This is a genomic window from Pseudomonas sp. PI1, from assembly GCF_000812405.1.
In the GTDB taxonomy this organism is placed as follows: domain Bacteria; phylum Pseudomonadota; class Gammaproteobacteria; order Pseudomonadales; family Pseudomonadaceae; genus Pseudomonas; species Pseudomonas citronellolis.
The window spans coordinates 1-57,005 of the sequence record NZ_JWMC01000084.1; the positions used below are offsets into that span (position 1 = coordinate 1).

Below are 57,005 nucleotides of genomic sequence, written 5' to 3' on the forward strand. Positions count from 1 at the left end.
GGGCGATTTCCAGGAAGGTGCGGGTGAGGTCGATGTCCATGCTGTGGGGCGGGGCTGGGGGCGGGTGGCGGCATTCTAAACCAGGGTCGGGGGGCTGCTGGGGGAATGACGGTGGTTTTTTCCGGTAGGGTGTGGTGTTGGGTGAAGGTCCGCAACCCTCTCCCCCCGCCCTCTCCCTGAAGGGAGAGGGGGCTTGGCCGTGCCTGCGGGAAGAATGGCCTACGCCGGATACTTTCGTGCTTGCCGGCTAACGCCACAACATCCGAGCACACCGAACGGTCCCCTCTCCCTTCAGGGCGGGGCGCGCAGCCGAGGGTTAGGGAGAGGGTGCTCTCAGCCTTGGCACCGAAGCCCCGGGGAGCCCCTTCAGCTCACCCGCCGGTACCCACCCAAGACCCCGCGCCGCGACAGCACCCACTGCCACAGCTGGATGTCCCTCGCCCGGAAGGCCCCCGCGCAGGACAGCAGGTAGTAGCGCCACATGCGGTAGAAGCGCTCGCCCAGCTCCTCGGCGAAGCGCGGCCAGCTGGCCTCGAAGTTGCGCGCCCAGGCCATCAGCGTGCGGTCGTAGTCGGCGCCGAAGTTGTGCAGGTCTTCCACCACCAGCAGGCCGTCGGCGGCGTCGCCGATCTGGCCGATGGAGGGCAGGTCGCCGTTGGGGAAGATGTATTTGTCGATCCAGCGGTCCGGCACGCTGCGGCGCTGGTTCTTGCCGATGGTGTGCAGCAGGAACAGGCCGTCGTCGTCCAGGCAGCGCGAGGCGACCTCCATGAAGGTGCGGTGGTTCTTGCGCCCGACGTGCTCGAACATGCCGATGCTGACGATGCGTTCGAAGCGCTCGTCGAGGTCGCGGTAGTCCAGCAGGCGGAACTCCAGCGGCAGCCCGGCGTAGCGCTTGCGCGCCCATTCGCACTGCTCGCGGGAGATGGTCACGCCCACGCATTCCACGCCGTAGCGCTCGGCGGCGAAGGCCATGAAGCTGCCCCAGCCGCAGCCGATGTCCAGCAAGCGCATGCCCGGGCGCAGGTCGAGCTTGCGGCACACCAGGTCGAGCTTGGCCTCCTGGGCCTGGGCCAGGTCCTCGGCGTCCTTCCAGTAGCCGCAGGTGTAGGTCATGCGCGGGTCGAGCATGGCGGCGTAGAAGTCGTTGCCCAGGTCGTAGTGGCGCTCGCCCACCGCCCAGGCGCGGTTCGCCGTCTGCAGATTGCACAGGCGCGCCTGCAGGGCGTGGAAGATCAGCGAGGCCGGGCTGACCTGGTCGACCACCCCGCTGCGCAGCAGGCGGGCGAAGAACTCGTCGAGTTGGTCGCAGTCCCAGTCGCCGTCCATGTAGGCCTCGCCGAGGCCGAGGTTGCCCTGGGCCAGGGCGCGTTGCGGCACGCCGGGGTGGTTCAGGCGCATGTCCCAGGGCTGGTGGCCGTCCAGGCCCAGGCCGGCCTGCTCGAGTAGCGAGCGGGCGAAACGCTGGGCGCGGCTGTCGGCAGCCGCCGGGGTCGGGCGGGAGGTGGAGAGCTCGGAAGGCATGGTGTTTCCCTTGTGTTTTCTAGATATCCGTTGGCGCTCAGGCGTCGTCGCGGTGCAGGCGCAGAACCGCGCGCAGTTCCTCGCGCAGCCAGGCCTGGCGAATGCGCGGCAGGCGCTGGGCGAGGCGCCGCGCCACCCAGCGCTGGCCGCGGGCGACGAAGCGCAGGCGCTCGGCCATCTCCTCGATGGCCATGGCCTTGGCATGGAAGGCGCCGAGTTCGCGTCCGGGCTCGGCGCCCAGGCGCTGCAGGCTGCGGCGCAGGCGGCGGCAGCTTTCCGCCTCGCCCTGGTGCAGCGCGTGCAGGCGCTCCAGAAGTCGTGGATCCTCGGTCTGCCGGGCGCTGTCGAGCATCACCCGGGCGCCGGCGCGCTCGGCGCTCAGCAGTTCCTGCAGCCAGTCGACGAGGTCGGCGTCTTCATCGCCGCCCTGCAGGCGCGCCAGGCTGGCATCGGCCTCCGCCACCAGCTGCGCCAGGCGCTCGGCGGCCGGGCGGATGTCGTGCAGTTGGGCGCAGGACTGGCCGGCGTAGATCGGCATGTCCTCCAGGCGGCCATAGGCGCCGCGCAACGGCGAGTCGGTGGAGAACAGGTAGATGGGGCCGCCGTCCTGCTCGCCGATAACCGGCGTCTCGCGGCGCTCGTGCAGGTTCGCGTAGTCGCCGCGGGTCACCGCATTGGGCAGCACGCGCACCGGCGCCGGCATCGGCCAGTTGCGGAAGAAGGCCTCGGTCAGCAGCGTCTGCTCCGCCTCGGCCTCGACCAGGCAGCGCTTGTGGTAGTCGTGGGCGTAGGATTCGTCGGTGGCGAGGAAGGCCGAGCCGCAGGCCACGCCCTGGGCGCCCAGGGCCAGCGCCGCGGCGATGGCGGCGCCGCTGGCGATGCCGCCGCAGGCCACCACCGGCACCTCGCCCAGGGCCACCAGCTCCGGCACCAGCGCGAAGGTGGAAACCTGGCCGCGCACGTGCCCGCCGGCTTCCACGCCCTGGGCGATCAGCACGTCCACCCCGGCGCGCAGCGCGGCCTCGGCATCGGCGCGGTGGCCCACCTGGTGCAGCACCAGCATGCCGGCGTCCTTGAAGCGGCGGACCACGTCGGCCCGCACGTCCCAGAACAGCGCCACCGCCGGCACCCGCAGCTCCAGGCAGACAGCCACCTGCGCCTCCAGCAGTTCGGCGGGAGTGGCCGCGGGGATCAGGTTGACGGCGAAGGGTTCGTGGCTGAGCTCGCGGTAGGCCGCCACCTCGCGGCGGATCAGCGCCACCGGCTCGCGCACCATGCCCAGGCAGCCGAAGCCGCCGGCGTTGCTCACCGCCGCGACCAGTTCGTGGCGTGCCACGCCGCCCATGCCGGCGCAGAGGATGGGCACCCGGCAACCCAAGAGTTCGACCAGGGGGGTGTTCAGCGCGGGATGAGGCATGGCGGTACTCCTGAAGCCGCAAGGCAGAGCGGCGACAGGACAATGGTAGGCCTTGGGCTTAACTGAATTTAAATGAAATTTAATGGCCGATTAGTTCATTAAAATGAATATGTAAGCCGTATTCGAAAAACCGGATCTACCCCCTGCAAGCCACGCTTTCCTTGCCCATGCCCGCCTGCGGCAAAGGGTCGCGCGGGCGACGGTCGCAGCGTTCATATCAAAATAAGTTTATTCAGCCTTCATTATTATTAATTTGTTGCATGCCTTGACGTTCCGCAGACTGTATCGGCTCCCTGCAAAGGTTCTGGCCCCCCACTCCGACCAGGGTCTTGCACCCGCTGCCACGTTCCCCGTGCAGTGGGGGGAGCAGCCAGTCACCGCGCATTTCGACGGAACCCAAGATGGCCAGCGTGCAAGCCCTCGACAAGAACGACACCTATAACTACGAGATCGTCCGCCGTTTCACCCTCACCACCCTGTTCTGGGGCGTGCTGGGCATGAGCATGGGCGTGGTGATCGCCGCCCAGTTGGTGTGGCCGGAACTCAACCTCGGCCTGCCCTGGACCAGCTTCGGGCGCATCCGCCCGATCCACACCAACCTGGTGATCTTCGCCTTCGGCGGCAGCGCGCTGTTCGCCACCTCCTTCTACGTAGTGCAGCGCACCTGCCGGGTGCGCCTGGTCTCCGACAGCCTGGCCAACTTCGTGTTCTGGGGCTGGCAGGCGAGCATCCTGGCGATGCTGGCGAGCTACCCGCTGGGCATCACCACCTCTAAGGAATACGCCGAGATGGAGTGGCCCATCGCGCTCTGGGTCACCGTGGTGTGGATCGCCTACGCCTACCTGTTCTTCGGCACCATCGCCCGCCGCAAGGTGCAGCACATCTATGTGGGCAACTGGTTCTACGGCGCCTTCATCGTGGTCACCGGCATGGTCCACGTGGTCAACCACCTGGCGCGCCCGGTCAGCCTGCTGAAGTCCTACCCGATCTACTCCGGCGCCACCGACGCCATGATCCAATGGTGGTACGGCCACAGCGTGGTCGGTTTCATCCTCTCGGTGGGCTTCCTCGGCATGATGTACTACTACGTGCCGCGCCAGGCCGAGCGGCCGGTGTACTCCTACCGCCTATCCATCGTGCATTTCTGGGCGATCATCACCCTGTACATCTGGGCCGGCCCGCACCACCTGCACTACACCGCCCTGCCCGACTGGGCGCAGTCCCTGGGCATGGTGATGTCGCTGATCCTCCTGGCCCCGAGCTGGGGCGGCATGATCAACGGCATGATGACCCTCTCCGGCGCCTGGCATAAGCTGCGCACCGACCCGATCCTGCGCTTCCTGGTGGTGTCCCTGGCGTTCTACGGTATGTCCACCTTCGAAGGCCCGATGATGGCCATCAAGACGGTGAACTCGCTGTCCCACTACACCGACTGGACCATCGGCCACGTGCACGCCGGGGCGCTGGGCTGGGTAGCGATGATCTCCATCGGCGCGCTGTACCACATGATCCCCAAGCTCTACGGCCGCGAGCGGATGTACAGCGTCGGGCTGATCAATGCGCACTTCTGGCTGGCCACCATCGGCACCGTGCTCTACATCGCCTCGATGTGGGTCAACGGCATCACCCAGGGCCTGATGTGGCGCGCGGTCAACGCCGACGGCACCCTCACCTACTCCTTCGTCGAAGCCCTGCAGGCCAGCCACCCCGGCTACATGGTGCGGCTGTTCGGCGGCGCCCTGTTCGCCAGCGGCATGTTCCTGATGGCCGGCAACACCTGGCTGACCGTGCGCGCCGGCCAGCGCATCGACCGCATGCCCATCGCCAGCGCCGCCTGAGGAACCCCGCCATGCAACTGCTGCTCGCCCTGGCCACGCTGCTGGTCGTGGCCGTCGCCCCCTGCCTGCACCTGCGCCGCGCCAGCCGCCACGACCTGCAGCAGGCGGCGCTGCTGCCCTTCGCCGACGACCCCGAGGCCGCCGCGCGGATGAGCGCCGCCACCGGCCAGCACTGCGAGCGCCTGTTCGACCCGCGCCGCGAGTGCCGCCTGCGGGCCTGATTTACCCGATCCAGGGACGGATCCCTCCCGCGTGCCTGTCTGGCACTTTTCGGGGCCCACCTCGTTGTTCCGTGAGGTGGGCCCTTTTTTTCGTGGCACATGATGCGTTGGCGTTTTCCGGCGATGCGGGGTGGCGTTTCCAGCTCACCTCCGAGGGGGATTCGGCCATGGTCAAACGGCGGATAACCGCGAACGGTTATTCGCCCTACGTGGCTGAGACTCCCATCCTGAAGGGGGCCAGTCCGTGCCGGGAGAGGATTCGATGCCAGTCGGCAACGCTGGAGCCGCCGGCTGACGCCGTAATGCCCGTTCCTGCCCAACGGTCCCCTCTCCCGCTTGCGGGAGAGGGTTAGGGTGAGGGGCTCTTGAAATGGCCCCCTACGCCCCGCCCTCACCTCCCCCTAGGGGCCCGTAGGGGTTTCCCCGATTTTCGCGCCACCGCGCCAGCCCTATCGTTCGCAGCCATATCCCCCACTGCGTGAGCGCCGCCGTGTTCGCCTATTCGATCTTCTGGACAGGAATCGCCCTGGGCCTCGCCGGCCTGGGTTTCGCCCAGCCGTGGCTGGCCGCGGCCGGGCTGGCCATGGCCGGCGCCGCGGGCATCGTCCTGCGCCCCCGCGCACAACTGCCGGTCGAGCTTCCCGCGCCGGCCGCCGAGGCCCCTGCCGCCGTCGATTGCCAGCCCCTGCTGCACGCCGTGCTGCCGGCCTGGCAGCAGAACCTGGAGCAGGTGCGCAAGCTGCTGGCCGGCAACGTCGGCGAGCTGTTCGCGCGCTTCGCCGCCCTGGCCGAGCGCCTGCAGCAGACACTGGCCCGCTCCGAGAGCGTCACCGGCGGCGAAGGCCTGAGCCACGACCTGCGCCAGGCCCAGCAGCGCCTGCACGAAGTCACCGAGGCCTTCCACGCCGCCAGCGTGCGCAAGAACGAGCTGCTGGCCACCATCGGCAACCTCAGCGGCTACGCCAGCGAGCTGCAGGGCATGTCCAAGCACGTGCAGGACATCGCCAGCCAGACCAACCTGCTGGCCCTCAACGCCGCCATCGAGGCCGCCCGCGCCGGGGAGTACGGGCGCGGCTTCTCGGTGGTGGCCGACGAGGTGCGCAAGCTGTCCAGGCTCTCGGCCGAGACCGGCCAGCGCATGGTCGAGAAGGTCGGCGAGATCAACCAGGCCATCCACGCCACCGTCACCGCGGCGCAGGAGCTGTCCAGCCGCGAGGAAGACAACCTCGACTACCTGGACGGCGTCGCCGCCGACATCCTGCGGAACCTCTCGCGCAACCTCGAAGCGCTCAGCGCCAGCGCCGGCGAGCTGCAGCACGACACCCGCGTCACCCAGGCGGACATCCAGGAAATCATCGTCGGCCTGCAGTTCCAGGACCGCAGCGACCAGATCCTCGACCACCTGCAGGGCGACATCGGCCGCCTGCACCAGGCCGTCGCCAGCCGCGATGCCGCCCTCGCCCAGCCGCAACGCTGGCTCGGCGAGATGCGCCGCCAGTTCACCACCGACGAGGAACGCAGCGCCCGCCCGGCGAGCCGCGGCGCCGCCTCGGACGTCACCTTCTTCTGATCGCCCCGGAGCCCAACATGGCCAAGACCATTCTCATCGTCGACGACTCCACGTCCATGCGCCAACTGGTCAAGATGACCCTCGCCGGCGCCGGCCACCAGGTCATCGAGGCCGTCGACGGCCGCGACGCCCTGGCCAAGCTCGGCGGCCAGAAGGTGCACCTGGTCATCAGCGACCTGAACATGCCCAACCTCGACGGCATCGGCCTGGTCAAGGCGCTGAAGGCGCGTCCCGAGTACCGCTTTACGCCCATCGTCATGCTCACCACCGAAAGCGAACAGGGCAAGAAGGCCGAAGGCCAGGCCGCCGGCGCCCGCGCCTGGATCGTCAAACCGTTCCAGCCGGCCCAGCTGCTGGCCGCCGTGGACCGGCTGGTGGGCTGAGATGCTGCACCTTTGCGACGAGCCCGGCCGCCCCCTGGCGCTAGCCGGCAGCCTGACCATCTACGAGGTGGGCCAGGCCTGCGCCGCCCTGCGCGAGGCGGTCGCCGGCGCCCGCCTGGAAGTGGCCGGGCAATGGCCGCTGGACCTGTCCCGCCTCGACGAGATCGACACCGCCGGCGTGCAACTGCTGCTGGCGCTGCGCACGCAACTGCAGCGCCACGGCGCCGTACTGGCGCTGCACGCGCCCAGCGAGGCGGTGCGCGAACTGGTCGACCTGTTGCGGCTGCACGCCGCCCTGCCCTATGCCGCCGCAGCGGCCCAGCCCGAGGCCTGATGCCATGCTCGACGGCGAACAATGGAGCGAACTGCTGCGCGGCTTCATCGAAGAAGCCCGCGACCTGGCCCGGCAGGCCGAGGAATGCCTGCTGGAACTGGAGCGCAACCCGGCCGACGGCGAGGCCATCACCCGCCTGTTCCGCGCCATGCACACCCTCAAGGGCTCGGCCGGACTGTTCTCGCTGCTGCCGCTGGTGAACTTCACCCACCACCTGGAAAACCTGCTGATGGCCGTGCGCGACGGTGAGCGCGTACTGACCGCCGAGCTGGTCTCGCTGATGCTGCGCTGCCTGGACGAGATCACCTCGATGGTCGCGCTGATCGACCCGGCCAGCGGCGAGCTGCCGGTAGATGCGGCGCACCAGCGCGAACTGCTAGACGCCCTGGCCGCGCTGACCGGCAGCGAGCCGGAACTGATCCCCACGCAAGCCATCGACTGCCCGGCCCGCGGCCGCCTGGACGCCTGCGCCAGTTGCGAGGCGCAAGGCGCCTGGCACATCTCGCTGCGCTTCGACGGCGAGCTGCTGCGCAACGGCTTCGACCCCGCCACCTTCGTGCGCTACCTCGGCCGCCTGGGCGAAGTGCTCTGCCTGCACCTGATCGACGACGCCGTGCCGGCGCTGGAAGAACTCGACGCCGAGCACTGCTACCTGGGCCTGGAGATCGCCCTGTGCACCTCGGCGGAACGCGCCGCCATCGAGGAAGCCTTCGAATTCATCCGCGATTTCTGCAGCCTGCGCCTCCTGCCGCCGGGCAGCCAGGTGGACGACTACCTGGCGCTGATGCGCGAGCTGCCGGAAAGCGACGAGCGCATCGGCGCCATCCTGGTCGCCAGCGGCCTGCTCGACGAACAGGACCTGGCCCGCGGCCTGGCGTTGCAGGCGCAGCACAGCGACGCGCTCAAGCCCGCCCTGGGCAGCGTGCTGGTGGACCAGGGGCTGGTGCCGGCGCAGGCGGTGAACGCCGCCCTGGCGCAACAGCAGAAGGCCCGCGAGCGCGCCCCGGAAAGCAGCCTGATCCGCGTCGCCGCGCACAAGCTCGACGAGCTGATCAACCTGGTGGGCGAACTGGTGATCAGCGCGGCCGCCGCCCAGCTGCACGCCCGCGCCAGCGGCGACAGCGCCAGCAGCGAAAGCGCGCAGACGGTCAACCGCCACGTGGAGCTGATCCGCGAGGCAGCGCTGAAGCTGCGCATGGTCGAGATCGGCGAGACCTTCTCGCGCTTCCACCGCGTGGTGCGCGACGTCAGCCAGCAACTGGACAAGCGCATCCGCCTGGAGATCCACGGCGCCGACACCGAGCTGGACAAGTCGGTGATCGACAAGCTGGCCGACCCGCTCACCCACCTGGTGCGCAACGCCATGGACCACGGCATCGAGCCGGCCGGGCAGCGCATCGAGGCGGGCAAGGCGCCCGAGGGCCTGCTGCGCCTGAACGCCTTCCACGAGTCGGGCACGGTGGTCATCGAAGTCAGCGACGACGGGCGCGGCCTGGACACCCGGCGCATCCGCGCCAAGGCCATCGAGCGGGGCCTGATCGAGGCCGGCGCCACCCTGAGCGAGCAGGAGCTGCAGCGGCTGATCTTTGCCGCCGGCTTCTCCACCGCCGACAGCGTCTCGGACCTGTCCGGCCGCGGCGTGGGCATGGACGTGGTGCGCAGCGCCATCGAAGCGCTGCGCGGCAGCATCGAGATCGACTCGCGCGCAGGCCAGGGCAGCACCTTCCGCATCCGCCTGCCGCTGACCCTGGCGATCATCGACGGCTTCCAGGTGAGCCTGGGCGACGAACAGTTCGTGGTGCCGCTGGGCCTGATCACCGAATGCATGGAGCTGCCGCCCCACGCCGGCGACGGCGCCTGCGGCTACATCGACCTGCGCGGCCGGCCGCTGCCGTGCATCGACCTGGCCGCGCACTTCGGCCTGCCGGGCAGCCGCGGCGGGCGCCGCAACATAGTGGTGGTCAGCCACGGCCGGCAGCAGGCCGGGCTCGTGGTCGACCACCTGCACGGCGAGCTGCAGACGGTGATCAAGCCGCTCGGCCCGCTGTTCCAGCACCTGCAGGGCATCGCCGGCTCGACCATCCTCGGCTCCGGCCAGGTCGCCCTGATCCTCGATATCGCCACGCTTTTCGCCAGCCTCGACGAACAGCCGACGCACCACCCCGTGGACAGCGATCCACAACAGAGCCACAGGCACCCGCAAGCCGCCGGTGCGCAGGAGACACCCCATGAAATTCATCCGTAACCTCCGGATCGGCATCCGCCTGATCGCCGGCTTCTCCCTGGTGGTGGCCCTGACCACCGCGGTGGGCGCGCTGGGCATCTTCAACCTGAGCAAGGTCAACGACCTCTCCGACCAGATGTACAACCGCGAGATGCTCGCCCTCGACGCCATGCAGGTGGCCAACCTCAACCTGGTGTACATCGGCCGCCACCTGCGCAGCTCGCTGCTGGCCGCCAGCGTCGAGGAGCGCGACGCGACCATGGCCCAGGTGCCCCAGGCCATCAAGACCCTGCACGACAACCTGGAGGCGGCCCGCGCCAGCTTCGTCAGCGACGAAGCCAAGGCGCGCCTGGCGCAGCTGGACCAGCAACTGGCGGAGTATGAGAAGACCGCCCTGCACATCCTCGACCTGAACAAGGCCAGCGGCCGCCTCGACGAAGGCAGCGAGGCCAGCGCCCTGCTGCCGAAGCTGCGCCAGCTGAGCAACGCCGCCGACGACAACATGAGCGCGCTGGTGGAGCAGAAGAAACTCCGCGCCCGCCAGGCCAACGACAGCATCACCGACATCTACCTCGCCTCGCGCCTGCAGATGATCGTGCTGGTGCTGGTCGCCGCCGGCCTGGGCTTCGCCATCGGCATCCTGGTCACGCGCAGCATCGTGCGCCCGCTCAACCGCGCCATGGGCGTGGCCAACAGCCTCGCCGAGGGCGACCTGGGCGTGCGCGTGGAGGTCGACAGCGCGGACGAGACCGGCCGCCTGCTGGGCTCCATGGGCCACCTGGCCGAGCGCCTGCGCAACGTCATGGGCGACGTGCGCGGCGCCGCCGACGCCCTCTCCTCGGCCTCCGAGGAAGTCAGCGCCACCTCCCAGTCCCTCAGCCAGGCGGCCACCGAGCAGGCCGCCAGCGTCGAGGAAACCACCGCCTCGGTGGAACAGATGTCCGCCTCCATCGCGCAGAACACCGAGAGCGCCCAGGTCACCGACGGCATCGCCGGCAAGGCCGCCAGCGACGCGGTGGACGGCGGCCGCGCGGTGCGCGAGATGGTCCAGGCCATGAAGCAGATCGCCGACAAGATCGGCATCATCGACGACATCGCCTACCAGACCAACCTGCTGGCCCTCAACGCCGCCATCGAGGCGGCCCGCGCCGGCGACCATGGCAAGGGCTTCGCGGTGGTGGCCGCCGAGGTGCGCAAGCTGGCCGAGCGCAGCCAGGTGGCCGCGCAGGAGATCGGCGGCGTGGCCGGCAGCAGCGTGCAACTGGCCGAACAGGCCGGCCACCTGCTCGACGAGATAGTGCCCAACATCCAGAAGACCTCCGACCTGGTCCAGGAAATCACTGCCGCATCCCAGGAGCAGAGCGCCGCCGCCGGGCAGATCAACATCGCCATGGGCCAGATGAACCAGATCACCCAGCAGAACGCCTCGGCCTCCGAGGAGCTGGCCGCCACCGCCGAGGAAATGAACGCCCAGGCCAGCCAGTTGCTGGAACTGATCGGCTACTTCCGCTTCGACGAGCAGGCCCGCGCCCACGCGCCCTACCGCGGCAGCGTCGCCGGCACCCCGCGCGAACCCCATCGACCGATGCGCAAGGCGGCCGCCGCGCGGGTGGACGAAGGCCAGTTCGTCAGCTTCGACTGAGGAAAGCGAGCATGGACAACCTGCAGAGCACGGCGCCCGGCGCGGTACAGCACCTGTCGTTCCGCGTGCGCCAGGCGCGCTACGCGCTGCCCATCGAACTGGTGCGCGAGATCATCGAATACGGCCAGGTCACCGCGGTGCCGATGATGCCCGGCTTCATCCACGGCGTGATCAACCTGCGCGGCAACGTGGTGCCGGTGCTGGACCTGGCCGCCCGCTTCGGCATGCCGCTGAGCGTGCCGGACAAGCGCACCTGCATCGTCATCATCGAACTCGAGCTGGGCGACAGCCAGCAGCGCACCGGGCTGGTGGTGGACGCCGTGGACGCGGTGCTGGACATCGAGGCCGCCAGCATCGAGCCGGCGCCGCCCTTCGGCGCCGGCATCCGCACCGAGTTCATCGCCGGCATGGCCCGCGACGAGGCGGGCTTCACCATCGTCCTCGACGTGCGCCGCGCGCTGTCGCTGGACGACATCCGCCAGCTCGGCCTGGCCGCGCAGGCCGGCTGATGCCCACGCGCAACCTGCCGCGCCTGGGCGACGAGGACTTCCGCCGCCTGCAGCGCCTGATGCAGCAGGCCTCGGGCATCCGCATGGGCGAACAGAAACGTACCCTGATGGCCGGCCGCCTGATGTGCCGCCTGCGCGCGCGCGGGCAGCCCGACTACGGCGCCTACCTGCGCCTGCTGGCGCAGCCGGCCGAGGCCGCCGAGCGGCGCCTGGTGGTGGACCTGCTCACCACCAACGAGACCTTCTTCTTCCGCGAGCCGCAGCACTTCGAGGTGCTCGGCGACTGGGCCGCGCGCCGGCGCCGGCCGCTGCGGCTGTGGAGCGCCGCCGCCTCCTCGGGGCAGGAAGCCTTCAGCATGGCCATGACCCTGGCCGAGCGCGGCGCGGCGGACTGGTCCATCCTGGCCACCGACCTCAGCCTGCGGGTGCTGGAGAAGGCCCGGCGCGCCATCTACCCGATGGAACAGGCGGCCCACCTGCCGCGGGGCTGGCTGGAACGCCACTGCCAGCGCGGCATCGGCGAAAGCGCCGGCAACTTCCGCATCGGCGCGCACCTGCGCGAGCGGGTGGCCTTCGCCGAACTGAACCTGGCCCGCGAACTGCCGGCGGACGTCGGCCCCTTCGAGGTCATCTTCCTGCGCAACGTGCTGATCTACTTCGGCGCCGAGGAAAAGCGCGGCATGCTCGCCCGGCTGCTGCAGCGCCTGGTGACGGGCGGGCTGCTGTTCATCGGCCACGCCGAGAGCCTGCACGGCCTGGGCCTGCCGGTGCGCACGCTGTGCCCGTCGGTCTTCGAACGCACGCGATGAGAGGAGCACGGGCGTGATCAAGGTCTTCATCGTCGACGACTCGGCGTTGGTGCGCCAGGTGCTCACCGCCTGCCTGGGCGGGCACCCGGGCATCCAGGTCATCGGCCAGGCGGCCGACCCGCTGTTCGCCCTGGAGAAGATGCGCCAGCAATGGCCGGACGTGCTGGTGCTGGACGTGGAGATGCCGCGCATGGACGGTATCACCTTCCTGCGCCGGATCATGGCCGAGCGGCCGACGCCGGCGATCATCTGCTCCACCCTCACCCAGGCCGGCGCGGCCGTCACCCTGGAGGCCCTGGCGGCCGGCGCCGTGGGCGTCTTCGCCAAGGCCAGCGTGGGCCTGCGCGAAAGCCTGCAGCAACTGGCCGGCGAACTCATCCGGCAGATCGAGGCGGCCGCCCGCAGCCACCCGCGGGCCACGCCGCCGCGCACGCCGGCCACGGCCGTACCGCCAGCCGCCCGCAGCGGCCGGTTCGCCGGCGAGCGCATCGTCGCCCTGGGTACCTCCACCGGCGGCACCCAGGCGCTGGAGCAGGTGCTGCGCCAGTTGCCGGAGGACTGCCCGGGCATCGTCATCGTCCAGCACATGCCGGAGAAGTTCACCGCCGCCTTCGCCCAGCGCCTGGACGGCCTGTGCCGCATCGAAGTACGCGAGGCGCGCCACCTGGACCGCCTGCGTCCGGGCCTGGCCCTGGTAGCGCCGGGCGGCTTGCACATGCAGCTCAGGCGCAGCGGCGCGCACTACCTGGTCGAAGTGCTCGACGGCCCGCCGGTCAACCGCCACAAGCCCTCGGTGGACGTGCTGTTCCGTTCGGTGGCGCGGCACGCCGGGCCCGACGCCCTGGGGGTGATCATGACCGGCATGGGCGACGACGGCGCCCGCGGCCTGCTGAGCATGCGCGAGGCCGGCGCGCGCACCCTGGCCCAGGACGAGGCCAGCTGCGTGGTGTTCGGCATGCCGCGCGAAGCGCTGCGGCTGGGCGCCGCCCAGGCCAGCGAGCGGCTGGCCAACCTGCCACGGGCTATCCTTCAGTTCGCGGGTGGTGACGAATAAGCGCGCCGCCCGCGCGCAAGAGCCGAACCTTGGCCGGAAAAAAGGCTCTGTCCTGAAGCGAAGGCCGTCACGCGCGGCCATGGAACATGGATACAGGAGCTTGTCGCAATGAACCCACAACGGTCGACTGCCCGGGGCCCGGCGAACGCCCGGGGGCAGGTCGTACGGCCATGAGCTGCCGCCTGCTGCTGGCCGACGACCATGCGCTGATCCGCTTCGGCGTGCGCGCCATGGTGGCCAGCCTGGAGGGCTACGAGATCATCGGCGAAGCGGAGAACGGCCGCCAGACGGTGGAACTGGCCCGTGCCCTGCGCCCGGACATCATCCTGCTGGACGTCACCATGGAAGGCTCCAGCGGCCTGGACGCCCTGTGCGAACTGGGCAGCGTGGCGCCGGCCTCGCGGGTGCTGATGCTGTCGATGCACACCGACGCCGAGGTGGTGCTCGCGGCCCTGGAGCGCGGCGCCCAGGGCTACCTGCTCAAGGACGCCGCCCTCAACGAACTGCACATGGCCCTGCGCGCCGTGGGCCGCGGCCAGCGCTACCTGAGTTCGGCCATCGCCGCCCCGGTCATCGCCCAGGCCCTGGCCCGGCAGAAGCCGGCGGCCAACGACCCCGAGCTGACCCAGCGGCAGATCGAGATCCTCCGCCTGATCAGCCGCGGCGCCTCCACCCGCGCCATCGCCACCGGCCTGGGCCTGAGCGTGAAGACGGTGGAAGCCCACCGCGCCCAGATCATGCGCCGCCTGCGCATCCACGACGTGCCCAACCTGGTGCTCTACGCGGTGCGCCAGGGGCTGATCGACCCCAATGACTGACCGGGGCCGCCAGCCCAGCCTATGAAAAGCGTCTAGGCGCAGTCCCGTAGGATGGGTCGAGCGAAGCGATACCCATCACCGCGACCGCATGGGTATCGCAAGCTCAACCCATCCTACGAAAACTGTTCGGCATCGACCTGTAAGCGGACCATGCCCGCGAATCGCGCGCAGGGCGCGCTCCTACAAAGGGGTGCTATGCGTTGCAGGCCGCGCCGGAATGCTCTTCGTAGTCCCGTAGGATGGGTCGAGCGAAGCGATACCCATCACCGCGACCGCATGGGTATCGCAAGCTCAACCCATCCTACGAAAACTGTTCGGCATCGACCTGTAAGCGGGCCCTGCCCGTGAATCGCGCGCAGGGCGCGCTCCTACAAGGGGGTACGGTGCATTGCCGGCCGCACCGGAATGCTCGCCTGCCACGTAGGCGGACTCCGCCGCACATGCAAAAACGCACGCGGCCCACCTCCCTGGCGGGCCGCGTGCGTTACCAACGCTTGTTCCTATCGAATCGTCAGACCTGTTCCTGCACACCTCCTTCCGCGAAGACTTTCACGGGCTTGCTGCTCGGGGAAAGCACGCCGGTCACCACCTGCCAGGCCATCGACAGGGCCCCGACGATGAACACCAGGTCACCGAAGGTGCGTACCCAGCGCAGGGTCTGCAGCAGCGGTTGCTGCATGAACTCCTCGCTGCGGGCGTACCAGAGGCCGACGCTGGCGCTGGCGTGGAACTGGATGATGCCGATGGGCAGCAGGCTGGTGGCGAGCATCAGCACCAGGCCGCCGTTGAGGCACCAGAAGGCGGTCTTCATCAGCCTTTCGTTGAAGTGCAGCTGCGGGCGGATGTAGCGCAGCACCAGCAGGGTGAAGCCCAGGGCGAGGAAGCCGTAGACGCCGAACAGCGCGGCATGGGCGTGGGTCGGGGTGGTGTTCAGGCCCTGGATGTAGTAGAGCGCCACCGGCGGGTTGATCATGAAGCCGAACACCCCGGCGCCGAGCATGTTCCAGAAGGCCACGGCGACGAAACAGGCCAGCGGCCATTTCACCCGCTGCATCCAGGCGGCACGGTTCTTCAGGCGCCAGTTCTCCCAGGCCTCGTAGCCCAGCACCACCAGCGGCACCACTTCCAGGGCGCTGAAGGTGGCGCCCACCGCCATCACCGGCGTGGTGGTGCCGGCGAAGTACAGGTGGTGGAAGGTGCCGGGCACGCCGCCGAGCATGAACAGCGAGGCCGAGGCCAGGCTGGCGGTGGTGGCGGCGCGGCCGGAGACCAGGCCCATGTTGGAGAAGATGAAGGCCAGCGCGGTGGTGGCGAAGACTTCGAAGAAGCCCTCTACCCACAGGTGCACCACCCACCAGCGCCAGTACTCCATCACCGACAGGTTGGTGCGCTCGCCGTAGGCCAGGCCGGCGCCGTAGAACAGGCCGATGGCGATCACCGAGGCCGACAGCAGCGCCAGCAGGTTCTTGTCGCCCGGCTTGGCGAAGGCCGGCAGGATGCCGCGCAGCATCAGCAGCAGCCAGAAGGCGATGCCGAGGAACTTGCCGATCTGCCACAGGCGCCCTAGGTCGACGTATTCGTAGCCCTGGTGGCCCAGCCAGAAGTTCCACTGCGGCGGCATCAGCTGGGCGATGGCCAGGTAGTTGCCGATGAACGAGCCGACCACCACCACGACCAGTGCCCAGAACAGCACGTCGACGCCGAGCTTCTGGTGTTTCGGGTCCTTGCCGCCGTTGATGACGGGCGCCAGGAACAGCCCCGCGGCGAGAAAGCCCGTGGCGATCCAGAACAGCGCGCTCTGGATGTGCCAGGTGCGCAGCAGCGAATAGGGGAACCACTGCGACAACGGGATGCCGTAGAAGTCCTGCCCTTCCACCGTGTAGTGCGCGGTGGCGCCGCCCAGCAGCACCTGGAAGCCGAACAGCCCGACCACCAGCAGCAGGTACTTGCCCAGCGCCCGCTGCGACGGGGTGAGCGCCACCAGGCTGAGCGGGTCCTGCAGCGGCGGCTCCGGTTCCGCCTCCTCATGCCCGCGCAGGAAGGCCCAGGCCCACACCAGGAAGCCCACCCCGGCGATCAGCAGCACCACGCTGACGATGGACCACATGACGTTCTCGGCGGTCGGCTGGTTGCCGATCAGCGGCTCGTGGGGCCAGTTGTTGGTGTAGGTGGCGGCCGACCCCGGGCGCTCGGTGGCGGCGGCCCAGGCGGTCCAGAAGAAGAAGTGCGTCAGCTCCTGGCGCCGCGCCAGGTCAGGCAGGGTGCCCTCCTTCATGGCGAAGCTCTTGCGGCTGTGCTGCAGCGCCGGGTCGTCGCCGAACAGCGCGACGTAATAGTCGGCGGTGTGGCGGATGGCCTCGACGCGGCGAGCGCTCAAGGTCAGCACGCCATCCTCGGCGCGGTTGCCACGGTACTCGCGCTTCAGGCGGGCGAGCAGCACGGCCTGCTGGTCGCCGTCCAGTTCGCCGAAGGCCTTGCCGTACTGCTCGTGGGCGCCGATGTCGAGCCAGGCGCTCAGCTCGCGGTGCAGCCAGTCCGCGGTCCAGTCCGGGGCCTGGTAGGCGCCGTGGCCCCAGATGGAGCCGAGCTGCATCCCGCCCACGCTCTGCCAGGCGGTCTGGCCGTCGAGGATCTCGGTGCCGGTGAACAGGGTTTCGCCGGTCTCGCTGCGCACCTGCGCGGGGATCGGCGGCGCCTGGCGGTAGACCTCGCGGCCGAACCAGCCGAGTATGCAGAAGGTCACGCCGAGCACGGCGATCAGCGCCCACCACAACTTGCGGTATTCACCCATGATGGCGCTCCTCCCCGGCGACCGGGCGAATGGGGCTGGCGGATTTGACGTAGGCGCGGCGGCCTGGGATGTTGCTGAGCGGGACGTGCATGGGATGGCTCCTTGGTCAGGCACTGCTTGCGCTATCGCAAGCTGTGTGCCATCCCATAAACCTCCCAGGATCAATAACTTGCGAAACTCACGAGTCGAAATGACCGCACCCGGAACGGGTTCAAATGACCTCGCAAAGGTAAAAAATACCTCATTGTTGGACAGGCTCCTGGCGGACCTGGCCGACGACCTGCCCACCGCCGAGCGCCTGCAGCGGCTGGTGGTGGCTTTGCGCGACGAGTTCGCCTGCAGCGCCGTGGTGCTGCTGCAGCTCGATGGCGACAGCCTCCAGCCCCAGGCCGCCGTGGGCCTGGACCGCGAAGTGCTCGGCCGGCGTTTCGCCGTGGCCAGCCACCCGCGCCTGGCGCACATCCTTGCGCAGCGCGAGCCGCTGCAGTTCAGCGCCGACAGCGAGCTGCCCGATCCCTACGACGGCCTGCTCCAGGACAGCCCCGACAAGCCCCTGCCGGTACACGACTGCATGGGCATGAGCCTCTACCTGGAAGGCCGCGCCTGGGGCGCGCTGACCCTGGACGCCCTGCGCCCCGGCAGCTTCTCGCCGGCGCTGGTCCGGCGCCTGGAGCACTACGCGCCGCTGATCGAGGCCGCCGTGCGCGTCGGCCGCCTGGAAAGCGAGGTGCGCCGCCTGCGCCTGACCCGCAGCGTTCTGGCCGAGCCGGCCCTGGAACCCGGCGCCGGCATCCTCGGCGAAAGCCCGGTGCTGCACCAGTTGCTGGACGAACTGAAGATAGTCGCCGACTCCGAGTTGCCGGTGCTGCTGCAGGGCGAGACCGGCGTCGGCAAGGAGCTGTTCGCCCGCGCCCTGCACGCCAGCTCGCCGCGTTCGCGCAAGCCGCTGGTCTACGTGAACTGCGCGGCGCTGCCGGAAACCCTCGCCGAAAGCGAGCTGTTCGGCCACGTGCGCGGCGCCTTCTCCGGCGCCGCCCAGGACCGCCAGGGGCGCTTCGAGGCGGCCAACGGCGGCACCCTGTTCCTCGACGAGATCGGCGAGCTGCCGCTGTCGATCCAGGCCAAGCTGCTGCGCGCCCTGCAGGGCGGCGAGATCCAGCGCCTGGGGGCCGACCGGCCCAAGCACGTCGACGTGCGCATCATCGCCGCCACCAACCGCCACCTGGCCGACGAGGTGCGCGGCGGGCGCTTCCGCGCCGACCTCTATCACCGGCTATCGGTGTACCCGGTGCACATCCCGCCGTTGCGCGAGCGCGGCCAGGACGTGCTGGTGCTGGCCGGACACTTCCTCGAACTCAACCGCACCCGCCTGGGCCTACGCTGCCTGCGCCTGACGCCGGATGCCGAGCAGGCCCTGCTGGACTACGCCTGGCCGGGGAACGTGCGCGAGCTGGAACATCTCATCAGCCGCGCGGCGCTCAAGACCCTGAGCCAGGCGGCCTCGCGGCGCGAACTGCTGAGCATCGACGCGGCAGGGCTCGGCCTGGAGCTGCCGGCGGCCGAGGATGCCGTCGAAATACCCGCCCCCTCGGCCGAGGACGCCCGCTCCCTGCAGGAAGTGGTCGACGACTACCAGCGCCGCCTGCTGCAACGCGCGCTGCAGCGCCATGGCGGCAAGTGGGCGGCGGCGGCCCGCGCGCTGAAGATGGACCCGAGCAACCTGCGCAAGCTGGCGCGCCGCCTGGACCTGCGCTGAGCGCGGCGAAGCGCCCCGCGGGCTGCTCGCGCCGGAGGCTTCAGCGCACCATGTGCAGGTAGTGCAGGTGGCGCTGGTACTGGTCGAGGATGTCGCCGATCACGTCCTCGCGGCTCCAGCCCATGATGTCGTAGTCCTGTCCGCCCTCGCGCAGGTGCACCTCGGCGCGGAAATACTTGCGGGCGTCGTTGCCCTCGTCGCTGTCCTGCACCACGAAACTGGGCGAGGCGAAGGCCCGCGGGCGCACCTCGTAGAGGAAGCGGCCTTCGCCGGCATGGTCCAGCGCCAGGCTCACGCGGCCGTCGTCGCGCTCCTCCACCGCCACCTCGTAGCCCTGCTTGCGCAGTTCGTCGGCCACCTGCTCGCAGGCCGGGCGCACCAGCGCTGGTTCGACATGACGCCCCCGGAGCACCGGCGCCTGCACGGCGACGCCAACATCGTGTCGATGGCCGCCGCCGACTGGCCGCGTGTCGTCGGCCCGGCGCAGCGAACTCTCGAAACCCTCGACTGCGCCACACTTCGCCAGCGAAGCGGCCACAGCCATCGGCTATACCTGGGGTGTCGCCCACCCGGTTCCGGGCGGGCGGCTCTCGTGTTCCGATGCAATGACCTACTGGCCCGCCACGTTGCGGGCGAGCGCTCCCCGCCGGGCCCGGCCAGGCTCCTGGGCCAGGCCCTGGCGGGGGCCTGTCGTTCAGGAAGGACGAGGGCATTCTTATGCCCGCTCGCCAGCCCAACTGTAGGGCGCATAACGTCCCAGGCGTTACCTATGTGTCCCGGCAGAACATTTGCAAAACCCATCGCCTACCCTGCCGGCACAATCGCGGACAAAGTCCGCTCCTGCGCTGCAGGCGAGTACGGCTTTTCGTAGGAGCAAGCACCCCGGCGCAGTGGGCAAGACAGTTGCTCCTACAGGATAACATCGCGTCTCCGTCCATGATTCGCATGCAGGGCGAGCGCCTGCACGGAAGAACGTGGAGACACCTGAACGCGAAGTGCAAGGCGATGGCAAGACGGCCATAATCCGCCCTTGCCCCGCGATCCAGGCCCCGTCGATGTCCGAACAGCCCAGCCCTGCCAACGCAGAACCCGCCCCCACCGCCCGCCTCCGGCGCTTCCGACGGCCACGCTGGCTGGAATGGCGACAGCGCCTGGCGTTCTGGGTCGGTGCGCTGCTGGTGGGCCTGGTGGCGCTGGCCTTCGCCTGGCTGGCGGACCAGTCCTTCGCGCTGTTCAAGCGCATGCTCGGCATCACGCCCTGGCTGCCGCTGCTGCTCACCCCAGCGGGTTTCGCCCTGCTGGCCTGGATCACCCAGCGCTGGTTCGGCGAGGCCAAGGGCAGCGGCATTCCCCAGGTGATCGCCGCGCTGGAGTCGCCCTCGCGGCGCTTCCGCGCCCGGGTGCTGGCGCTGCCGGTGGCCGCCGTGCGCATGCTCTTCACCCTGGGCGCGCTGCTGGTGGGTGGCTCGGTGGGCCGCGAAGGGCCCACCGTGCACGTCGGCGCCGCGGTCATCTACGCCTTCGGCCGGCGCCTGGGCCTGCATGGCCGGCGCACCGTCGCCGGGCTGATCCTCGCCGGCGGCGCGGCCGGCATCGCCGCGGCCTTCAACACCCCGCTGGCGGGCATCGTGTTCGCCATCGAGGAACTCAGCCGCACCTTCGAGCAGCGCTTCAGCGGCCTGGTGCTGACCGCGGTGCTGATCGGCGGCGCCGTCACCCTCGGCCTGATGGGCCATTACTCCTATTTCGGCGAAATCGGCGGCAGCCTGCCGGCCGGCTGGGGCTGGAGCGAAGTGCCGGCCTGCGCCCTGCTCGGCGGCCTGCTGGGCGGGCTCTACGTCAAGCTGGTGCTGCCCACCCAGGCCGGCTGGCTGGGCCGCATGTGCCGCCTGCGCGAGCGCTGGCCGGTACGCTTCGCCGCCGCCTGCGGCCTGCTGCTGGCGCTGCTGGGGCTGGCCTCGGGCAACCACGTGTTCGGCACCGGCTACGAGGAAACCCGCGCCCTGCTCGAAGGCCACCCGATGACCGACCAGGGCTTCGTGCTATGGAAGTTCCTGGCCAACGTGGTGTCCTACCTCTCCGGCATCCCCGGCGGCCTGTTCTCGCCCTCGCTGAGCATAGGCGCTGCCTTCGCCCCGCTGCTGGCGCTGCTGCCGGACGTCAACCCGCAGACCTGCGCGCTGCTGGGCATGGGCGCCTACCTCGCCGGCGTGACCCGCTCGCCGCTGACCGCCTCGGTGATCGTCCTGGAACTCTCCCACAGCCCCGACCTGGTCATCCCCATGCTGGCCGCCACGGTTATGGCCGCCAGCATTTCCGGCTGGATCGCCCCGGTCTCGCTGTACCACGCCCTGGCCCGGCAGGTGCTGGACAAGCTGGCGCCGGCGCAGGGGCCTCGCTGACGAGGCCGCGCCAAGACGCTTTTCGTAGGATGGCGTTGAGCGAAGCGATACCCATCAGCGCAACCGCATGGGTTTCGCAAGCTCAACCCATCCTACGAAGAGCACCTCGGCACAAGACAGTTGCTCCTACGGCTCCAGGAAGCACGGCTTTTCGTAGGATGGCGTTGAGCGAAGCGATACCCATCGCCACGACCGCATGGGTTTCGCAAGCTCAACCCATCCTACGAAGAGCACCTCGGCACAAGACAGTTGCTCCTACGATTCCAGGAAGCACGGCTTTTCGTAGGATGGCGTTGAGCGAAGCGATACCCATCACCGCAACCGCATGGGTTTCGCAAGCTCAACCCATCCTACGAAGAGCACCTCGGCACAGGACAGTTGCTCCTACGGTTCCAGGAAGCACGGCTTTTCGTAGGATGGCGTTGAGCGAAGCGATACCCATCACCGCAACCGCATGGGTTTCGCAAGCTCAACCCATCCTACGAGGGCCGTGCAGTTGCATAGTTCGGTGCAACGGATCGGACCGATCGCGGACGGAGTCCGCTACGGTTCCAGGAAGCAGGGTCGTAGGAGCGGACTCCGTCCGCGATTATCCGCCCTACGCCTAGTCCAGGCCCGCGTCGTTGGCCTGCTGCTGCAGGCTGGCCTGGCTGATCTGGCTGCCCGGCGGCACGCTGCGCGTCAGCCAGACGTTGCCGCCGATGGTGGAGCCCTTGCCGATGGTGACGCGCCCCAGGATGGTGGCGCCGGCGTAGATCACCACTTCGTCCTCGACGATGGGGTGGCGCGGCTGGCCCTTGTGCAGTTGGCCGGTCTCGTCGGCGGTGAAGCGCTTGGCGCCCAGGGTGACCGCCTGGTAGATGCGCACCTGCTCGCCGATGATCGCCGTCTCGCCGATCACTACGCCGGTGCCGTGGTCGATGAAGAAGCTGCCGCCGATCTGCGCGCCGGGGTGGATGTCGATGCCGGTGGCCGAGTGCGCCAGTTCGGAGATGATCCGCGCCACCAGCGGCAGGCCGGCGCGGTACAGGTGGTGCGCCATGCGGTGGTGGATGATGGCCAGCACCCCCGGATAGCACAGCAGCACCTCGTCGACGCTGCGCGCCGCCGGGTCGCCCTGGTAGGCGGCCAGCACATCGGAGTCCAGCAGTTGGCGCAGTAGCGGCAGGGCCAGGGCGAAGTCACGGACGATCCCCAGCGCCCGCTCCTCGATGCCGTCCTCCGCTTCGCCGCGCTGGCGCGCGCTGTAGCGCAGCTCCAGGCGCGCCTGGATCAGCAGCGCATTGAGGGCGCTGTCCAGGGTGCGCCCGACGAAGAAGTCCTCGCTCTCGTCGCGCAGGTCGTTGGGCCCCAGACGCATGGGGAAGAGCGCGCTGGCCAGGCGCTCGACGATCTCCTCGATGGAACGCCGCGAAGGCAGCTCGCGCCCGCCCTGCTCCCGCGGCCGGCCGCTGCGGCTGCGCCATTCGCTGCGCGCCGCGCGCAGTTCCTCGACGATGCGCTCCAGTTGCCAGCCTGCCGGGCCGTTCTCGTTCTGCTTGCCGATCTCGTGCATGTATCGATACTTCCAATGCCGTGGTTCTTTTCAAGCGTAGGCCGGCTGGGCAGCCTTCGTCACCATTACCGGCCTATCCTGGGGTTTCCCGGGCCCGTCGACAAATCGCTGGCGGTTCTAAGCTCATGCCTGGCGACCGAGTGTCCCGGCCCGACGAAGGCCCGGTTCGCCAACCGGCGGGCCAGAGCAAACCGCGAACGGACAAGCCGTCGCACGCCATTGGTCAAATAATGGCTATATGCCACCAATTTCTCACCTAACATGAACCTTGGCAGGATAGACGGACGCAGCACCGGAGGACCGGCCGCTGACGGGCCGCTGCCTTGCCAGAACCCGGCGGCCCCGCCGTTTCCGGCCGCCATCTACCACGCGCCACTGGAATACGTCCATGCCATCCGGGGCCATCCCCAAGCTCAACCTGCGCACGCTGATCCTGCTGTTCACCTCGCTGGCCATCCTCGCCACGCTGTTGAACGACCTCTATGCCACCTACCGGATCCAGCGCGAGACGCTGGTGCGCAATTCGCTGGAGACCAACCGCGCCTATGCGGCGAAAGTCGCCCTGACCCTCGGCCAGAGCCTCGACGCCGACCTCGGCCGGCTGCGCTACAGCGCCCAGGTGATGGGCAAGGACTTCGCCTCCCGGGCGACGATGCAGGCCGAGGCCCGGCGCCTGGCGGAGCAGGACCAGAGCTTCAACACCCTGGTGATCGCCGATGCCCAGGGCCGGATTCTCGCCTCGCACCCGCCGGCGCTCAGCGTGGCCGGCCAGAACCTGCGCTCGCGGGAGCCGCTGGAGCGGCGCCAGGCGATGATCAGCCCGGCCTTCAATTCGCTGGTGGGCAACCTGATCGTCTTCGTCTCCCACCCCATCCGCAGCCCGCAAGACGAGTACCTGGGGCTGGTCGGCGGGACCATCTACCTGCGCAAGAACAACGCGCTCAACGAAATCGTCAGCAAGCACTTCCAGACCGACGCCTCGCACCTGTACCTGGTGGACGGCAACCGCCACCTGCTGTTCCATCCCGATGCCGACCACATCGGCAAGGCCGTGGGCCGCAACGCGGCGGTGGACGCCGTGCTGCGCGGCGAGAGCGGCGCGATGCAGGTCACCGATGCCGACGGGGTGCAGATGCTGGCGGGCTATGCCCCGGTGCCCAACAGCGGCTGGGGGGTGGTCGTCCAGCAACCGATGAGCGCGCCCCTCGCCGCCCTGCGGGCGCTGATGCTCCAGGTGGTGCAGGGCATAGTGCCGATGATCCTGCTGGGGCTGGTCCTGCTCTGGTGGGCCGCCTCGCGGATCAGCCAGCCCCTGAGCAGGCTCGCCGACTACGCCGAGCAACTGGACGACTCCCGCGGCATCGGCCAGGTGAGCGCCTGGTACTACGAGGCCTGGCGCATCCGCCGCGCGCTGATCCAGGGCGCGCTGCTGACCCAGGAGCGCATCGGCAAGCTCAACCACCAGGTGCTCAGCGACCCGCTGACCGGCCTGGCGAACCGGCGGATGCTGGAGGACTGCCTGCGCGACTGGGCGCTGCTGGAAAAGCCTTTCGCGGTGATCAGCATGGACATCGACCATTTCAAGCGGGTCAACGATGCCTTCGGCCACGACGTCGGCGACAAGGTGCTGCAGGCCTTCGCCGACTTGCTGCGGCAGAACTGCCGCGACGGCGACGTGCCCTGCCGGGTGGGTGGCGAGGAGTTCATCCTGCTGCTGCCGCTGACCGGCCTCGCCGACGCCGCGGAAGTGGCGGAACGGATCCGGCGCTCGCTGGCCGAGGCCGTCATGCCCCCGGCCGGGCAGGTCACCCTGTCGCTGGGAGTGGCCTGCTGGACGGCGGACCGGTCCGACGTCGCCGCCACGCTCAAGGAGGCGGATGAGCTGCTCTACCAGGCCAAGCAGGCCGGCAGGAACCGGGTGATGGTCCACGGCAAGGGGACCTCGACGACCGCAGCCTGACGAGCGCGCCGGCAAGGCAGGCTCAGTCCAGTGGCGCGAGCCCGGCCACGCCCTCCTCCCGGGTGTCGGGGTGCAATGTGAGTTCGATCCGATGCGCGGCATGAAGCAGCGCATCGGCATTCTCCTCGAGGCGTTTCGCAGCGGTGAGCAGGGCCGCGGCGGTAACGGGCGAGACGGCCTCCGCCGCGGCCTGGCGCAAGACCTGGACGGCAGACGTCTCGTTGATGGCAGAAGCCAGCAACACCTTCCTTAGTCGTTCCATTTCCTCCTCCATTGTCGGCTGGAGCAGTGCAGGAATAGCTCCGATTTGGCCTGGCCAGCGGACGAGCCGACAGTCGGCAGTGTGTGGGTAGGTTTTTGTTTGGTTGGAATTTGGTTACAGGCTCTGGTCCCAGCCCCGTTATGCCCGCGAACGCAGGAACGTAGGGCGGGGGCGTTGAGTCCGCTCCCTACGCCCGGGCACTCCTGTAAGCATAGGAGCGGACTCCGTCCGCGATTCGACGGGCATGAGGTGGGGTTAGGCGTTTCAGGATGACGCCGAACTCTCCGCCCACTCCGAACGGCCCCCTCTCCCTCTGGGAGAGGGCTGGGGTGAGGGAACGGCCGCCAGGATCGAACGCTTTTGCCGACCCCGGGCACCCTCACCAACGCAACAAACGCGGCCCCAGCATGGCGCCCAGCAGCGTCGGCAGGAGCATACCCGGCAGGTGCCAGATGCTCCAGAAGGGCACACCCATTTCCGGACCGGCCAGAGTGGCGATGGCGCCGGCCAGCAGGCCGCCGGCGGTGCCGCCTCAGCCCTCGAAGATCGCCACGGCGCGGACGAACCCCGCCGAGGCGTGGCGGATCTTGTAGGGGAAGCAGCTGACCAGGAAGCCGTCGGCCGGCAGCTGGTCGAGGTTGGCCAGTTTCTCCATCTGCCCGTAGCCGATGTCGCGGCCGGCCTTGTGGCCCTCCCAGATGAGCGAGGCATCGCCCGTCTCGGCGAAGCGCAGGCGGGTGAAGCTGAAGGGCGCGTCCCAGCTCCAGGCGTCGGTGCCCACCACCCGCACGCCGCGCTGCAGCAGGTAGAGCGTGGCCTGGCGGCCCATGCCGACTCCGGCTTCGAGGTAGCCCGGCTGGCCGAACAGGCTGCCGGCGCGGGTGTTCACCAACACGATGTCCAGCGGTTGCAGCGCGTGGCCGATGCGCGCCAGTTCCGTCTCCACTTCGGCCGCCGTCACCACGTGGCCGTCGGGCAGGTGGCGGAAGTCCAGCTTCACCCCCGGTTGCAGGCACCACTCCAGCGGCAGCTCGTCGATGCCGAAGGCCGGCTTGCCGCCGTCGGTGGTCGAGGCGTAGTGCCAGGGCGCATCCATGTGGGTGCCGCTGTGGGTGGTGATCTGCAGGCGCTCGGCGGCCCAGGCCTCGTTGCCCGGCAGGTCCTCCTTGCGCAGGCCGGGGAACATCGCAGCCATTTCCGGCCAGCCCTGCTGGTGGTCCATGTAGTCGATCTTCGGCAGCAACGGCGGCGGGTCGGTATAGGGGTTGTTGTCCAGGCTCACCGAGAGGTCGAGCAGGCGGCGTTTGCTCAGGTTCATGCGGAAACTCCTTTGCGGGCCGCCGCGCGGCTGCGGCGCGGCGCAAGGTCGAGGGCGTTGCGCAGCAGCGCGGCGGCCGAGCCGTCGTGGCGGAAGCCCAGGGCGCGGGCCTGCGGCGTGCGCAGCGGCGGGAAGCGGCCGAACAGCGCTTCCAGCTGCGCGTCGGGCTCGAAGGCGATGCGCGCGCGGTTGGCCTCGCCGAAGCCGGCGGCCAGGGCGTCGAGCACCTGGGCGATGGACAGTTGCAGCACCGGCAGTTGCCACACGCGCCGCGCGCCGGGGTTTTGCAGCTCGGCGGCGTGCAGCAGGTTGTCCACGCAGCAGCGCGCCGACATCCACCAGGCACTGGCCTGCGGCGACACCGGGCAGGTGTAGGGCTCGCCGGCGGCGTAGGCATGCAGCAGGTCGCTCATGAAGGCCGAGCGCAGGCCGTTGGGCTGGCGCGGCCGGGCGACTATGCCGGGCAGGCGCAGGGCGCGGCCGTCCACCTCGCCGCGGCGGGCCAGGTCCTCCAGGGCGGTTTCCACCATCAGCTTGTGCGCGGCGTAGGACAATTGCGGGTGCGCCGGCTGCGCCTCGTCCATGCGCGCCGGCAGCTCGCCGCCGTATACCGCCACGCTGCTGGCGTACACCAGCACCGGCGGGCGCTCGCGGTGGCGCAGTTGCTGCAGCAGTTCCAGGCTGGCCTGCAGGTTGACCTCGTAGCCCAGCTCGTACTGCGCCTCGGCAGCGCCACCGGGTACGCTGACCAGGTGGAACACCACGTCGATGCCGTCGGCCAGCACCCGGCGCAGCAGCGCCGGGTCGGTGACGCTGCCGTAGTGGCGGCGCAGGCGGCGGTCGTCCGGCAGGTCGTCCAGTTGCTGGTCGAGCAGCAGCAACGCGTCTATCCGCCGCCCGCGCAGCTCGCCGCGTTCCAGCAAGCGGCGGACCAGTTCGCGGCCGACGAAGCCGTTGGCCCCGCTGACCATCACGCGCATGGCCAGCCCCCTTGCACCACGCGCTGGTCGATGGCGCCGAACAGCGCTTCGCCGTCCGCGCCGCGGGCCTCCATGCGCACGCGGTCGCCGAAGCGCATGAAGCCGGTGCGCGGCGCGCCCTGGGCGAGGGTCTCGATGGCGCGGCGCTCGGCGATGCAGGCCGAGCCCACCGCGCGGTCGGCGTTGGACACGGTGCCCGAGCCGATCAGGGTACCGGCGCTCAACCTGCGCGTCAGGGCCGCATGGGCGATCAACTGATGGAAGCCGAAGTGCATGGCGCCGCCGTGGGGGTGACCGAACCATTCGCCGTTCCACTCGACCTTGAGCGGCAAGTGCACGCGGCCGTCGCGCCAGGCCGCGCCGAGCTCGTCCGGGGTCACCGCCACCGGGGCGAAGCTGCTGGCGGGCTTGGCCTGGAGAAAGCCGAAGCCGGTCTTCATTTCCCGCGGCGCCAGGGCGCGCAGGCTCACGTCGTTGAGCTGCAGCACCAGGCGCACGTGGGCCAGGGCGTGCTCGGCCGGGCAGCCCATGGGCACCGCGTCCACCAGCACGGCGAACTCGCCCTCGAAGTCGATGCCGTGGGCCTCGCTGGGCAGCGGAATGTCCGCCCGCGGGCCAAGGAAGTCGTCGCCGGCGCCCTGGTAGATCAGCGGGATGCTGTCGATGCCGTCGATGGGCTCCAGGTCGAAGGCCTTCTGCATCAGTTCGCCATGACTGAGGAAGCAGGAGCCGTCCAGCCACTGCCAGGCGCGCGGCAGCGGCGCGGCCAGCTGCGCCGGGTCGAGGGCGAAGGCGCCATCCGCCTCGTCGGCGTTCAGGCGCTGGTAAAGGCGTTGCAGGGCGGGTTCGACGGCGGGCCAGTCGTCCAGCGCCGCCTGCAGCGTGGCGGCGATGGCGCCGGCCGACACCGCCCGCTGCAGGTCGCGGGAGACCATCAGCAAGCGGCCGTCGCGGCTGCCGTCGTCGAGGCTGGCGAGCTTCATGGCAGCAGCTCCTTCAGCGCCTCGGCGTAGCGGCCGTCGAGGAGGATGAAGACCATCCGCGCCATCTGCTCGGTGCGGTTGCTCCAGGCGTGATTGGTACCGCGCTGGACCACGATGTCGCCGCGCTTGAGGTGCACCTCGCCCTCATCGAGCACCAGCCACAGCTCGCCTTCGGTGACGATGCCATAGTCCAGGGTTTCGGTGCGGTGCATCAGCTTGTGCTTCGAATCGGCCTTGCCGGTGCCGGCATGGGCCTGGCCGATCTCGGCGAAGGCAGCCGCGGCGTCCTCCGCGCTGACCTGGTTCTGCAGGCTGTCCGGCGGGATGTCCACCACGCGGATCACGCTGCCCAGCGGGCCGGGGCTCAGTTGCAGCGGCTGGTTGGTCGGGTCGTCGCCGTTGTCCAGCGGCGCCGGGCTGGCGGCGCTGCTCCACACCTCGTAGAACACGGTGCCGGGCACCGCCTTGAGCGGGAAGACGTTGGGCGTCGGACCGCTGCTGGCGACCACTGCCTGGCCCTGGGCGTCGTGCCCGGTGACTACGCGCTTGAATTCGGGAAGCTGTTGCATGCTGACTCCTTTGCGGTGGGGTTCCGCCCACGGGCCGGACGCGGCCTGGGCGGCCTGGGAGAAACGTTCGTTCATAGCGCCTGCGCCACCGGCGCCGGCCGGCCACGGCGCAGCAGCACCAGGCACAGCGGCGCCAGCACCAGTTGGCCGATGGCGACCGCCAGCAAGGCCTGGGGCAAGTGCGGGTTGGCGCCGCCGGTGATCGCCAGCACCAGCAGCGGGCTGAGGAATTCGCCGGCGAAGATGGACGCGGTGAAGCCGCCGGTGGCGCGGCCGCGCTGGTGGAAGCCGACCTGCAGCATCACCTGGGTGATCAGCGTCGGCAGCAGCAGGCCCACGCCCAGGCCATTGACCAGCACCGCCAACACCATAGGCGCGTGGCTGTCGGCCAGGGCCATGAGCGCGCCGCCCAGGCCGGCGGTGGCGAAGCCCAGGGCCAGCAGGCGCCGCGCCGGCAGCGCGGCGAGCAGGCGGAAGGCCAGGGCCCCGGCGAGCACGCCGAGCTGGTTGGCGCCCATGGTCATGCCCACCTGCTGCGGGGCGTCCACGTGCAGCAGTTGCAGCAGGTAGCCGGCCTGCACCGGGACGATGAACAGGCTGACGCCGGCCAGCAGGGTCAGCAGGTACAGCGGCGCCAGCGCGGCCCAGGGGAAGCGTCCGGCGTCCGCGCGCAGCGGCCCGGCATGGCGCACCTGCGGCTCCCACAGCAGCGCCGCCATCAGCGGCAGGCACAGCAGGCCCGCCGCGTAGAGCGCGAAAGGCGTGCGCCAGCCGCTCTCCCCCAGCGCCCCGCCCAGGCCCATGAACAGCGCGGCGGACAACGAGGTGGCGACCATCTGCAGGGCGAACAGGCGCTCGCGGCGCTGGCCGTCGAAGTAGTCGCCCATCAGGGTGGTGCAGCAGGTCATGATGCCCGCCTCGGCCAGGCCGATGCCGGCGCGGCTGGCGACGATCGGCCCCAGCGAGTCCAGCCACAGCGGCAGCACCCCGCACAGGCTGTACAGGAGCATGCTGGCCAGCAGCAGCGGGCGCCGGCCGACGCGGTCGGCGAGCAATCCGGCCAGCGGCGCCAGGAAGGCGATCACCAGCGCCGGCAGGGTCAGCGCCACCGGCACCAGCACGGCGGCGCCGGGGGTTTCGGCGAAGTGCGCCTGCATGCGCGGCAGCACCGGTGCGATGAGCACAGCGCCAAGCACAGGCAGGCAGCTGCCGAACAGCAGGAGCAGCGCTTGGGCTGTTCCGGCGGGGCGTTGGGTGGTCATTGCGCACCTCCACGCCGGAAATCCATGGGGTCGTGGCGATGGGTATCGCTTCGCTCAACCCATCCTACGCAGGTGTTCCTGCCGCACCTGTAGGAGCGGGCCCTGCCCGCGATTCGCGCCCAGGGGGCGCTCCTACATGTGAAGCCGGCATTCGATGGGTTCAGGCATGGCATCGGGCGGTCCTCTGGCTGGTATTCGGCTCGCAGCAGTCGCGGTCGTGGTGGACTTCCTCCAGCTGGTGCGCCGGCACGGCGGGTTGCGCCTGGCGCCGGGGCAGCAGGAAGTAGGCCAGCGCCGGCAGCAGGACCAGGGCGCCGACCATGTTCCAGACGAACATGAAGGCCAGCAGCACGCCCATGTCGGCCTGGAACTTGATGGGCGAGAAGATCCAGGTGCCCACGCCGATGGCCAGGGTCACGCCGGTGAGCATCACCACCTTGCCGGTGAACAGCAGCGCCCGGTAATAGGCGCTGGACAGGCTGGCGCCCTGGCGCAGCTGGGCCAGGACGATGCTCATGACGTACAGCGCGTAGTCCACGCCGATGCCCACGCCCAGGGCGATCACCGGCAGGGTGGCGACCTTCACGCCGATGCCCAGGGCCACCATCAGCGCCTCGCAGAGGATCGAGGTGAGCACCAGCGGCAGCACCGCGCAGAGCACCGCGCGCCAGGAGCGGAAGGTCACCAGGCAGAGCAGGATGACCGCGCCGTAGACCCACCAGAGCATGTCGTGGTTGGCCTGCCTGACCACGATGTTGGTGGCCGCCTCGATGCCGGCGCTGCCGGCGGCGAGGAGGAACTTCGCCTGCTCGCTGTCGTTGTCGCGGGCGAAGGCCTGCACGCTGTCGACCACCCGCGCCAGGGTGTCGGCCTTGTGGTCGGTGAGGTAGGCGTACAGCGTCAGCAGGCTGCAGTCGTCGTTGTACAGGCCGCGCGGGGCGTTGGCGGTGACCATGTTCAGGGTGGCCTGGTTATTCACCAGTTCGTACCACTTCGGGCTGCCCTCGGAGAGGCCCACCAGCACCCGGCGGTTGAGCAGCGCCAGGGAGTTGGTCGAATCCACGCCGGCCAGGCCGCGCAGTTGCCAGTCCAGGTCGTCGACGCGCTTGAGGGTGTCGTAGGCCGAACAGGCGCCGGCCGGGGTCTGCACCATCACCGCGAACACGTCGCTGCTGGCGCCGTAGTGCGCGGTGACGAAGGCGTTGTCGCGGTTGTAGCGCGAGTCCGGGCGCAGTTCCGGGGCGCCGGCGTCGAGGTCGCCGATCTTCAGGTTGAGGCTCACCGCGTAGCCGCCGGCGGCCAGCAGCGCAGCCACGGTGATGCACGCGGCCGCCCAGCGGCGCCGGGTGAACAGGTCGAGGAAGCGCCACACGGCGTGCTTGTCCGCCCCGCTCGCCTCGGCCTCCTCCGCGCGCAGGCTGCGCCGCGCGGCTTTCGGGCTGACGCCAATGTAGGACAGCAGCACCGGCAGCAGGATCAGGTTGGTGAAGATCAGCACCGCCACGCCCAGGCTGGCGATCACCGCCAGGTCCTGGATGACCTGGATGCGGATGATCATCAGCACCGCGAAGCCCACCGCGTCGCACAGCAGCGCGGTGAGCCCGGCGAGGAACAGCCGGCGGAAGGTGAAGCGCGCGGCGACCAGGCGGTGCATGCCGCGGCCGATGTCCTGCATGATGCCGTTCATCTTCTGCGCGCCGTGGCTCATGCCGATGGCGAACACCAGGAAGGGCACCAGCACCGAGTACGGGTCCAGCTCGTAGCCCAGCAGCGGCAGCAGGCCCAGCTGCCAGACCACCGCCACCAGCGAGCACAGCACAACCAGCGCCGTGCTGCGCACGCAGCGGGTGTACCAGTAGAGCACCGCGGCGGTGATGGCGATGGCCGCGGCGAAGAACAGCAGGATCTGCTTCAGGCCGTCGATCAGGTCGCCTACCACCTTGGCGAAACCGGTGATGTGGATGTCCACGCCCCGGGCCTGGTACTTGCCGCGCAGGGCCTCCAGCTCATGGGCGAAGGTGGTGTAGTCCAGCGCCACACCGTCGGGGGTCTTCTCCAGCAGCGGCACGTAGAGGATGCTCGAGCGCTGGTCGAAGGCCACCAGCTGGCCGATCTCGTTGGAGCGTTCGACGTTGCGCTTGAGCGCTTCCAGGCTGGCGCCGCCGCCGTCGTAGCCGTCGGGGATCACCGGGCCGCCTTCCAGGCCGTCCTCGGTCACGCCGGTCCAGCGGGTGGACGGCGTCCACAGCGATTTCATCGCCGCGCGGTCCACGCCGGGCAGCAGGTACACCTCGTCGTTGAGTTGCTGCAGCACCTGCAGGTAGTGCTTGTCGTAGATGCTGCCCGCGGGGTTGGCCACGGCGATGCGCACGGCGTTGCCCAGGCCGGCCAGTTCCTGGCGGTGGTCCAGGTAGTTGAGGATGAACGGGTGCTCGCGCGGGATCATCTTCTCGAAGCTGGCGTTGAGCGTCAGCCGCGTGGCCTGCCAGCCCAGCAGCAGGGTCGCCGCCAGGCACAGCAGCAGGACCAGCCCGCGGTGGTTGAACAGGGCGCGTTCCAGCAGCGAGCCGGAAGCGCTGTCGAAGTCGTCGAGGCGGCCGCTGGACGGCGCGGGGGAAGTCGGGGCGTGCATGGCTCAGTCCGCTGTGCTGGAGGAGGAAGAAGGCGCCAGGCGGCGCGCGCCGGCCATGCCGACGGCCACCAGGGCGCCATCGGCGGCGACGGTGGCGGCGCTCAGCGGCAGGCCGTCGGAGACCGGCAGCGGCCTTGCGGCGAACTCGCCCAGGCCGCTGCGCAGGAGCATGCCGGCCTGGTTGGCGAGCAGCAGCTGGCCGCCGGCCACGCGGATGCCGTTGAGCGAGGCCGGGATGGGATTGGCCAGGGCCTGGAAGCTGGCGCCGCCGTCGTCGGAGGCGAACAGCTTGCCGCGCAGGCCGCCCACCAGCAGGCGGCCGCCGGGCAGCACGGCGGCGGCGAAGTAGCTGCCCTCGTAGGGGCCCTGCAGCGCCTGGAAGTGTTCGCCCGCGTCGCGCGAGCGCAGCAGCAGGCCCTGTTCGCCGGCGATGTAGAGGTCGCTGCCCTGCCCCGCCACGGCGTACAGGTGCAGGCCCTGGGGATTGGGCAGGTGGCCCATCCACGACTGCCAGCTGCGGCCGCCGTCGGCGGTGGCCAGGGCCAGGCCGTAGGCGCCGAGCACCAGGCCATGGCGGGCGTCGCTGAAATGCACGGCCAGCAGGGGCTTGTCGGCGCCGTCGGCCACCAGGCGTTGGGCAGCGGCGACGCGGCCGGCATCGGCCGAGGCCTCGGCAGCCTGCAGTTCCAGGGCGGCGGCGCGCCTGCCGTCCAGTTGCAGGCTCCAGTGCTCGCCGCCGTCGTCGCTGTACAGCACCACGCCGGCATGGCCTACGGCCCAGCCGTTGCGCGCATCGACGAATTGCACGGCGACCAGGCTGGCGCTGACCGGCACCGAGTTCGCCTGGCGCCAGTTGGCGCCGTTGTCGTCGGAGAGCAGCACCACGCCGCGCTCGCCCACCGCCACCAGGCGGTTGCCGGCGCGGGTGACGTCCTGCAGCACCGCGTGCTGGGCCTGGGGGCCTTGCACGGCGGGCTGCGCCAGCACGTCCGGGGGACTTGCCGCGAAAGCCGGCGGCAGGGCGCAACAGGCCGCCAGGAGCAGGCCGGAAAGCATTTTGTTCATCGCACGCAACCTTGGTTTTTCTTGTAGTCGGGCCTGTCGAGGCCGGGTACCGCGAGGTCTCCCGTAGGAGCGGGCCCTGCCCGCGATTCGCGCGCAGGGCGCGCTCCTACAGGAGCAGGGTGCTAACGCTCAGCGCACGCCCTCGCCCGCCATGGCGTCGGCGGTGAACACCGAGTCCTTGTACGGCGGCACGATGCGGTACTGCTCGCTCTTGCCGGCGAACAGGTCGCCGGCGAACCATGCCCCGGAGAGCAGGTCGTAGAAGCCGTTGGTGAGGGTCACCACCCCAGGCAGGTCGGGCAGCACCACCGGCGAGGTCCAGAGCACCTTGGCCAGTTGGCCGCGGGCGTCGTAGCGCTCGCCGAGCACGGCGGTCCAGGTGTCCTCGTCGAGGTAGTAGGTGCTCCTGGGCATCACGTGGCGCTGGCCGTTCTTCAGGGTCGCCTCCACCACCCAGACGCGGTGCTTCTCCCAGCGCAGAGCGTCGGACTTCAGGTGGTGCGCGTCCAGCAGCGCCTCGGGGCCTGCGGCGGTGAACACCTTGTTGGCGTTGTACGGGATGTACATCTCCTTCTTGCCCACCAGCTTCCAGTCGAAGCGGTCGACGCGGCCGTCGAACACGTACAGCTCGTCGAAGCTCAGGACCCCGGCGGTGGCCGGCGTCGGGGTGTCGCAGCAGGCGTTGGGCAGGCGGCGCACGCGGCGCTGGCCGGGCAGGTAGGTCCACACCGTGGTCTTGTCGGCATTGAGGTTCTCGAGCCCGGTGATGGCCTCGCCGGCGCGCAGCGGCGGGCCGTCGTTGATCATGCGGATGGACCAGAACACGCCCCGCTCGCCGGCGCCGCCGGGCAGGTACCAGGGCATCTGCAGGTCGGCGCGCGAGTCGTTGGTCAGCACGTGCTTGCCGTCGGCGGTGGTCAGGTACTGGGTGAAGCTGGCGTGCCAGGAGGCGCCGCGCCAGCGCAGCAGGTGGTTCCAGATGGCCTCGGCACCGCTGCCCGGGATCGGGAACGGGATGCCGCCGGCGGCGCCCTCGGGCATCAGCCCGGCGGGGCCGTCCACCAGCTTGCCGCTGGTGGCGTTGGCGAAGGTGGCGTCGTACACCGACTGCGGCGCGGCGGCGCTGCGGTGCGTCGGGTAGACCTCCAGGCGGTAGCTGTCGGGGTACTTCTTCAGCATCGCCTGCACCCCGGGGGTGAGCTGCGCGGCGTACTGCGCCATGTTCTGCGCGGTGATGGTGAACAGCGGCTTGTCGGCGGCGAAGGGGTCGCCGCGCTTGCCGCCGTCCTTGTAGGCCGGGTCGGCCTGGGTGTAGCCGCCGGTCCAGGCCGGGATGCTGCCGTCGGCGTTGCCGGCGCGCTCGCCGCCCAGCGGGGTGAGCGTGGTCCTGAGCTTGCCCGCCTCTTCGGCGGAGACGGCGGCCAGGGCGCCGTGGGCGAACAGCAGGGAGGCACTCAGGGCGGTGAGCAGGGAAACGACTTTCTTGTTGTGTTTCATCGGGCAGTCCTCGGTCAGAAGGTGCGGCTGACGGTGAAGGCGATGAAGTCGCGGTCTTTCAGCGACTGTTCGAAGGTGTAGTGGTTGTCGGCGTCGAGGAAGGTGTTTTCCGGGCCGTAGTAGTGCGTGTAGGTCAGGCCCAGGCTCCAGGTGTTGAGGTAGTTGCCCTTCAGGCCGATGTTGATGTCGCCGCCGTGGTCGCTGCCAAAGCCGGTGCCCAGGGCCTCGGAGGCGCCGTTGGTGTAGCTGGCGCCGAGCGGCACCGAGAGGTCCAGGCCCGGGTAGATCTGCCGGTACATCGGCTCGTAGACCAGGCGCAGGCTGGTGGCGTCGCGGTCGGCGTTGGGGTCGATGGCGTCGCGGTTCTTGCTCACGCTCAGCACCCGGTTCCAGGCGATCTCGCCGAGGAAGCTCGACTCGCCGGCGATGAAGTTCGGCTCAAGGCTGGCCAGCCAGGAGAAGTTGGCGTGCAGGGTGCGGCCGGTGGCGTAGAGCGGGTCGTCGCTGTTGTTGATCGCCTCGCCCACGGCCAGGGCGTGCTGGTTGGTGGAGGCCAGCGGCTGGTTCCAGCGGGTGGAGACTTCGCCGGCGACGTTGAAGTTGCCCAGGGTGGTGGAGAAGCTGCCGCCCAGGGCGCTGATGCCTTCGGGGTACACCCAGTAGAACTCGCCGGCCTTGCCGGTGAGCGGGTTGAGGTTGGCGAAGTCGCTGCGCACGTTGAGCTGCGGCGACTTGTCGTGGAAGCGGATGGCGTACAGGCCCCAGTCCACCGTCTCGGTGCGCCAGCGCAGCTGCACGCCGCCCTGCCCCGAGTCCTTCGCCTCCTTGTCGTTGCCGTGGTAGAAGGCCAGCGGCTGGCCGCCGGGCATCACCGGCGAGCCGATGTACATGCGCTCGGCGCCGTCGCCGAAGAAGTCGTCGGTGGAGAAGTAGCTGCCGGCGGCCGGCAGGCGGTTGGCCTCCCACTCGAACTGGTAGTAGGCGCCGATGGACACGTCCGGGGTCAGCTGCAGCTGGCCGGAGACCTGCTGCACCGGGCGGATCAGTTCCTTGAACTGGGTGTTGGGCACCGACAGGCCCTTGACCACGTCGATGGGCGCCATGCCGCCGGCGATGCCGTTCATGCCGTAGAACAGGCTCTCGCCCCACTGCATGGCGTACCGGCCCAGGCGCCCGGACAGCGGCATGCCGGCCAGCTCGGTCTTGCCGAAGACGAAGGCGTCGAGCAGTTCGCCCTTGCGCCCGTGCAGGGTACGGGTGTCGTCGGTGAATTCGTCGTAGTCCACCGAGTAGCTGTTGGCGCGGCTGGGGTCGTTGGCGTCGCTGCCGCGGTTGTAGACGTCGTCGTACCAGGCCGCGCCGCTGACCCGCGCGCCGACGTCGCCGTAGGTGACGTCCAGCTCGGAGAGCAGGTCCAGGCGGTTGGAGATCAGGCCCTTGTCGAAGTTGCGGTCGCCGTCGTCGAGGTTCAGCGCGGTCTGGCCCTCGCTCAGCTTGCTGCTGGCGTCCTGGGTGCGCCAGGCGGCGCTGTACTTCAGGGTGTTGTCCCAGCGCGCCCGCAAGTCGGGGTTGCCGGTGTCGAATTCGAAGGCCTGGGCGTGGCCGGCGGCCAGGGCCAGCAGCGCCAGGGTGAGGGGCTTGAGCGGCGGCAGCGGCCGCGCGGTTGCACGCTTGTCAGCGGACATCGAGGTCACCTCTTTCTTGTTCTTGTGCGTTGGTGTTGGCGTGGGCCGCGGCGCGCCGGCAAGGCGGGGCGCGCCGGGCCGTGGGGTCAGATGGGGCGCGCGGTGACCTCCAGCATCTGCTTCACCAGGCCGATGCGGTCGAAGGACGGGTCCTGGGCGATCTCCTTCTCGCCGGCCAGCAGGGACTTCTCGGCGATGAACTTGCAGCGCTCGAAGCGCCGGCCCATGAAGCGCTGCAGCTGCTCGGCCAGGCTGCCGCCGGTGGTGAGTTCCTCGGCCAGCACCACCGCGTCCTCGATGGCCATGCCGGCGCCCTGCCCCAGGTGCGGGGTGGTGGCGTGGGCGGCGTCGCCGATCAGCAGCACCCGGCCACGGTGCCAGGGCTCGTCGACGAATACCGCTTCCAGCGGCTTGTAGACGACCTCGGCGCTGTCGGTGATCTGCTCGCGCAGCTCGCCGATCAGCCCGCCGAAACCGGCCAGGCGCTGGCGCAGGCCCTCGGCCAGGCCGGCCGGGTCCATCCAGGGGTTGCCCGGCTCGTGGGAGGTGGTGAACAGGTACATCAGGTCGTCGGCCAGCGGCACCAGGCCGGCGTTGCCCGAGGGGCCCTGGTAGTTGGCCAGGTGGTCGATCTGCGCGGCGCGCCTGAAGTTGTGGCGCCACACCGACTGGCCGGTGAAGCGCGGCTGGTACTTGTCGCCGAACAGCAGGCCGCGGACCCGCGAGTACAGCCCGTCGGCGCCCACCAGCAGCTGGTAGCGGCCCTGGCTGCCGTCGCTGAACAGCACGTCGACGCCGCTGGCGTCCTGCTCGAAGCTTTCCACCGAGGTGCCCAGGCGCACGCGGGTGCCCAGCTCGATGGCGGTTTCGCTGAGCACCTTGTGCAGCGCGCGGCGGGAGATGCCGACGTTGGCCGGGTACTGCGGCCCCGCCAGGCGCTGGCCGGGGATGCGCACCAGTTGCTGGCCGGCGGTGGTGTAGATGGCTACGTCCTCGAAGGCGTAGGCGGCGTCCAGGTAGGCATCGAGCAGGCCCAGGCGGTGCATCTCGCGCACCACGTTGCTCTGCTGGATGATGCCCACACCGTAGACGGTCCACTCGCTCTTCAGCTCGACCAGGTCGACGGCGATGCCCTTGCGGCGCAGGGCGATGGCGGCGCACAGCCCGCCGATGCCGCCACCGACGATCAGCACCTTGCTCACAGTGTTCATGGCGTCTCTCACGTGTTGTTCTTGTTGTCCGCACCGACTGGCGGTGCGGCCGTTCTCCGTGCCCTGGGGCACAGCTTCCCGGCGGGGCCGGGTCTTGACCAATCGAGTCCGCGGATGCGACCTATCGCACGGCGCGATACCTCAGCCTTGCAGTTGCGCCAACGGCAATAGCAGCCAGCCGTCCTTCTCTTCATGCACCAGCGCCGCCAGCGACTGCCCAAGGCACGGGCCGTACACGCATTCGCCGTCGTGCGGGCGGAAGCGCGCGCCGTGGGCGTAGCAGACGACCCACTGGCCGTCGGCGCTGAGGAACCTGTCCTTGCGGTACTCCAGCGGCACCTGCAGGTGCGGGCAGCGGTTGCGGTACAGGCGCACCTGGCCGCGGTGGCGCAGGGCGAACAGCGCATCCGCGCCCTCGCCCTGCGGGTCGAAGCCGCGCGCCTGGCCCTCGCCCAGCTCGTCGAGCCGGCACAGCGCCACGCAGTCCACGGCTCAGCCCTGCTTCGGCGGCGGGCCGCTCGGCGCCCACTTCTCCCGCGCGGTGAAGAGGAACAGCTGCGAGTTGTCCGCCGACATCGGCGCCTGGCGCGCGGCCCAGGCGTCGTCGTGCTTGTCCATGTCGGCGTCGTACTCGATGTGGCAGCCCAGCGGGCTGTTGAAGTACCAGAACCAGTTGGAGCCCAGCAGGTGCCGGCCCGGGCCCCAGAAGCTGGTCCAGCCCTTGTTCTGCAAGCGCGTGCCGGCCAGCAGTACCTCGGTGCCGCTGCCCAGGTGGAAGGTGAAGTGCTCGCAGCCCTGCATGTGCGGCGGCGTCTGGATCATGAACAGGCAGTGGTGGTCGTCCATGCCCGCCGAACGCATGAAGGGGCCGACGCCGACGAAGCTGTCGGTGGTGACGAAGCCCAGGCGCTCGCGGTAGAAGGCCTCGCCCCTGGCGGCATCGGGCACGAAGTACACGACGTGGGACAGGGTGCGCGGCAGCGCCGGCATGTCCGGGGTGATGCCCAGCTGGTTGAGCGGGCGCTGCGGCGCGCTGCCGGGGGCGTTGGTCAGGTCGGCTGGGGCCTCGAAGGGGCGCCGGCAGCTGACCTGGAAGGCAATGGCGAAGCCCAGGTCGTCGACGCAGTGCAGCACGCCGGCAGCATCGCGGCGCACCTCGCGGTCGCGCCCCAGTTCGTCGGCGATGGCGTCCAGGTCTGCGGCGCCGGCCACGCCGTAGACGGTCTCGCGCAGCGATGGCGCTGGGCCCAGGGCCGGCGGCAGGCTAGCGTCGTCGCCGCGGCGGATGACGATGGCGGTGCCGTCGAGGGCTTCGAAGCGCCCGCCGTCGGCGGTGAGTTGCACGGCCGTGAGGCCATAGTCGCGCAGGCAATCGGCACAGGCCTGGATATCGTCGACGCCGAAGACCAGGGCGTCGAGGCCAAGGATGTTCATGGCTACCACTCCATTGAAATTATGATTCGGCGCCGGGCAGGGGGCCGCCGGTGGTGGGTCGCCGCGGCTCGGGGGCCGCTCGACTGGAGCGCAGGTTGCTGGGTGGCGCGGCGGGCTGACCAATCGCATGTGGGGATGCAAGGCATCGCCGATCGCGATACCTGGGCGCGGGCCCATGGCGGCGGGCGTTTGCCGCCCACTCCCGGCGGGGCGCTATTGACGTATCGGGAATGCGGCGGGAAGGTATCGCGAAAATAACTACAACAAGCCTGAGCCATCTGCCATGCGATTCCATCACCTGGACCTGAACCTCCTGGTGGCGCTGGATGTGCTGCTGGAAGAGCAGAACATCACCCGCGCCGCCGAACGCCTGCACATGACGCAATCGGCCACCAGCGGCGTGCTCGGCCGCCTGCGCACCTTCTTCGAGGACGAGCTGCTGGTGCAGGTCGGCCGCAAGATGCAGCCCACCCCCTATGCCCTGGAACTGGCGGTGCCTGTGCGCGAGGTGCTGCTGACCATCCGCTCCTCGATCACCGCCAAGCCGGTGTTCGACCCGGCCAGCAGCAAGCGCCACTTCCGCCTGGTGACCTCGGACTACCTGATCAGCGTGCTCTTCGCCCAGGTGATCCAGAAGATCCACCAGCAGGCCCCGCACATCACCTTCGAGATCCTCACCCCCGGCGACAACAGCGCCGAGCTGCTGATGCGCGGCGAGGTGGACATGATGATCGTGCCCGAGCGCTACATCATCGACGGCCATCCGGCGCAGCTGCTGTTCGAGGAGGACCACGTCTGCGTGGTCTGGCGCGACAACCCCGAGGTGGGCGAAAGCCTGACCCTGGAGCAGTACATGCAGATGGGGCACATCTCGGTGGGCTTCGGGCGCAACCGGCACCTGAGCATCGAGGACTGGTTCATGAGCCAGTACGGCTTCAACCGCCGCCTGGAAGTGATCACCAACGACTTCAACACCCTGCCGCAGCTGCTGGTCGGCACCCAGCGCGTGGCCACCATGCACCGGCGCCTGGCCGAGCTGTACGCGCGCTACCTGCCGCTGCGCATCCTGCCGCCGCCGGTGAAGATCCCGGTGATGCGCGAGTACATGCTCTGGCACCGCAGCATGGAAGGCGACCCCATGCACCGCTGGCTGCGCGAACGCATCCGCGACTTCATCCAGAGCCTCGACCAGCAGCCCGAAGCCCTGCGCCACACCGGCTGAGCCCGTCCCATCGCCCCGGCCGCCGGCATGGCGCCGGGGCATCGCGTTTGGCGATACCTCGCATCCCCACTCGCGATTGGCGCGCCGCCGCCCCGCCTGCGTACCTTGCCGTCGAACCGCGCCCTGCGTGCCTGCCGCCATTCCCGGGCGTCGGATACATCGACCGCAAAAGGACAACAAGAATGTTCCGCTACTTCCCCACCAATTACGTCTGGAATCTCTCGGTGGACCTGGCCATCGAAATGGGCGCCCGCCTGGGCGAGATCGAGGAAATGTGCGCCCCGCTGCAGGAGGCCGCGAAGCAGCCCGACGCCGCCGGCACCCAGGCCTTCCGCGAGACCTGGTCGAAAATGGCCGACAAGCTCTGCGGCCTGGCCGAGGAAGACGAAGCCGCCGGCCGCCTGCTCTCCGCCGGCGAGAAATACAACCGCGCCGCCACCTACCTGCTCACCTGCGAACGCCTGCAGGCCCATGGCGCGCCGGGCCGCGAGGCGCTGTACCAGCGCTTCCTGCAGACCTTCGCCCGCGGCATCGCGCTGGCGAAGGAGAACTGCGAGCGCGTGGAGATCCCCTACGAGGGCCAGCACATCGCCGGCCTGTACGTGCGCGCCGAAGGCGTCGAAGGCCCGGCGCCGCTGCTGGTGCAGGTCAACGGCCTGGATTCGACCAAGGAAATGAAATACCGCGTCGGCCTGCCGGCCTGGCTGGCGAAACGCGGCGTGGCCTCGCTGATCATCGACCAGCCCGGCACCGGCGAGGCCCTGCGCCTGCACGGCCTGACCGCGCGCTACGACAGCGAGCACTGGGCCAGCCGCGTGTTCGACTGGCTGGAAACCCGCGAAGATGTCGACGCCAAGCGCATCGGCCTGGAAGGCGTGTCCCTGGGCGGCTACTACTGCCCCCGCGCGGTGGCCTTCGAACCGCGCTTCGCCTGCGGCGTGGCCTGGGGCGCCAACCACGACTGGCGCGACGTGCAGAAACGCCGCCTGGAGAAGGAAGGCGACTTCCCGGTGCCGCACTACTGGGCCCACGTGCGCTGGGTATGGGGCGCCAGGGACATGGACGAGTTCATGCGCATCGCCGAGAACGTCCACCTCGACGGCGTGCTCGAGCGCATCCGCGTGCCCTTCCTGGTCACCCACGGCGAGAAGGACTCGCAGATCCCGCTGAAATGGGCGCACCGCACCTACGAGCAACTGGTGAACAGCCCGAAACGCGAGCTGAAGATCTTCACCGAACGCGAAGGCGGGGTGCAGCATTCGAGCTTCGACAACAGCATCAATGCCGGGCACTACATAGCCGACTGGGTGGCGGAGACGCTGGGTGGGCGTACGGCCTGAGGGTTTGCTTTGCGGCAGCGGATTCCGGTGCCGCTTCCCACCTGCCGGGCGGGCCGGCGAGCTGCCCATGGAAATATGAAGGGAAGCCCGCAGAAATACGCTCAAAACCCTGACAGAAGCCGCAATATATAAGGGTTTGCCACCTTTCCAGATGTGAATTTAAATATGAAGACATTCACCCTGGAAAGCTGCAATGCCGCTGATCACCGACAAGGACTGGCTGGACCCGATATTGCCCGAAGAGCTGCCGGCCTCGATCATCGAACGCGCCGACACTCTACCGGGCAAGGCGGCCTTCCTGGCCGGCCGCCTGGCCAGGCAAACGAGCGAGCAACTCGGGCAACTGCTGCAGATAACCAACAGCTACTACTCGAACCTTATCGAGGGCCGCTATACCGAAATCGCCATGATGCAGCAGGCGCAGACCGCGCCACGCCGCGAGCGCCTGCTGCTGCAGGACCTGGCTATCCGGCACATGCAGGCGCAAGAAGTGTTCGAACGCGCCCTGCGGCGTTTTCCCCCCGCGCAGTGGAGCGCCCTGTTCGAACCGGCGCTGGTGCAGCGCGTGCATCGGCGCCTGTTCGACACTACGGAGGATGCCAGCCGGCGCCTCGACGATGGCCGCCTGCTGCGGCCGGGCCAGCTGCGCGCCAGGCCGGACGAGGAAGTTTCCGTTGGCGGCAGGCCCGCGCCGGCCGCCGCCGTCGTGCTGCCGATGCTGCGCCACCTGCGCTATGGCTTCGGGCGCATCCACGACCCGCGCCGCCGCCTGATCGGCGCCCTCGCCTATCATCACCGGCTGGCCTTCGTGCACCCGTTCCTCGACGGCAACGGCAGAACCACGCGGCTGATGACCCATCTCCATCTCGTCGCCCTGGGTCTGCGCCCGACGCTCTGGTCCTTGTCCCGCGGACTGGCGCGCCAGCACCAGGATTACTATCGGATGCTGGCGCTGGCCGACCGCCCACGGGAAGGCGACCTGGACGGGCGCGGCAAACTGAGTCGCAAGCATTACTTCGCCTTCATCGAGTTCATGCTGGACGTCTGCCACGACCAGATCGACTACATGACCCAGGCCGTCGACCCGGCAGCGCTGCGCGAGCGGGTGGTGCGAGCCTTCCGCTACAACGCGCAGCTACGCGCGGCCGGCGCCCGGGAAGAAAGCGCCGCGGCGATGCATGCCTTGCTGGTGCAGGGCGAAATGCCACGCAGTGACTTCAAGACTTTCACCGGCCTGACGCCACGCCCGGCGATCGACGAATTGAGCCGCCTGATACGCCTGGGCGTGGTGCTCAGCCCGACGCCAAAGTCCCGCAGCGTGCAACCAGGGCTGCCGACCTGGTTCGCCCAGGAGATATTCCCGGACCTCCATCGGCGCTTCCAATAGCCCTACGCCAGCACCCGCGTCCCGTGGAACGACGCGATCCGCCAGCCCGCCTCTTCCTTCACCCACAGCTGCGTGGCGAAGCCTTCCGCGCACACCGGCTCGCCGCCGCCGCGCTTCTGCAGCAGGTTGCACTGCGGCCCACTCATCAACGCCAGGCCGTCGCCGAACAGGCGCACCTGCAACTCGCCGCGTTCCACCGCCAGGTAGCGCACGGCGTGGCGGGCGTAGTCCAGGTACTGCGCCTTGTCCTGCACCAGACCCGTGGTGTGCACGTACAGCAGGTCGTCGGCGAATAGCCACTCCAGGCCGGCGTGGTCTTCTTCCACCAGCGCGCGCTGGCGTTCCTGCTCCAGGGCCAGCAGTTCGCTACGGATATCGTTCATCGGGTTTCCCTCTTGGTTTGATGGCGGCGGCATCCTCGCCCCGGCAGCCCCGGCGGGAAAAATCGCCATTGGCCATGCCAGGCATCGCCACTGCCGATACCTGCCCTGCGCGGCCTCCCCCCTGCCCGGAGCCCGGACGCCACGCCCCCTGGAGCAGGTATCGACACCATCGATGACCGCGCATCGACAGCATCTGTTGGTCAGCCGGGCCGACACCGCCCTAGCCTGCCGGCACAACAAGAAGCCGAGGAGAAACGCCCATGGGCGCCCTGCACCTGCACTGCTCCACCCTATTCGACGGCACCGGCCTGGAGGCCCGCCACGCCCAGACGCTGATCATCGACAACGGCCTGATCCGCCATGTCGGCCCGAGCGCCCAAGCCCCGCGGCCGCAGCCGGGCGACCGCGAGGAACGCGCCGCCTTCGTCATGCCCGGGCTGGTGGACGTGCACACCCACCTGGCCTTCGGCAACGCCCAGAGCGAGGAAGACATCGATATCTGGACCAGCGACGAATTCCGTGCCCTGCGCGGGCTGTTCTTCGCCCAGCACGTGCTCGCCGCCGGCGTCACCTCCATGGTCTGCCCCGGCGACAGCGGCCAGCTCAGCATCGCCGTGCGCAACACGGTCAACGCCGGGCTGTTCGAAGGCCCGCGCATCGCCGCCAGCAGCCGCGTGATCACCAACCGGCAGAGCCTCAACGACTGGTTCCCCAGCCGCGTCGGCGCGCCGGAATACTTCACCGCCGCCCTGGTCACCAGCCGCACCGAAGCCATCGCCGAGATCCGCAAGCAGGCCAAGGACGGCGTCGACCTGATCAAGATCGCCATGGACGGCACCCACCGCCGGCCCAACGGCGAGATCATCGCCGCCTTCACCGCCGACGAGACCCGCGAGATGGTCGAGGAAGCCCACCGCCTGGGCTGCCGGGTGGCCACCCACGCCTACGGCCGCGAAGCGGTGATGTACGCCGCCAGGGCCGGGGTGGACCTGGTGTTCCACGCCTTCTACATGGACGACGCCTGCATCGAGGCGCTGCTGGAGGCCGGCAGCGTGCTGGCCCCGACCATGACCTTCCCGCAGAACACCGTGGATTTCTGCCAGCCCCACGACCCGGCCATCGCCACCGGCTACGCCGGCTACTGCGCACGCACCCTGGAGCTGGGCACCCCGGTGCTCAAGCGCGCCAAGGCCGCCGGCATCCCCTTCGCCTGCGGCAGCGACAGCGGCTTCGCCGTCACCCCCTACGGCGAATGGCATGCCCGCGAGCTGGAGCTGCTGGTCACCCGCCTGGGCTTCACCCCGGCCGAGGCGCTGTACGCCGCCACCAACGTCGGCGCCCGGCTGATGCCGCGCGGCGAGACGCTGGGCGCGCTGGAAGCGGGCAGGCAGGCCGACCTGCTGCTGCTCGACGGCTCGCCCCTGGACGACATCCGCATCCTCCAGGACCGCCAGCGCCTGCAGGCCGTGTACAAGGCCGGCGAACCGGTGCGCCTGCAGCGCACGGCGTACAACCCCAAGCAGGTGTCGGACTTCAATTCGCTGAAATGGACCGACCTCTACACCCGCGACCGCGTCGCCCAACTCGGCAAATGGAGCCTGTGAGCATGACCACCCTCGATTTCGAACGCGCCGCGCAACTGGCCGCCGCCACCCTACGCCATGCCCGAACGCTGGGCCTGCGCCCGCTGGCCACCGCGGTGCTGGACGCCGCCGGCCACCCGCTGGCAGTGCTGCGCGACGAGCAGGCCAGCTTCCTGCGCCCGCAGATCGCCAGCGGCAAGGCCCGCGGCTGCCTGGGCATGGGCTTCGGGGGCCGCGAACTGGCGCGCCGCGCCCAGGCCATGCCGGCGTTCTTCGATGCGATCAACAGCCTGACCGGCGGCGAGGTGATCCCGGTGCCCGGCGGCCTCCTGCTGCGCGACGCGGCCGGCAACCTGCTCGGCGCCATCGGCGTGAGCGGCGACACCTCCGACAACGACGAGCGCTGCGCCCTGCTGGCCATCGAGGAGCTCGGCCTGCACGGCGACACTGGCGACGCTCAGGCCTGATCCAGCCGCGCGGCCTGCTCCGCCAGCAGCCCGCGGAGCCAGGCCAGCGCCGGGTCCAGGTCCTGCTGCGGGTGCCACTGCAACAGCTGCGGCGCCGCCGGGAAGGCCAGCGGCGCCGGCAGCACGCGCAGCGGGTAGCGCCGCGCCAGGGCCTGCGCCTGACGGCGGAACAGCGTGGCCACCCGCGGCGTGCCGACGATGAACTCGGCCATCAGCGCGAAGCTCTGCACCGCCACCGCCACGCGCCGTTCGATGCCCAGCTCGCGCAGGTGCAGCGCGTCCATGGCCAGGTTCTGGCCGTCGGCGAACTCGCGCAGCACGTGCTCGGCGGCGCAATAGTCGGCCAGGCTCAGGCCCTCGGCGAAGGCCGCTTGCCCGGCGCAGACGATGCAGCACAGCTCGTCGCTGAGCAGCGGCATCTGCGGATAACGGGCATTCACCCGGCGCTGCGGCACTATCACCAGGTCGCTGCGGCGGTACTCCAGGGCTTCGGCGACCACGTCTCCATCACGCGGCAGCGGCAGGTCGCGCACCACCAGCGAGGCCCCCGGCGCCAGCCGCGACAGTTCGCGGCTGGCCGCCGGCAACAGGGTCGCCGCCACGTAGTCCGAGGCCACCAGGGTGAAGCGCCGGTCGCAGCGCGAAGGGTCGAACACCACCGCCGCATCCACCACCTCGCCAGCCAGGGCCAGCGCCTCGCGTACCTTCGGCAGCAACTGGCGGCCCAGGGCGCTGGGCACCAGGCGCCGCCCCACCGGCAGCAGCAGCGGGTCGTTGAAATGCTCGCGCAGGCGCGCCAGCGCCGCGCTGGTGGCCGACTGGCCCAGGTGGAGGCGTTCGGCGGCCCGGCTGACGCTGCACTCGTCGAGCAGCGCGGCCAGGGCCACCAGCAGGTTGAGGTCGAGGCGACGGTAGCGCATGGGCGCTTTATACCCCGCGCGCCGCCGGCGACGGAGCGCGTTTGCCGCTGGCAGGTATTGCGCAGGGCGATACCTGCCTGCGCCTACCCTGCGAAACGCCGCGCCAGGAAAGGCTCCAGCGGCACCGAAGGCGCCAATCCCGAGGCCTGTTCGGCCAGCAGTTGGCCGGTGATGGCGCCCAAGGTCAGGCCGATATGGCCGTGGCCGAAGTTGTAGAACACCTGGGGCAGGCGCAGGAAGCGCTCGAACAGGCGCCGGCTGGGGGCGTAGGGGTCGAGCGTGCGGCTCACCCCGGGCAGCTCCACCGCGCAGGTGGCGCGGGCGTTGAGCGCCGGTTCCAGCTCGCGCAATTCCGGGCCTTCCACCAGGCGGATGGGCACCTCGAAGCGCCGGTGGTAATCGACCATCTCCAGCACCGCCTGGCGAAACCCATGCGGGCGTGGCGATGGGTATCGCTTCGCTCAACCCATCCTACGGTGGCGTGGGGCGCATGACCGTTCGCGGTTGTCCGTCCTACGTTCAAGGCAGCGCGGGGTTCGCCGGGCGTTCTGGTGCTCGGGTTCGAGGCCGCCCCTCTCCCTAACCCTCTCCCTGAAGGGAGAGGGGACCGTTCGGAGCGCGCTGGTGTTTCGGCGTTAGTCGGCTTGTACCGAGTTCCCGACTAACACCAAAGCTTGTCTCGGCACGGACAAGCCCCCTCTCCCTTCAGGGCGGGGCGCGCAGCCGAGGGCTGGGGAGAGGGAACGGAGTCAATCCAAAACACCTCGGCCCCCGGAACCACCCCTCCCGAATCCTAGAGCGCATAACGCCCCAGCGTTATCCGCCATTTCCACAAGCCAACCTACCGCACCGACTTCACACACCCATGGCGCACTTCCTTCGACGGCGGGTACCCGTAGAAAGACGTGTAGCACTTGCTGAAATGGCTGGGCGAGACGAAGCCGCAGGCCAGGCCCACCTCGAACATCGGCAGGTCCGAATGCTGCAGCAGGCGGCGGCTTTCGGTGATGCGCAGCTCCAGGTAGTAGCGCACCGGCGTGGTGCCCAGCTGCTGCTGGAACAGCCTTTCGATCTGCCGCTTGGAGCGGCCGACGTAGCGCGCCAGCTGCTCCTGGCTGAGCGGCTCCTCGATGTTGGCGCTCATCAGGTTGATGGCCTCGCGCAGCGGTTCGCTGAGCTTCTCGTGCAGCGCCGGACGGGCGCGGCGGAAGCGCGATTCCTCGAAGGCGAGGATGTCCGCCACGGCGTCCACCAACTCGCGGCCGTGCAGTGCGTCCATCCACTCCAGCACCATGTTGAAGGCCCCGGTGGGGCTCGCGGCGGTGAGGCGGTCGCGGTCGACCATGTAGCTCTCGCTGGTGACTTCGCTGTGCCGGGCGATCTCCGCCAGGGCCGCGCGGTTCTCCGGGTGCACCGCGCAGCGGTAGCCGTCCAGCAGGCCGGCCTGGCCGAGGAACCAGGCGCCGTTCCACAGCCCGGCCAGGGCCACACCCTTCTCCGCCGCCAGTTGCAGCAGGCGCGTCAGCTCGGGCGCGGCGCGCAGCGGCGTACGCAGGCCGCCGCAGAGCACCAGCAGGTCCAGCCCGGCGAGCGCTGCCGGCACCAGTACCGCGCCCGGGCAGATGACCAGGCCCAGGTCGCTGGTGACCGATTCGCCGTCCAGGCTGAAGGTGCTGGTGGCGAAGGCGTCGGCGCGGATCAGGTTGGCGGTGACCAGGGTGTCCAGCGCCTGGGTGAAGGCCGGCAGGGAGAAATGCTCCAGCAGCAGGAAGCCCACCCGCCCCTGGCGTTGCGCGCCCGCCCGGGGCGCGGAAAGGAACCTGAGGTTGCGGCCCTGCATGGCGCCGCTGAACTGCCGCCGGTCGACCAATCGCGACTCCCGCCGTCAGCCGGCCGAACGCAGCGGGTCGAGGCGGCCGCCGACAGCCGCGCCCTGGCGTCGATTGGTGAAGCTCAGCAGCACGGTCGCCACGCTCAGGCCGAGGGTGGAACTCACTTCGGCGCGGTGCTCCGGCAGGATGAACATCACCGCCAGCACGGTGCTGATGAAGGCGATCACCGCCCAGGTCAGCCAGGGGAACAGCCACATGCGGCAGGCGATCTCCTGGTTGCTGCGCTGCAGATTGGCGCGCATGCGCAGCTGCGAGACGGCGATGGCCAGGTACACCAGCAGGGCGATGGAGCCGGAGCTGGCGAGGAGGAAGTCGAACACCCGCGCCGGGGCGATGAAGTTCAGCACGGTGGTGAGCATACCGATCAGGGTGCTGGCGATGACCGCGGCCCGCGGCACTCCCGCCGCCGAGGTTCGCTGGATGAAGGCCGGCGCGTCGTTGCGGCGGCTCAGCGAGTAGATCATCCGCGAGGCGATGTAGATCGAAGAGTTCAGGCAGCTGGCCACGGCCACCAGCACCACCACGTCCATCATCAGCTTGGCGTGGGGCACGTTCATCAGTTCCAGGGCGCGCTGGTAGGAGCCCTGCGCCGTGAGCATGGGGTCGTTCCAGGGCACCACGGAGATGATCACCAGGATCGACAGCAGGTAGAACACGCTGATGCGCCAGATCACCGCCCGCGTGGCCTTGGCGATGTTGCGCCGCGGGTCGCTGGATTCGGCGGCGGCGATGGTCACCGCCTCAGTGCCGATGAAGCTGAACAGCGTGGTAATCAGCGCGGTGAAGATGGCGCCCCAGCCGTTGGGCAGGAAGCCGCCGTGCTCGCGCATCAGGCTGCCCAGGCCGCTGACCTCGTGCCCCGCCGGCAGCACGCCGAGCAGCGCCGCCGCGCCCAGGCTGATGAACAGCACGATGGCGCCCACCTTGAGCATGGCGAACCAGAACTCGAACTCGCCGTACTTGGCCACGCTGAACAGGTTGGTGACGGTCAACAGCAGCGTCATCACCAGGGCGAACACCCAGGTCTGCACCTGCGGGAACCAGCTGTTGAAGATCACCCCGGCGGCGATTGCCTCGATGGGGATCACCAGCACCCAGAACCACCAGTACAGCCAACCGATGGTGAAGCCGGCCCAGCGGCCGATGGCCTGGTCGGCGTAGGCGGAGAAGGAGCCGGTGTCGGGGCGGGCCACGGCCATCTCGCCGAGCATGCGCATCACCAGCACCACCAGCAGCCCGGACAGCGCGTAGGCCAGGATGGCGGCAGGCCCCGCGGCGGCGATGGCATGGCCGGAACCGACGAACAACCCCGCGCCTATGATCCCGGCAATGGACAGCATGGTCACATGGCGCGGCTTGAAGCCCTGGACCAGTTCGCCACTGGCGCCTTTCGCACTTGGAATACTCATCGGTCGGCCCTTGTTGAATTTGTTATGCGGTGGCAAGGCGCCACCTGGCGGGCGTCCCGGACTGCGGGACGCGGGCACAACCCTATTCCAGGGCGTTATCCGGGCATTTGCCCAGGATCGCCATGGGCATGAGCAAAAACGACATGGCCTCGCCCGCGAGCGCCCAGGCCCGGCGCTGGCGACAGCATGAAAACGACATCGGCGGGAAGAGGAAGAAGAGGAAGGACAGCGACGCTGCTAGATGCAGCGACCGTCCACGGACAGCGTCTGCACGGAGATACGGAGCGCCCGGTCAGGGGCGAGACAGGCGACGGCATCGGTCATCGAGTACCAGATTGCCCGGCCGAGGTAGCGGAGTTTCGATTGCGAGAGGGAATTTTTCGAGCACAAACGAAAAGCCCCGCAATGCGATGCGGGGCTTCGGGCACCAGAAGGTGCGCTTACAGGGCTTGAACCTGCTCGGCCTGCGGGCCTTTGGCGCCGGCAGTCACGAGGAAGCTGACGCGCTGACCCTCGTCGAGGCTCTTGTAGCCGGTGGATTCGATCTGGCGGAAGTGAACGAAGACGTCCGGGCCGCTTTCCGGGGTGATGAAGCCGAAGCCCTTCTCAGCGTTGAACCACTTGACGGTACCAGTTTGGCGGTTTGCCATGATGTAGATCTCCAAGGTAGGAACGAGCACAGGCGACATGCCTGGCTGAAACTGAATGCAGAGTGAAGAGAAACCGAGGAGATGGAAATCAGAACGGACTGAACATCAAGACGGAGGCGCTAAACTGGCAGGCAGTGGCAGCAGAATACAGGGTTCGACGGATTTGAACAGCATTTTCTTTTCCGCATCGCGATTCTGGACGGCCGGTCGCCTTTCCACGACGCGCAGGAAGCGTCTCCCAACACCTGTAGGAGCGGGCCCTGCCCGCGATTCGCGCGCAGGGCGCGCTCCTACAGGTAGAGCCGGAGGTAGGCATGGCTCGCTCATACGAAGAGCATCCCAGCGCGGCCTGCAAGAAACGAAAGCACCTCGGCGCCCCATATGCCCCGGGAATGCGCTAATGGATAACGCGAAAAGCCCGGCTCAGGCCCTCCCGTCGAGCTGGTCCACCCAGCGCTCGGCGGCGGCGAAGGAGGCCTCGAAGGCGGCCTCATGGGATTCCCAGGGCCCGATCACCACGTCCAGCGGCGATACGCTGGTGGGCACCTTCGCCAGCGAAAGCAGCATCTCGGCGACCTTGCCGGGGCCGGCGTAACGCGGCGAAATGAGCACCGCCACCCCGCTGGAGGTGGTGTACTCGCTGGGTGGCATGAAGTTCGGCTCACTGGTTCGCTGTTGCATGCATCGTTCCCCCTGGCCCGCTGGCAGGCCGTTCACATGGCTGGAGTTGCGCGAGATGGCGGACGCTCGCCCACCCTTTCACGGACTCTCCAGCTTGCCAGCGGTTCCGCCGGATCGCCCCTGCCAAAGGCATGGCCGCCGGGCGGTACAAGGAGTCAGACGCGCCCAACCAGGGCCTGCAGCGCCTGGTAGGCGCCCAGCAGGTGGTAGGGCGTGGTGGACGGCATGTCCGCACGCAGCACCTCGCCGTCCGGCCCCAGCACCTCGTGCCAGCCGCCGTCGTGGAGGAAGCGCGAACGGAAGCGCTCGGTCCAGAGCGCCAGGGTATCGAGGGATCGGGCGCTACCCTCCACGGCCAGGGCGCGGGCGAACTCGGTCTGCGCCCAGATGCGCTGGGTGGCGTCCTGCAGCGTGCCGTCCGCCGCCAGTGCGGCACTGACGCCGAGGGTATCGGCGGCCACGCCATGCTGCCGGGCGAAGACGAAGGCGCGACGCAGCGCGGCCTCCAGGGCCGAACCGGCGAACAACTCCGGCGCGCCCATGACCAGCGAGAACCATTCGAACTGATGCCCCGGCTCGATGCGGTTGCCCGCCTCGCCTTGCGGCAGCTCGGCGATGCAGCCGCTGGCCGGGTCGACGAAGCGCGCCAATACCGCGGCGCCGATCGCCTGCAGGCGCTCTCCGTACCAGGGCTCGCCGGCGATGGCATAGGCCGCTAGATAGGCCTCGGTGAGGTGCATGATGGGGTTCTGCAGCACGGGCGCGCCGTCGTCTGCGAAATCCTCGGCCAGCGCGGACAGGTACAACCCCTGGCCATCGGCGAAGCGCTGCTCGATCAGCTCGGTGGTGCGCGTCATCAGCTCCAGCGCAGCCGCGTTGCCACTGAGCTTGTGATACTGCGCGCAGGCGAACACCACGAAGGCGAAGGTGTAGAGGTCGCGGCGGCTGTCCAGCGGCTTGCCGGCCGCGTCGATGCTGTAGAGCCAGGCCCCCAGGCCATCGCCGAAGTGGCGTTGCAGCGAGTCGAACAATGCCTCGGCCCGAGCGGCGTCGGCAGGCCCCGCGTGGCTGAAGACGAACAGCTGGCGGGCGCAGGCCATGGCGCGGTAGCGCACCGCGGGCAGGGGCTGTCCGCTGCGATCGTCGAGCGACTCGTAGGGCAACTGCAGCGCCTCGTTCCAGCCGGCGGCGCGCCACAGCGGAAGGACGGTGTCGGCGTAGTGACGGGTCAACGCCTCGATACCGGCGGTGAGGGATGGCGAAAGGAACGACGGGACGGGCATTCGACGAGTCTGCGTGAGGAAGGAAGGCGCAAGCGCAGAAGATAGAGGAAAAGCCCCTCGGAAAGAACCCGCCCGCACTCGACACCGGACTGCGTGTTCCGCTCCCTGCCCCGGCCAACTGCCAGGCCGGCGGAACCTCCGCCCTCGCCAAGGCTTCGATATGCATAGGCCCGCCCTGCCCTTCAATCGGAGGAAGCGCCATGCACAACCTCGAGACCCCCACGCTGAAGCTGGGCGTGTTCCGCCCCTTCGACAGCTTCGGCCAGGCCCTGGTCGCCGCCGCGCTGCACCGGCAGCACGAGGTCAGCGCCCTGGTGGAGGACCTCAACGACCTGCGTGCGCGCCCCGGCCTGCGCTGCAAGCTGGGCGGCCTGGCGTCGTCCATCGAGGTCAGCGAGGCGGTGACGGGGCTCGACGTGGTCTTCGCCATGCTCGGCGACCAACCGCCGCAACAGCTGCCGCCGCAGTGTGGCGCGCTCATCGACGGTGCGTTGCGCGCCGGCATGCCGCGGCTGTTCCTGGTGGGCCACTGGCAGTGGCTGGTGGCGCCGCAAGATGCCGCCGACGAGCAACTCGGCGCCGGCCTTGCGCGCAGCCTGGAGGTGAGCGGCCTGAACTGGACGCTGGTGGAGGCGCCGGACTTGATCGAAGGCCTGCGCATCGATGACTTCAGCCGCGCCGCCGCGCCCATGGACAAGGCAAGCCAGCAGGCCCTGTCCTGTGCCGAGGCGCTGCTCGACGAGGTGCGCCTGGGGCTGCACAGCCGCCAGTGCCTGCGTCTGCGCGAGGCTGGGAGGTGATGGCCATGTCCGGTCCTGATGCGCTCAGCCAGACGCTGGGCACTCTGCTCCTGGCGCTGGCCTTCAGCGCCTTCATCCTCTTCGTTCGCGGTTACCGCCCCGCCGGGGTCGGCGCCTTCTGGTACGACCTGGTGCTGGGCTTCGTCGGCCTGTGGCTGGCGCTCTGGCCGGAAGCGGCGACCTTCCTGCGCGAGATGAACGCCGCCAGCGCGCTGGGCCTGCTGCTGCAGGTCGTCGCCACCCTGCTGGGCGGACTGCTCGGCGCCGGCGCAGCCAAGGCCCTGCAGTTCGCCCTGCAGGAGCGCCGCGCAGGGCGCCCGGCAGGCGAAGAGCGCCACGGGCGCTGGAAGCGCTAGCGCACCTCCTGCAGCGGCGACCTCACAACGAGCGACGGCGGTACTCGCGGTAGCGCGGCACCCAGAAGTTGCGCTCGATGGCGGCCTGGAGCATGTCGTCCGGGGTTTCCAGCGCCACGCCCTCGGCCTGGGCCTGCTTGGCCACGGCGAAGGCGATGCGCCGGCTGACCTGCTGGATGTCGCGCAGCGGCGGCAGCACCGCATCGCCCTCCCCCGTCACCACTGGCGAGCATTCGGCTAGGGCGTTGGAGGCTGCCATCAGCATCGCCTCGGTCACGCGCCGGGCACCGGCGGCGATCACCCCCAGGCCGATGCCGGGGAAGATGTAGGAGTTGTTGCACTGGGCGATGTGGATGCTGCGCCCGCCGTGCTCCACCGGCTGGAACGGGCTGCCGGTGGCGACCAGCGCGCGGCCCTCGGTCCACTGGAGGATTTCCGCCGGCGTCGCCTCGACCCGCGAGGTCGGGTTGGACAGCGGCATCACCAGCGGCAGCGGGCAGTGCTTGTACATCTCGCGGATCACCGCCTCGCTGAACAGCCCGCGCTGCCCGGAAACGCCGATCATCACCGTCGGCTTGGCCCGGCTGACCACTTCGAGCAGGCCGATGCCGTCCTCGCCGCGCTGCCAGTCGGCCACGTCGGCAGCCTTCTGCGCCAGCTTGCGCTGGAAGTCCAGCAGGCCGTCCATGCCCTCCACCAGCAGGCCGTGGCGGTCGACCATGAAGATGCGCTGGCGCGCCTGCGCCTCGGACAGTCCTTCCAGTTGCATGGCGGCGATGATGTGCTCGGCGATGCCGCAGCCGGCGGAACCAGCGCCGACGAAGGTGATCACCTGCTCGCTGAGCTTCTGCTGCTTGACCTTGCACGCCGCCAGCAAGGTGCCGACCGCCACCGAGGCGGTGCCCTGGATGTCGTCGTTGAAGCAGCACAGCTGGTCGCGGTAGCGCGCAAGCAAAGGCATGGCGTTGGTCTGGGCGAAGTCCTCGAACTGCAGCAGCACGCCCGGCCAGCGGCGCTGTACGGCGCGGATGAACAGCTCGACGAAGTCGTCGTAGTCCTTGCCGCTGATGCGCGGGTGGCGCCAGCCCATGTACAGCGGGTCGTCCAGCAGCGCCTGGTTGTTGGTGCCCACGTCGAGCACGATGGGAAGCGTGTAGGCCGGGCTGATGCCGCCGCAGGCGGTGTACAGCGACAGCTTGCCGATGGGGATGCCCATGCCGCCGATGCCCTGGTCGCCCAGGCCGAGGATGCGCTCGCTGTCGGTGACCACGATGATCTTCACCTTATCCTTGGTGGCGCTGCGCAGCACGTCGTCGATGCGCTCGCGGTCCGGCCAGGAGACGAACAGCCCGCGGTGGGTGCGGTAGATCTTCGAGAAGTCCTGGCAGGCCTGGCCCACCGTGGGGGTGTAGATGATCGGCAGCATCTCCTCCAGGTGGCCTTCGAGCAGGCGGAAGAACAGCGTCTCGTTGTTGTCCTGGATGGAGCGCAGGTAGACGTGCCGGTCGAGGTCGGAGGCGCATTGCAGGTACTGCTGGTAGACGCGCTCGGCCTGTTCCTCGATGGTCTCCACGGTCTGCGGCAGCAGGCCGATGAGGTTGAAGTCGATGCGCTCCTGCGGGCTGAAGGCGCTGCCCTTGTTCAGCAGCGGCATCTCCAGCAGGGCCGGGCCCGAATAGTGGGTGTACAGCGGGTAGTTCGACTTGCGTTCGGTCATGGCTTTCTCCACTGCCTGCATGACGGGCTTCAGGAAACGACAGCGCCCCGTGCAGGGGCGCCGTAGAGGGTAGCGCGTGAAGCTTTCAATGATCCATCGATGCTTCGAGCTCCGAGGGTCCGGCGGCCAGTTCGCGATGCAGGGTTTCCTCGTCCAGCTCCTTGCACCACTTGGCTACCACAACGGTGGCCACGCCGTTGCCCACCAGGTTGGTCAGGGCGCGGGCCTCGGACATGAAGCGGTCGATGCCGAGGATCAGCGCCAGACCGGCGACCGGCAGGTGGCCCACGGCGGACAGAGTGGCGGCCAGGACGATGAAGCCCGAACCGGTGACGCCGGCCGCGCCCTTGGAGGCGATCAGCAGCACCGCCAGCAGGGTCACCTGGTGGATGATGTCCATCTGCGTATCGGTGGCCTGGGCAATGAACACCGCGGCCATGGTCAGGTAGATCGAGGTGCCGTCGAGGTTGAAGGAATAGCCGGTGGGAATCACCAGGCCGACCACGGTCTTGTCGCAACCCAGCTTCTCCATCTTGGCGATCATCCGCGGCAGCGCGGACTCCGACGAGGAAGTGCCGAGAACGATCAGCAGCTCCTCGCGGATGTAGTTGATGAAACGCAGGATGTTGAAGCCATGGAAGCGCGCGATGCTGCCCAGCACGAGGAGCACGAAGAGGATGCAGGTGAGGTAGAAGCAGGCCATCAGCTCGCCCAGTTGCACCAGCGAACCCACGCCATAGGCTCCGATGGTGAAAGCCATGGCACCGAAGGCGCCGATAGGAGCGACCTTCATGATCACGTTGATGATGTTGAACATCACCTGGGTGAAACGCTCGATGAACAGGAAGATCGGCTGGCCCAGGCTGCCCATGCGATGCAGCGCGTAGCCGAACAGCACGGAGAAGAACAGCACCTGGAGGATGTCACCGTTGGCGAAGGCGCCGACCACGGTGTTGGGGATGATGTTGAGCAGGAACTCGATGGTGCTCTGTTTCTCGCCGGCCGAGGCGTAGGCGGCGACCTTGCTGGTATCCAGGCTGGCCGGGTCGACGTGCATGCCCACACCCGGCTGGACGATGTTGACCACCGCCAGGCCGATGATCAGGGCGATGGTGGAAACCACCTCGAAGTACAGCAGCGCCATGCCACCGGTCTTGCCCACCGCCTTCATGCTCTGCATGCCGGCGATGCCGGTGACCACTGTGCAGAA

48 protein-coding genes and 2 pseudogenes (1 of these 50 running past the window's edge) are annotated in these 57,005 nt (G+C 69.3%); 21 read left to right on the forward strand and 29 right to left on the reverse strand.

Going from position 1 to position 57,005, the window contains the following annotated elements; genetic code table 11:
* Positions 1-366 precede the first annotated feature (366 nt).
* Both cfa and RN02_RS25890 read right to left on the reverse strand, forming a co-directional pair.
* Positions 367-1,524 (reverse strand): cyclopropane fatty acyl phospholipid synthase, encoded by a 1,158-nt coding sequence (gene cfa, locus RN02_RS25885; protein ID WP_043317931.1) that lies wholly within the window; start codon positions 1,522-1,524, stop codon positions 367-369.
* 37 nt (positions 1,525-1,561) lie between these two features.
* The gene (locus RN02_RS25890) at positions 1,562-2,941 is read right to left on the reverse strand and encodes a nitronate monooxygenase (protein ID WP_043317933.1); all 1,380 of its coding nucleotides are present in this window, start codon (positions 2,939-2,941) and stop codon (positions 1,562-1,564) included.
* A 401-nt stretch (positions 2,942-3,342) separates the two neighbouring features.
* Between RN02_RS25890 and ccoN the strand changes: the two genes are divergently transcribed.
* The 11 genes from ccoN (at position 3,343) to RN02_RS25945 (ending at position 14,343) form a co-directional block, all read left to right on the forward strand.
* The gene (gene ccoN / locus RN02_RS25895; RefSeq protein WP_009620238.1) at positions 3,343-4,779 is read left to right on the forward strand and encodes a cytochrome-c oxidase, cbb3-type subunit I; all 1,437 of its coding nucleotides are present in this window, start codon (positions 3,343-3,345) and stop codon (positions 4,777-4,779) included.
* 11 nt (positions 4,780-4,790) lie between these two features.
* Positions 4,791-5,000, forward strand: a complete 210-nt coding sequence (locus tag RN02_RS25900; RefSeq protein WP_051879175.1) for a hypothetical protein — start codon at positions 4,791-4,793, stop codon at positions 4,998-5,000.
* A gap of 583 nt (positions 5,001-5,583) precedes the next feature.
* A complete protein-coding gene (locus RN02_RS25905; protein WP_442965429.1) occupies positions 5,584-6,570 on the forward strand; it encodes a methyl-accepting chemotaxis protein in 987 nt (328 codons plus the stop codon).
* Between the two features lie 17 nt (positions 6,571-6,587).
* The gene (locus tag RN02_RS25910) at positions 6,588-6,953 is read left to right on the forward strand and encodes a response regulator (RefSeq protein ID WP_009620233.1); all 366 of its coding nucleotides are present in this window, start codon (positions 6,588-6,590) and stop codon (positions 6,951-6,953) included.
* A 1-nt stretch (position 6,954) separates the two neighbouring features.
* Entirely contained in the window at positions 6,955-7,287 is a 333-nt protein-coding gene (locus RN02_RS25915) for an STAS domain-containing protein (protein ID WP_009620231.1), read from the forward strand.
* Between the two features lie 4 nt (positions 7,288-7,291).
* Positions 7,292-9,532, forward strand: coding sequence for a chemotaxis protein CheA (locus RN02_RS25920; protein WP_043317937.1), 2,241 nt, complete (start codon positions 7,292-7,294; stop codon positions 9,530-9,532).
* Complete coding sequence (locus RN02_RS25925) at positions 9,516-11,153, forward strand: methyl-accepting chemotaxis protein (protein ID WP_043317940.1); 1,638 nt, start codon at positions 9,516-9,518, stop codon at positions 11,151-11,153. The genes RN02_RS25920 and RN02_RS25925 overlap by 17 nt, the downstream gene beginning before the upstream one ends.
* A gap of 11 nt (positions 11,154-11,164) precedes the next feature.
* Positions 11,165-11,662: a chemotaxis protein CheW gene (locus tag RN02_RS25930; protein WP_043317942.1), complete on the forward strand. Its 498-nt coding sequence runs from the start codon at positions 11,165-11,167 to the stop codon at positions 11,660-11,662.
* Positions 11,662-12,471: a CheR family methyltransferase gene (locus RN02_RS25935; protein WP_043272606.1), complete on the forward strand. Its 810-nt coding sequence runs from the start codon at positions 11,662-11,664 to the stop codon at positions 12,469-12,471. Before RN02_RS25930 ends, RN02_RS25935 begins: the two co-directional genes overlap by 1 nt.
* 13 nt (positions 12,472-12,484) lie before the next feature.
* Positions 12,485-13,525, forward strand: a complete 1,041-nt coding sequence (locus RN02_RS25940) for a protein-glutamate methylesterase/protein-glutamine glutaminase (protein WP_043317944.1) — start codon at positions 12,485-12,487, stop codon at positions 13,523-13,525.
* A 170-nt stretch (positions 13,526-13,695) separates the two neighbouring features.
* Positions 13,696-14,343 (forward strand): response regulator, encoded by a 648-nt coding sequence (locus RN02_RS25945; protein WP_009620218.1) that lies wholly within the window; start codon positions 13,696-13,698, stop codon positions 14,341-14,343.
* Positions 14,344-14,854: 511 nt separating this feature from the next.
* Here RN02_RS25945 and RN02_RS25950 read toward each other — a convergent pair.
* Entirely contained in the window at positions 14,855-17,134 is a 2,280-nt protein-coding gene (locus RN02_RS25950) for a nitric-oxide reductase large subunit (protein WP_043317946.1), read from the reverse strand.
* Between the two features lie 190 nt (positions 17,135-17,324).
* Here RN02_RS25950 and norR point away from each other — a divergent pair, with 190 nt between their 5' ends.
* Positions 17,325-18,890: a nitric oxide reductase transcriptional regulator NorR gene (gene norR / locus RN02_RS25955; RefSeq protein WP_052267880.1), complete on the forward strand. Its 1,566-nt coding sequence runs from the start codon at positions 17,325-17,327 to the stop codon at positions 18,888-18,890.
* A 40-nt stretch (positions 18,891-18,930) separates the two neighbouring features.
* Here the strand turns inward: norR and RN02_RS25960 are convergent.
* Positions 18,931-19,272, reverse strand: a pseudogene (locus RN02_RS25960) (choline transporter); the annotation flags it as partial.
* A gap of 673 nt (positions 19,273-19,945) precedes the next feature.
* On the opposite strand from RN02_RS25960, the gene RN02_RS25965 reads away from it, so the two are divergent.
* Complete coding sequence (locus RN02_RS25965) at positions 19,946-21,292, forward strand: chloride channel protein (RefSeq protein ID WP_043317952.1); 1,347 nt, start codon at positions 19,946-19,948, stop codon at positions 21,290-21,292.
* Between the two features lie 604 nt (positions 21,293-21,896).
* Here RN02_RS25965 and epsC read toward each other — a convergent pair.
* Positions 21,897-22,847, reverse strand: coding sequence for a serine O-acetyltransferase EpsC (gene epsC / locus RN02_RS25970; protein ID WP_009620203.1), 951 nt, complete (start codon positions 22,845-22,847; stop codon positions 21,897-21,899).
* Between the two features lie 388 nt (positions 22,848-23,235).
* On the opposite strand from epsC, the gene RN02_RS25975 reads away from it, so the two are divergent.
* Positions 23,236-24,807: a GGDEF domain-containing protein gene (locus RN02_RS25975; protein ID WP_043317953.1), complete on the forward strand. Its 1,572-nt coding sequence runs from the start codon at positions 23,236-23,238 to the stop codon at positions 24,805-24,807.
* A 22-nt stretch (positions 24,808-24,829) separates the two neighbouring features.
* Here the strand turns inward: RN02_RS25975 and RN02_RS25980 are convergent, their stop codons facing one another.
* The 14 genes and pseudogenes from RN02_RS25980 to RN02_RS26040 all read right to left on the reverse strand — a co-directional run bounded on the left by RN02_RS25980 (position 24,830) and on the right by RN02_RS26040 (position 39,705).
* Complete coding sequence (locus RN02_RS25980; protein WP_009620201.1) at positions 24,830-25,069, reverse strand: hypothetical protein; 240 nt, start codon at positions 25,067-25,069, stop codon at positions 24,830-24,832.
* 379 nt (positions 25,070-25,448) lie between these two features.
* Positions 25,449-25,598: pseudogene (locus tag RN02_RS32795) on the reverse strand (NrsF family protein); the annotation flags it as partial.
* A 3-nt stretch (positions 25,599-25,601) separates the two neighbouring features.
* On the reverse strand, positions 25,602-26,387 hold the full coding sequence (locus tag RN02_RS25985; protein WP_043317956.1) for a cyclase family protein: 786 nt from the start codon (positions 26,385-26,387) through the stop codon (positions 25,602-25,604).
* On the reverse strand, positions 26,384-27,367 hold the full coding sequence (locus tag RN02_RS25990; RefSeq protein WP_043317958.1) for an NAD-dependent epimerase/dehydratase family protein: 984 nt from the start codon (positions 27,365-27,367) through the stop codon (positions 26,384-26,386). Before RN02_RS25990 ends, RN02_RS25985 begins: the two co-directional genes overlap by 4 nt.
* On the reverse strand, positions 27,358-28,350 hold the full coding sequence (locus tag RN02_RS25995; RefSeq protein WP_043317960.1) for a fumarylacetoacetate hydrolase family protein: 993 nt from the start codon (positions 28,348-28,350) through the stop codon (positions 27,358-27,360). The genes RN02_RS25990 and RN02_RS25995 overlap by 10 nt, the downstream gene beginning before the upstream one ends.
* Positions 28,347-28,919: a cupin domain-containing protein gene (locus RN02_RS26000; protein WP_043317963.1), complete on the reverse strand. Its 573-nt coding sequence runs from the start codon at positions 28,917-28,919 to the stop codon at positions 28,347-28,349. The genes RN02_RS25995 and RN02_RS26000 overlap by 4 nt, the downstream gene beginning before the upstream one ends.
* 71 nt (positions 28,920-28,990) lie before the next feature.
* Positions 28,991-30,181 (reverse strand): MFS transporter, encoded by a 1,191-nt coding sequence (locus RN02_RS26005; protein ID WP_043317964.1) that lies wholly within the window; start codon positions 30,179-30,181, stop codon positions 28,991-28,993.
* A gap of 160 nt (positions 30,182-30,341) precedes the next feature.
* Complete coding sequence (locus RN02_RS26010; protein WP_043317966.1) at positions 30,342-32,813, reverse strand: efflux RND transporter permease subunit; 2,472 nt, start codon at positions 32,811-32,813, stop codon at positions 30,342-30,344.
* Positions 32,814-32,816: 3 nt separating this feature from the next.
* Entirely contained in the window at positions 32,817-33,878 is a 1,062-nt protein-coding gene (locus RN02_RS26015) for a WD40/YVTN/BNR-like repeat-containing protein (RefSeq protein ID WP_043317967.1), read from the reverse strand.
* Between the two features lie 129 nt (positions 33,879-34,007).
* Positions 34,008-35,375, reverse strand: a complete 1,368-nt coding sequence (locus RN02_RS26020) for a DUF1329 domain-containing protein (RefSeq protein WP_043317969.1) — start codon at positions 35,373-35,375, stop codon at positions 34,008-34,010.
* 14 nt (positions 35,376-35,389) lie between these two features.
* Positions 35,390-37,060, reverse strand: coding sequence for a DUF1302 domain-containing protein (locus tag RN02_RS26025; protein WP_009620186.1), 1,671 nt, complete (start codon positions 37,058-37,060; stop codon positions 35,390-35,392).
* An 86-nt stretch (positions 37,061-37,146) separates the two neighbouring features.
* On the reverse strand, positions 37,147-38,271 hold the full coding sequence (locus RN02_RS26030; RefSeq protein WP_043317971.1) for an FAD-dependent oxidoreductase: 1,125 nt from the start codon (positions 38,269-38,271) through the stop codon (positions 37,147-37,149).
* Positions 38,272-38,412: 141 nt separating this feature from the next.
* Positions 38,413-38,760 carry a Rieske (2Fe-2S) protein gene (locus tag RN02_RS26035; RefSeq protein ID WP_009620182.1) on the reverse strand — a complete coding sequence of 116 codons (348 nt, stop codon included), beginning with the start codon at positions 38,758-38,760 and terminating at the stop codon, positions 38,413-38,415.
* Positions 38,761-38,763: 3 nt separating this feature from the next.
* Positions 38,764-39,705 (reverse strand): VOC family protein, encoded by a 942-nt coding sequence (locus RN02_RS26040; RefSeq protein WP_043317973.1) that lies wholly within the window; start codon positions 39,703-39,705, stop codon positions 38,764-38,766.
* A gap of 283 nt (positions 39,706-39,988) precedes the next feature.
* Between RN02_RS26040 and RN02_RS26045 the strand changes: the two genes are divergently transcribed.
* The 3 genes from RN02_RS26045 (at position 39,989) to RN02_RS26055 (ending at position 43,654) form a co-directional block, all read left to right on the forward strand.
* Positions 39,989-40,927, forward strand: a complete 939-nt coding sequence (locus RN02_RS26045) for a LysR family transcriptional regulator (RefSeq protein WP_043317974.1) — start codon at positions 39,989-39,991, stop codon at positions 40,925-40,927.
* 182 nt (positions 40,928-41,109) lie between these two features.
* On the forward strand, positions 41,110-42,267 hold the full coding sequence (locus tag RN02_RS26050; RefSeq protein WP_043317976.1) for an alpha/beta hydrolase family protein: 1,158 nt from the start codon (positions 41,110-41,112) through the stop codon (positions 42,265-42,267).
* Positions 42,268-42,460: 193 nt separating this feature from the next.
* Positions 42,461-43,654, forward strand: a complete 1,194-nt coding sequence (locus tag RN02_RS26055; protein ID WP_082033893.1) for a Fic family protein — start codon at positions 42,461-42,463, stop codon at positions 43,652-43,654.
* Between the two features lie 2 nt (positions 43,655-43,656).
* On the opposite strand, the gene RN02_RS26060 is transcribed toward RN02_RS26055, so the two are convergent.
* Positions 43,657-44,037 (reverse strand): nuclear transport factor 2 family protein, encoded by a 381-nt coding sequence (locus RN02_RS26060; protein WP_043317978.1) that lies wholly within the window; start codon positions 44,035-44,037, stop codon positions 43,657-43,659.
* A 260-nt stretch (positions 44,038-44,297) separates the two neighbouring features.
* Between RN02_RS26060 and RN02_RS26065 the strand changes: the two genes are divergently transcribed.
* Both RN02_RS26065 and RN02_RS26070 read left to right on the forward strand, forming a co-directional pair.
* Positions 44,298-45,641, forward strand: a complete 1,344-nt coding sequence (locus RN02_RS26065) for a metal-dependent hydrolase family protein (protein WP_043317980.1) — start codon at positions 44,298-44,300, stop codon at positions 45,639-45,641.
* Positions 45,642-45,643: 2 nt separating this feature from the next.
* Positions 45,644-46,087, forward strand: a complete 444-nt coding sequence (locus RN02_RS26070) for a GlcG/HbpS family heme-binding protein (RefSeq protein WP_043317981.1) — start codon at positions 45,644-45,646, stop codon at positions 46,085-46,087.
* On the opposite strand, the gene RN02_RS26075 is transcribed toward RN02_RS26070, so the two are convergent.
* From RN02_RS26075 to RN02_RS26105, 7 genes are all read right to left on the reverse strand, one after another.
* A complete protein-coding gene (locus RN02_RS26075) occupies positions 46,078-47,007 on the reverse strand; it encodes a LysR family transcriptional regulator (RefSeq protein WP_043317983.1) in 930 nt (309 codons plus the stop codon). The genes RN02_RS26070 and RN02_RS26075 overlap by 10 nt on opposite strands.
* Positions 47,008-47,090: 83 nt before the next feature.
* Complete coding sequence (locus tag RN02_RS26080) at positions 47,091-47,414, reverse strand: FAD-dependent oxidoreductase (RefSeq protein WP_043317985.1); 324 nt, start codon at positions 47,412-47,414, stop codon at positions 47,091-47,093.
* A gap of 434 nt (positions 47,415-47,848) precedes the next feature.
* Positions 47,849-48,847, reverse strand: a complete 999-nt coding sequence (locus RN02_RS26085) for a GlxA family transcriptional regulator (RefSeq protein WP_152623820.1) — start codon at positions 48,845-48,847, stop codon at positions 47,849-47,851.
* Between the two features lie 45 nt (positions 48,848-48,892).
* The gene (gabP, locus tag RN02_RS26090; RefSeq protein ID WP_043317989.1) at positions 48,893-50,308 is read right to left on the reverse strand and encodes a GABA permease; all 1,416 of its coding nucleotides are present in this window, start codon (positions 50,306-50,308) and stop codon (positions 48,893-48,895) included.
* A gap of 440 nt (positions 50,309-50,748) precedes the next feature.
* Positions 50,749-50,958, reverse strand: coding sequence for a cold-shock protein (locus RN02_RS26095; protein ID WP_009620169.1), 210 nt, complete (start codon positions 50,956-50,958; stop codon positions 50,749-50,751).
* A 423-nt stretch (positions 50,959-51,381) separates the two neighbouring features.
* Positions 51,382-51,639 (reverse strand): hypothetical protein, encoded by a 258-nt coding sequence (locus RN02_RS26100; RefSeq protein WP_043317991.1) that lies wholly within the window; start codon positions 51,637-51,639, stop codon positions 51,382-51,384.
* Positions 51,640-51,794: 155 nt separating this feature from the next.
* A complete protein-coding gene (locus tag RN02_RS26105; protein ID WP_043317993.1) occupies positions 51,795-52,922 on the reverse strand; it encodes an AGE family epimerase/isomerase in 1,128 nt (375 codons plus the stop codon).
* A 200-nt stretch (positions 52,923-53,122) separates the two neighbouring features.
* Here RN02_RS26105 and RN02_RS26110 point away from each other — a divergent pair, with 200 nt between their 5' ends.
* Together RN02_RS26110 and RN02_RS26115 are read left to right on the forward strand one after the other, a co-directional pair.
* A complete protein-coding gene (locus RN02_RS26110; protein WP_043317995.1) occupies positions 53,123-53,722 on the forward strand; it encodes an NAD(P)H-binding protein in 600 nt (199 codons plus the stop codon).
* Positions 53,723-53,727: 5 nt separating this feature from the next.
* Positions 53,728-54,078: a hypothetical protein gene (locus RN02_RS26115; protein ID WP_043272929.1), complete on the forward strand. Its 351-nt coding sequence runs from the start codon at positions 53,728-53,730 to the stop codon at positions 54,076-54,078.
* A gap of 22 nt (positions 54,079-54,100) precedes the next feature.
* On the opposite strand, the gene RN02_RS26120 is transcribed toward RN02_RS26115, so the two are convergent.
* Positions 54,101-55,795, reverse strand: coding sequence for an NAD-dependent malic enzyme (locus RN02_RS26120; protein ID WP_043272928.1), 1,695 nt, complete (start codon positions 55,793-55,795; stop codon positions 54,101-54,103).
* A gap of 85 nt (positions 55,796-55,880) precedes the next feature.
* A protein-coding gene (locus tag RN02_RS26125; protein ID WP_043272577.1) for a dicarboxylate/amino acid:cation symporter crosses the window boundary here: on the reverse strand, positions 55,881-57,005 show its 3' portion. It continues 162 nt past the right edge of the window; only the last 1,125 of its 1,287 coding nucleotides appear in the window; its start codon lies off the right edge, out of view; its stop codon occupies positions 55,881-55,883.

Bases quoted from the DNA above. Each gene is read 5' to 3' on its own strand.
- RN02_RS25900 (WP_051879175.1), top strand. From the start codon at position 4,791: ATGCAACTGCTGCTCGCCCTGGCCACGCTGCTGGTCGTGGCCGTCGCC.
- RN02_RS26010 (WP_043317966.1), bottom strand. From the start codon at position 32,813: ATGCACGCCCCGACTTCCCCCGCGCCGTCCAGCGGCCGCCTCGACGAC.
- RN02_RS26040 (WP_043317973.1), bottom strand. From the start codon at position 39,705: ATGAACATCCTTGGCCTCGACGCCCTGGTCTTCGGCGTCGACGATATC.
- RN02_RS25935 (WP_043272606.1), top strand. From the start codon at position 11,662: ATGCCCACGCGCAACCTGCCGCGCCTGGGCGACGAGGACTTCCGCCGC.
- RN02_RS25965 (WP_043317952.1), top strand. From the start codon at position 19,946: ATGTCCGAACAGCCCAGCCCTGCCAACGCAGAACCCGCCCCCACCGCC.
- RN02_RS26050 (WP_043317976.1), top strand. From the start codon at position 41,110: ATGTTCCGCTACTTCCCCACCAATTACGTCTGGAATCTCTCGGTGGAC.
- RN02_RS26070 (WP_043317981.1), top strand. From the start codon at position 45,644: ATGACCACCCTCGATTTCGAACGCGCCGCGCAACTGGCCGCCGCCACC.
- RN02_RS25905 (WP_442965429.1), top strand. From the start codon at position 5,584: ATGGCCGGCGCCGCGGGCATCGTCCTGCGCCCCCGCGCACAACTGCCG.
- RN02_RS25910 (WP_009620233.1), top strand. From the start codon at position 6,588: ATGGCCAAGACCATTCTCATCGTCGACGACTCCACGTCCATGCGCCAA.
- RN02_RS26025 (WP_009620186.1), bottom strand. From the start codon at position 37,060: ATGTCCGCTGACAAGCGTGCAACCGCGCGGCCGCTGCCGCCGCTCAAG.
- RN02_RS26115 (WP_043272929.1), top strand. From the start codon at position 53,728: ATGTCCGGTCCTGATGCGCTCAGCCAGACGCTGGGCACTCTGCTCCTG.
- RN02_RS25915 (WP_009620231.1), top strand. From the start codon at position 6,955: ATGCTGCACCTTTGCGACGAGCCCGGCCGCCCCCTGGCGCTAGCCGGC.
- RN02_RS26110 (WP_043317995.1), top strand. From the start codon at position 53,123: ATGCACAACCTCGAGACCCCCACGCTGAAGCTGGGCGTGTTCCGCCCC.
- norR (WP_052267880.1), top strand. From the start codon at position 17,325: ATGACCGCACCCGGAACGGGTTCAAATGACCTCGCAAAGGTAAAAAAT.
- RN02_RS26065 (WP_043317980.1), top strand. From the start codon at position 44,298: ATGGGCGCCCTGCACCTGCACTGCTCCACCCTATTCGACGGCACCGGC.
- RN02_RS26020 (WP_043317969.1), bottom strand. From the start codon at position 35,375: ATGAAACACAACAAGAAAGTCGTTTCCCTGCTCACCGCCCTGAGTGCC.
- epsC (WP_009620203.1), bottom strand. From the start codon at position 22,847: ATGCACGAGATCGGCAAGCAGAACGAGAACGGCCCGGCAGGCTGGCAA.
- RN02_RS25920 (WP_043317937.1), top strand. From the start codon at position 7,292: ATGCTCGACGGCGAACAATGGAGCGAACTGCTGCGCGGCTTCATCGAA.
- RN02_RS25925 (WP_043317940.1), top strand. From the start codon at position 9,516: ATGAAATTCATCCGTAACCTCCGGATCGGCATCCGCCTGATCGCCGGC.
- RN02_RS26055 (WP_082033893.1), top strand. From the start codon at position 42,461: ATGCCGCTGATCACCGACAAGGACTGGCTGGACCCGATATTGCCCGAA.
- RN02_RS25985 (WP_043317956.1), bottom strand. From the start codon at position 26,387: ATGAACCTGAGCAAACGCCGCCTGCTCGACCTCTCGGTGAGCCTGGAC.
- RN02_RS25950 (WP_043317946.1), bottom strand. From the start codon at position 17,134: ATGGGTGAATACCGCAAGTTGTGGTGGGCGCTGATCGCCGTGCTCGGC.
- ccoN (WP_009620238.1), top strand. From the start codon at position 3,343: ATGGCCAGCGTGCAAGCCCTCGACAAGAACGACACCTATAACTACGAG.
- RN02_RS25945 (WP_009620218.1), top strand. From the start codon at position 13,696: ATGAGCTGCCGCCTGCTGCTGGCCGACGACCATGCGCTGATCCGCTTC.
- RN02_RS26100 (WP_043317991.1), bottom strand. From the start codon at position 51,639: ATGCAACAGCGAACCAGTGAGCCGAACTTCATGCCACCCAGCGAGTAC.
- RN02_RS26060 (WP_043317978.1), bottom strand. From the start codon at position 44,037: ATGAACGATATCCGTAGCGAACTGCTGGCCCTGGAGCAGGAACGCCAG.
- cfa (WP_043317931.1), bottom strand. From the start codon at position 1,524: ATGCCTTCCGAGCTCTCCACCTCCCGCCCGACCCCGGCGGCTGCCGAC.
- RN02_RS25995 (WP_043317960.1), bottom strand. From the start codon at position 28,350: ATGAAGCTCGCCAGCCTCGACGACGGCAGCCGCGACGGCCGCTTGCTG.
- RN02_RS26030 (WP_043317971.1), bottom strand. From the start codon at position 38,271: ATGAACACTGTGAGCAAGGTGCTGATCGTCGGTGGCGGCATCGGCGGG.
- RN02_RS26095 (WP_009620169.1), bottom strand. From the start codon at position 50,958: ATGGCAAACCGCCAAACTGGTACCGTCAAGTGGTTCAACGCTGAGAAG.
- gabP (WP_043317989.1), bottom strand. From the start codon at position 50,308: ATGAGTATTCCAAGTGCGAAAGGCGCCAGTGGCGAACTGGTCCAGGGC.
- RN02_RS25990 (WP_043317958.1), bottom strand. From the start codon at position 27,367: ATGCGCGTGATGGTCAGCGGGGCCAACGGCTTCGTCGGCCGCGAACTG.
- RN02_RS26120 (WP_043272928.1), bottom strand. From the start codon at position 55,795: ATGACCGAACGCAAGTCGAACTACCCGCTGTACACCCACTATTCGGGC.
- RN02_RS25980 (WP_009620201.1), bottom strand. From the start codon at position 25,069: ATGGAACGACTAAGGAAGGTGTTGCTGGCTTCTGCCATCAACGAGACG.
- RN02_RS26105 (WP_043317993.1), bottom strand. From the start codon at position 52,922: ATGCCCGTCCCGTCGTTCCTTTCGCCATCCCTCACCGCCGGTATCGAG.
- RN02_RS26085 (WP_152623820.1), bottom strand. From the start codon at position 48,847: ATGCAGGGCCGCAACCTCAGGTTCCTTTCCGCGCCCCGGGCGGGCGCG.
- RN02_RS26080 (WP_043317985.1), bottom strand. From the start codon at position 47,414: ATGGTCGATTACCACCGGCGCTTCGAGGTGCCCATCCGCCTGGTGGAA.
- RN02_RS26000 (WP_043317963.1), bottom strand. From the start codon at position 28,919: ATGCAACAGCTTCCCGAATTCAAGCGCGTAGTCACCGGGCACGACGCC.
- RN02_RS26015 (WP_043317967.1), bottom strand. From the start codon at position 33,878: ATGAACAAAATGCTTTCCGGCCTGCTCCTGGCGGCCTGTTGCGCCCTG.
- RN02_RS25975 (WP_043317953.1), top strand. From the start codon at position 23,236: ATGCCATCCGGGGCCATCCCCAAGCTCAACCTGCGCACGCTGATCCTG.
- RN02_RS26045 (WP_043317974.1), top strand. From the start codon at position 39,989: ATGCGATTCCATCACCTGGACCTGAACCTCCTGGTGGCGCTGGATGTG.
- RN02_RS25890 (WP_043317933.1), bottom strand. From the start codon at position 2,941: ATGCCTCATCCCGCGCTGAACACCCCCCTGGTCGAACTCTTGGGTTGC.
- RN02_RS26005 (WP_043317964.1), bottom strand. From the start codon at position 30,181: ATGACCACCCAACGCCCCGCCGGAACAGCCCAAGCGCTGCTCCTGCTG.
- RN02_RS26075 (WP_043317983.1), bottom strand. From the start codon at position 47,007: ATGCGCTACCGTCGCCTCGACCTCAACCTGCTGGTGGCCCTGGCCGCG.
- RN02_RS25930 (WP_043317942.1), top strand. From the start codon at position 11,165: ATGGACAACCTGCAGAGCACGGCGCCCGGCGCGGTACAGCACCTGTCG.